Annotated in this window: 50 protein-coding genes and 1 pseudogene (2 of these 51 cut by a window edge); 22 read left to right on the plus strand and 29 right to left on the minus strand. The window is 60.7% G+C overall.

The window, feature by feature from the left end:
- Positions 1 to 278, minus strand: the start of a protein-coding gene (gene zigA, locus BLO97_RS19050) for a zinc metallochaperone GTPase ZigA (protein ID WP_092147629.1). 931 nt of this gene lie to the left of the window's left edge; only the first 278 of its 1209 coding nucleotides appear in the window; the start codon lies at positions 276 to 278; the stop codon falls past the left edge of the window.
- Positions 279 to 416: 138 nt separating this feature from the next.
- Here zigA and BLO97_RS19055 point away from each other — a divergent pair, with 138 nt between their 5' ends.
- From BLO97_RS19055 to BLO97_RS19075, 5 genes are all read left to right on the plus strand, one after another.
- Entirely contained in the window at positions 417 to 809 is a 393-nt protein-coding gene (locus tag BLO97_RS19055; RefSeq protein WP_092347345.1) for a glutamine synthetase, read from the plus strand.
- Between the two features lie 116 nt (positions 810 to 925).
- Positions 926 to 1822 carry a GTP cyclohydrolase FolE2 gene (gene folE2, locus BLO97_RS19060; RefSeq protein WP_092347348.1) on the plus strand — a complete coding sequence of 299 codons (897 nt, stop codon included), beginning with the start codon at positions 926 to 928 and terminating at the stop codon, positions 1820 to 1822.
- Entirely contained in the window at positions 1819 to 2487 is a 669-nt protein-coding gene (locus BLO97_RS19065; protein WP_092347351.1) for a metal ABC transporter ATP-binding protein, read from the plus strand. The genes folE2 and BLO97_RS19065 overlap by 4 nt, the downstream gene beginning before the upstream one ends.
- Positions 2487 to 3353 (plus strand): metal ABC transporter permease, encoded by an 867-nt coding sequence (locus BLO97_RS19070; protein WP_003207012.1) that lies wholly within the window; start codon positions 2487 to 2489, stop codon positions 3351 to 3353. Before BLO97_RS19065 ends, BLO97_RS19070 begins: the two co-directional genes overlap by 1 nt.
- Positions 3354 to 3364: 11 nt before the next feature.
- Complete coding sequence (locus BLO97_RS19075) at positions 3365 to 4240, plus strand: metal ABC transporter substrate-binding protein (protein WP_092347354.1); 876 nt, start codon at positions 3365 to 3367, stop codon at positions 4238 to 4240.
- 125 nt (positions 4241 to 4365) lie between these two features.
- On the opposite strand, the gene BLO97_RS19080 is transcribed toward BLO97_RS19075, so the two are convergent.
- Entirely contained in the window at positions 4366 to 4887 is a 522-nt protein-coding gene (locus tag BLO97_RS19080; protein WP_092147614.1) for a DUF3617 domain-containing protein, read from the minus strand.
- A 141-nt stretch (positions 4888 to 5028) separates the two neighbouring features.
- Between BLO97_RS19080 and cls the strand changes: the two genes are divergently transcribed.
- The gene (gene cls, locus BLO97_RS19085; protein ID WP_092147611.1) at positions 5029 to 6468 is read left to right on the plus strand and encodes a cardiolipin synthase; all 1440 of its coding nucleotides are present in this window, start codon (positions 5029 to 5031) and stop codon (positions 6466 to 6468) included.
- On the opposite strand, the gene cfaB is transcribed toward cls, so the two are convergent.
- From cfaB to BLO97_RS19110, 5 genes are all read right to left on the minus strand, one after another.
- Positions 6465 to 7652 carry a C17 cyclopropane fatty acid synthase CfaB gene (gene cfaB, locus BLO97_RS19090; protein ID WP_092147608.1) on the minus strand — a complete coding sequence of 396 codons (1188 nt, stop codon included), beginning with the start codon at positions 7650 to 7652 and terminating at the stop codon, positions 6465 to 6467. The two genes, cls and cfaB, sit on opposite strands and share 4 nt — an antisense overlap.
- A 184-nt stretch (positions 7653 to 7836) precedes the next feature.
- Positions 7837 to 9756, minus strand: a complete 1920-nt coding sequence (locus BLO97_RS19095; RefSeq protein WP_092347357.1) for a heavy metal translocating P-type ATPase — start codon at positions 9754 to 9756, stop codon at positions 7837 to 7839.
- A complete protein-coding gene (gene hflK, locus BLO97_RS19100) occupies positions 9753 to 10805 on the minus strand; it encodes a protease modulator HflK (RefSeq protein WP_092347359.1) in 1053 nt (350 codons plus the stop codon). Before hflK ends, BLO97_RS19095 begins: the two co-directional genes overlap by 4 nt.
- A complete protein-coding gene (hflC, locus tag BLO97_RS19105) occupies positions 10802 to 11842 on the minus strand; it encodes a protease modulator HflC (protein ID WP_092147599.1) in 1041 nt (346 codons plus the stop codon). The genes hflK and hflC overlap by 4 nt, the downstream gene beginning before the upstream one ends.
- Positions 11839 to 13800: a protease modulator HflK gene (locus tag BLO97_RS19110; protein WP_092347362.1), complete on the minus strand. Its 1962-nt coding sequence runs from the start codon at positions 13798 to 13800 to the stop codon at positions 11839 to 11841. Before BLO97_RS19110 ends, hflC begins: the two co-directional genes overlap by 4 nt.
- 221 nt (positions 13801 to 14021) lie before the next feature.
- Here BLO97_RS19110 and lpdA point away from each other — a divergent pair, with 221 nt between their 5' ends.
- Positions 14022 to 15422 carry a dihydrolipoyl dehydrogenase gene (lpdA, locus tag BLO97_RS19115; protein WP_063323697.1) on the plus strand — a complete coding sequence of 467 codons (1401 nt, stop codon included), beginning with the start codon at positions 14022 to 14024 and terminating at the stop codon, positions 15420 to 15422.
- Between the two features lie 173 nt (positions 15423 to 15595).
- On the opposite strand, the gene BLO97_RS19120 is transcribed toward lpdA, so the two are convergent.
- From BLO97_RS19120 to BLO97_RS19150, 7 genes and pseudogenes are all read right to left on the minus strand, one after another.
- Entirely contained in the window at positions 15596 to 17746 is a 2151-nt protein-coding gene (locus BLO97_RS19120) for a hypothetical protein (protein ID WP_092347365.1), read from the minus strand.
- Complete coding sequence (locus tag BLO97_RS19125) at positions 17733 to 18926, minus strand: DUF3142 domain-containing protein (protein ID WP_092347368.1); 1194 nt, start codon at positions 18924 to 18926, stop codon at positions 17733 to 17735. Before BLO97_RS19125 ends, BLO97_RS19120 begins: the two co-directional genes overlap by 14 nt.
- Before the next feature lie 153 nt (positions 18927 to 19079).
- Positions 19080 to 19904, minus strand: a complete 825-nt coding sequence (locus BLO97_RS19135; RefSeq protein WP_092221153.1) for a class I SAM-dependent methyltransferase — start codon at positions 19902 to 19904, stop codon at positions 19080 to 19082.
- Positions 19898 to 21052: an acyltransferase family protein gene (locus BLO97_RS19140; protein WP_092221150.1), complete on the minus strand. Its 1155-nt coding sequence runs from the start codon at positions 21050 to 21052 to the stop codon at positions 19898 to 19900. Before BLO97_RS19140 ends, BLO97_RS19135 begins: the two co-directional genes overlap by 7 nt.
- Positions 21049 to 21876 carry a class I SAM-dependent methyltransferase gene (locus BLO97_RS31675; protein WP_371914663.1) on the minus strand — a complete coding sequence of 276 codons (828 nt, stop codon included), beginning with the start codon at positions 21874 to 21876 and terminating at the stop codon, positions 21049 to 21051. Before BLO97_RS31675 ends, BLO97_RS19140 begins: the two co-directional genes overlap by 4 nt.
- 24 nt (positions 21877 to 21900) lie before the next feature.
- Positions 21901 to 23190: pseudogene (locus BLO97_RS19145) on the minus strand (glycosyltransferase); the annotation flags it as partial.
- Positions 23184 to 24824, minus strand: a complete 1641-nt coding sequence (locus BLO97_RS19150; RefSeq protein ID WP_092347375.1) for a glycosyltransferase — start codon at positions 24822 to 24824, stop codon at positions 23184 to 23186. The pseudogene BLO97_RS19145 and the gene BLO97_RS19150, both read right to left, overlap by 7 nt.
- Before the next feature lie 425 nt (positions 24825 to 25249).
- On the opposite strand from BLO97_RS19150, the gene BLO97_RS19155 reads away from it, so the two are divergent.
- From BLO97_RS19155 to BLO97_RS19190, 8 genes are read left to right on the plus strand one after another with little or no spacing between them, the layout of a single operon-like run.
- Positions 25250 to 26164: a GDP-mannose 4,6-dehydratase gene (locus BLO97_RS19155; protein WP_063323688.1), complete on the plus strand. Its 915-nt coding sequence runs from the start codon at positions 25250 to 25252 to the stop codon at positions 26162 to 26164.
- Positions 26161 to 27129, plus strand: a complete 969-nt coding sequence (gene gmd / locus BLO97_RS19160) for a GDP-mannose 4,6-dehydratase (RefSeq protein ID WP_092221143.1) — start codon at positions 26161 to 26163, stop codon at positions 27127 to 27129. Before BLO97_RS19155 ends, gmd begins: the two co-directional genes overlap by 4 nt.
- A 3-nt stretch (positions 27130 to 27132) precedes the next feature.
- Complete coding sequence (locus tag BLO97_RS19165) at positions 27133 to 28584, plus strand: mannose-1-phosphate guanylyltransferase/mannose-6-phosphate isomerase (RefSeq protein WP_092347378.1); 1452 nt, start codon at positions 27133 to 27135, stop codon at positions 28582 to 28584.
- Entirely contained in the window at positions 28575 to 29372 is a 798-nt protein-coding gene (locus tag BLO97_RS19170; RefSeq protein WP_063323685.1) for an ABC transporter permease, read from the plus strand. The genes BLO97_RS19165 and BLO97_RS19170 overlap by 10 nt, the downstream gene beginning before the upstream one ends.
- Complete coding sequence (locus BLO97_RS19175; protein WP_092221136.1) at positions 29372 to 30637, plus strand: ABC transporter ATP-binding protein; 1266 nt, start codon at positions 29372 to 29374, stop codon at positions 30635 to 30637. The genes BLO97_RS19170 and BLO97_RS19175 overlap by 1 nt, the downstream gene beginning before the upstream one ends.
- A complete protein-coding gene (locus tag BLO97_RS19180; RefSeq protein WP_063323683.1) occupies positions 30634 to 32001 on the plus strand; it encodes a glycosyltransferase family 4 protein in 1368 nt (455 codons plus the stop codon). The genes BLO97_RS19175 and BLO97_RS19180 overlap by 4 nt, the downstream gene beginning before the upstream one ends.
- On the plus strand, positions 31992 to 33122 hold the full coding sequence (locus BLO97_RS19185; protein WP_092347381.1) for a glycosyltransferase family 4 protein: 1131 nt from the start codon (positions 31992 to 31994) through the stop codon (positions 33120 to 33122). Before BLO97_RS19180 ends, BLO97_RS19185 begins: the two co-directional genes overlap by 10 nt.
- The gene (locus BLO97_RS19190; protein WP_092347383.1) at positions 33123 to 34253 is read left to right on the plus strand and encodes a glycosyltransferase family 4 protein; all 1131 of its coding nucleotides are present in this window, start codon (positions 33123 to 33125) and stop codon (positions 34251 to 34253) included.
- Positions 34254 to 34298: 45 nt separating this feature from the next.
- Here the strand turns inward: BLO97_RS19190 and BLO97_RS19195 are convergent, their stop codons facing one another.
- Positions 34299 to 34925 carry a glutathione S-transferase family protein gene (locus BLO97_RS19195; protein WP_092221576.1) on the minus strand — a complete coding sequence of 209 codons (627 nt, stop codon included), beginning with the start codon at positions 34923 to 34925 and terminating at the stop codon, positions 34299 to 34301.
- A 125-nt stretch (positions 34926 to 35050) separates the two neighbouring features.
- The gene (locus tag BLO97_RS19200) at positions 35051 to 35953 is read right to left on the minus strand and encodes a LysR family transcriptional regulator (RefSeq protein WP_092347386.1); all 903 of its coding nucleotides are present in this window, start codon (positions 35951 to 35953) and stop codon (positions 35051 to 35053) included.
- Positions 35954 to 36287: 334 nt separating this feature from the next.
- On the opposite strand from BLO97_RS19200, the gene BLO97_RS19205 reads away from it, so the two are divergent.
- Entirely contained in the window at positions 36288 to 38501 is a 2214-nt protein-coding gene (locus tag BLO97_RS19205; RefSeq protein WP_092347389.1) for an LTA synthase family protein, read from the plus strand.
- A gap of 51 nt (positions 38502 to 38552) precedes the next feature.
- On the opposite strand, the gene BLO97_RS19210 is transcribed toward BLO97_RS19205, so the two are convergent.
- The 3 genes from BLO97_RS19210 to BLO97_RS31680 all read right to left on the minus strand — a co-directional run bounded on the left by BLO97_RS19210 (position 38553) and on the right by BLO97_RS31680 (position 40684).
- On the minus strand, positions 38553 to 39542 hold the full coding sequence (locus BLO97_RS19210) for an aspartate-semialdehyde dehydrogenase (protein ID WP_092347392.1): 990 nt from the start codon (positions 39540 to 39542) through the stop codon (positions 38553 to 38555).
- A 61-nt stretch (positions 39543 to 39603) separates the two neighbouring features.
- The gene (rarD, locus tag BLO97_RS19215) at positions 39604 to 40533 is read right to left on the minus strand and encodes an EamA family transporter RarD (RefSeq protein ID WP_092147571.1); all 930 of its coding nucleotides are present in this window, start codon (positions 40531 to 40533) and stop codon (positions 39604 to 39606) included.
- Positions 40517 to 40684 carry a hypothetical protein gene (locus tag BLO97_RS31680; RefSeq protein WP_175489852.1) on the minus strand — a complete coding sequence of 56 codons (168 nt, stop codon included), beginning with the start codon at positions 40682 to 40684 and terminating at the stop codon, positions 40517 to 40519. The genes rarD and BLO97_RS31680 overlap by 17 nt, the downstream gene beginning before the upstream one ends.
- Before the next feature lie 113 nt (positions 40685 to 40797).
- On the opposite strand from BLO97_RS31680, the gene ftrA reads away from it, so the two are divergent.
- Positions 40798 to 41826: a transcriptional regulator FtrA gene (gene ftrA, locus BLO97_RS19220; RefSeq protein WP_092147568.1), complete on the plus strand. Its 1029-nt coding sequence runs from the start codon at positions 40798 to 40800 to the stop codon at positions 41824 to 41826.
- Here ftrA and nudK read toward each other — a convergent pair.
- A complete protein-coding gene (gene nudK, locus BLO97_RS19225) occupies positions 41783 to 42379 on the minus strand; it encodes a GDP-mannose pyrophosphatase NudK (RefSeq protein WP_092347395.1) in 597 nt (198 codons plus the stop codon). The genes ftrA and nudK overlap by 44 nt on opposite strands.
- 192 nt (positions 42380 to 42571) lie before the next feature.
- On the opposite strand from nudK, the gene BLO97_RS19230 reads away from it, so the two are divergent.
- Positions 42572 to 44461, plus strand: coding sequence for a methyl-accepting chemotaxis protein (locus BLO97_RS19230; protein ID WP_092147563.1), 1890 nt, complete (start codon positions 42572 to 42574; stop codon positions 44459 to 44461).
- Between the two features lie 7 nt (positions 44462 to 44468).
- Here the strand turns inward: BLO97_RS19230 and nadE are convergent, their stop codons facing one another.
- The 3 genes from nadE to BLO97_RS19245 are packed head-to-tail and all read right to left on the minus strand — an operon-like array spanning position 44469 to position 47193.
- The gene (nadE, locus tag BLO97_RS19235; protein WP_092347397.1) at positions 44469 to 45305 is read right to left on the minus strand and encodes an ammonia-dependent NAD(+) synthetase; all 837 of its coding nucleotides are present in this window, start codon (positions 45303 to 45305) and stop codon (positions 44469 to 44471) included.
- A 1-nt stretch (position 45306) separates the two neighbouring features.
- A complete protein-coding gene (gene pncB / locus BLO97_RS19240; RefSeq protein WP_092347400.1) occupies positions 45307 to 46536 on the minus strand; it encodes a nicotinate phosphoribosyltransferase in 1230 nt (409 codons plus the stop codon).
- 9 nt (positions 46537 to 46545) lie between these two features.
- Positions 46546 to 47193 carry a nicotinamidase gene (locus BLO97_RS19245; RefSeq protein WP_072343693.1) on the minus strand — a complete coding sequence of 216 codons (648 nt, stop codon included), beginning with the start codon at positions 47191 to 47193 and terminating at the stop codon, positions 46546 to 46548.
- 181 nt (positions 47194 to 47374) lie between these two features.
- On the opposite strand from BLO97_RS19245, the gene BLO97_RS19250 reads away from it, so the two are divergent.
- Together BLO97_RS19250 and BLO97_RS19255 are read left to right on the plus strand one after the other, a co-directional pair.
- Positions 47375 to 47932 (plus strand): adenylyltransferase/cytidyltransferase family protein, encoded by a 558-nt coding sequence (locus BLO97_RS19250; RefSeq protein WP_092347402.1) that lies wholly within the window; start codon positions 47375 to 47377, stop codon positions 47930 to 47932.
- Positions 47922 to 48629 carry an NUDIX hydrolase gene (locus tag BLO97_RS19255; RefSeq protein WP_092347405.1) on the plus strand — a complete coding sequence of 236 codons (708 nt, stop codon included), beginning with the start codon at positions 47922 to 47924 and terminating at the stop codon, positions 48627 to 48629. Before BLO97_RS19250 ends, BLO97_RS19255 begins: the two co-directional genes overlap by 11 nt.
- Positions 48630 to 48676: 47 nt before the next feature.
- Here the strand turns inward: BLO97_RS19255 and BLO97_RS19260 are convergent, their stop codons facing one another.
- The 6 genes from BLO97_RS19260 to BLO97_RS19285 all read right to left on the minus strand — a co-directional run bounded on the left by BLO97_RS19260 (position 48677) and on the right by BLO97_RS19285 (position 56378).
- A complete protein-coding gene (locus tag BLO97_RS19260; protein WP_092147545.1) occupies positions 48677 to 50110 on the minus strand; it encodes an FAD-binding oxidoreductase in 1434 nt (477 codons plus the stop codon).
- A gap of 17 nt (positions 50111 to 50127) precedes the next feature.
- Entirely contained in the window at positions 50128 to 51285 is a 1158-nt protein-coding gene (locus BLO97_RS19265) for an L-talarate/galactarate dehydratase (protein ID WP_092347408.1), read from the minus strand.
- 80 nt (positions 51286 to 51365) lie between these two features.
- On the minus strand, positions 51366 to 52886 hold the full coding sequence (locus tag BLO97_RS19270) for a tripartite tricarboxylate transporter permease (protein ID WP_092147539.1): 1521 nt from the start codon (positions 52884 to 52886) through the stop codon (positions 51366 to 51368).
- 9 nt (positions 52887 to 52895) lie between these two features.
- Positions 52896 to 53342, minus strand: coding sequence for a tripartite tricarboxylate transporter TctB family protein (locus BLO97_RS19275; protein ID WP_371856965.1), 447 nt, complete (start codon positions 53340 to 53342; stop codon positions 52896 to 52898).
- Between the two features lie 103 nt (positions 53343 to 53445).
- Positions 53446 to 54417: a tripartite tricarboxylate transporter substrate binding protein gene (locus tag BLO97_RS19280; protein WP_092147533.1), complete on the minus strand. Its 972-nt coding sequence runs from the start codon at positions 54415 to 54417 to the stop codon at positions 53446 to 53448.
- A 944-nt stretch (positions 54418 to 55361) separates the two neighbouring features.
- Positions 55362 to 56378, minus strand: coding sequence for an AraC family transcriptional regulator (locus tag BLO97_RS19285; protein ID WP_092221101.1), 1017 nt, complete (start codon positions 56376 to 56378; stop codon positions 55362 to 55364).
- A gap of 133 nt (positions 56379 to 56511) precedes the next feature.
- On the opposite strand from BLO97_RS19285, the gene BLO97_RS19290 reads away from it, so the two are divergent.
- Complete coding sequence (locus BLO97_RS19290; protein ID WP_170862062.1) at positions 56512 to 57432, plus strand: alpha/beta hydrolase; 921 nt, start codon at positions 56512 to 56514, stop codon at positions 57430 to 57432.
- A gap of 4 nt (positions 57433 to 57436) precedes the next feature.
- Positions 57437 to 57494, plus strand: partial view of an SDR family NAD(P)-dependent oxidoreductase gene (locus tag BLO97_RS19295; RefSeq protein WP_092147524.1) — the 5' end (the start) only. The gene runs 806 nt beyond the window's last position; the window shows 58 of its 864 coding nt (coding positions 1-58); it begins with the start codon at positions 57437 to 57439; the stop codon falls past the right edge of the window.

Here is a 57494-nt window from a genome sequence, read left to right on the forward strand (position 1 = left end):
AAACGCCCTTCCCTGGCGAGTTGCCCGACTTCTTTGAGCAAGTCCTCGCGCAACGTGCAGCAGATGCAGCCGTTGCTCATTTCCACCAGTTTTTCTTCGGAACGACTCAGGGTGACATCTCGCTGGACTTCGCTGCCATCGATGTTGATCTCGCTCATATCGTTGACGATCACCGCAACTCGTAGATTGTCGCGATTACGCAAAACGTGGTTGAGCAGTGTGCTTTTACCGGCACCGAGGAATCCGGAAAGCACGGTTACGGGAAGACGATTGGGCATCAGGTATATCCTCATCGGGCGGCCGCTTCGACTACGGCTCGTTTCCAGGTCTGACCAGGTTCAGGGGTCGCGTTTATGTTATAGTATAACAACACAATTCAACCACCCCGCCGTCCCGCATTGGTTGGAGATCATTCCATGCGCAGTCATCTGAAATTCGTATTGGCAAGCCCGTTGTTGCTGTGGATGTTAAGCGCTTCGGCACAAACCCCGCTCCTGGCGAACTGCACCCGCAGTGCGAATCTGCTGGCGTGCGCGGACATTCAGGGCAATGCCTACAGCGTCGCAACGGCGGGAAGCACAATTTATTTGCGGGGATTTGAAGCCGCCAGTCGTCGTTATTGGGCGCAAACAACCAGCCGTTACGGTCAGCTCACCTTCTTTACTGGTTTGGCATCGGATGGAGAAAGTTGGGTCGGATACAGCCGGCGTGTGGGCTGGACGACGCTCAATCGTTTCTCGAGCTCTGGTGGTAGTGCGGGTGCATTTGTATGCGGACGTATGAACGGCTGCCAGGATTCATCGCGCTGATGTTTCACGTGGAACGTGAACGTTTGGGGAAATGAAAATCCCTTCATGGAAAAGGCTTTTTTAAATTAGACGTTATACTATAACATCTAATTTTGAACCTTCGATGGACCTTGACCATGAACGCGTTAACCCTGCCCGACATCGCTGCGCAGGCTTCACGTCAAGCCCTACCCCTTGATTGGGTGGGTATGTGTGGCATCGCAACACCGGTGTTGATTGACGGCCAGCGGCTGAGCGCAATGGCCGACGCAGGTGTCAGCCTTGACGACGGTGAGGCGCGCGGCATTCACATGTCACGCTTATACCTGACGCTGGAACTGCTCGAAGAGACTGCGCTTTCGCCAGCGTTATTGCGCCGAATCCTTCAGCAATTTCTCGACAGCCACGAAGGCTTGTCCCACGCGGCGTCGCTCAGTGTGCATACCGATCTGCTGCTCAAGCGTCCGGCACTCATCAGCCCGCTGATGGGTTGGAAACGTTACCCCGTGAGCATCGAAGCCCACCTGAAAAACGCAATGTTCCACGTGGAACTGAACATCCAGATTCCCTATTCCTCCACCTGCCCTTGTTCGGCCGCACTTGCCCGGCAATTGATCCAACAGCAATTCGTCGACGACTTCGCTAACAAGAAGCTTGAACACGCCGAGATCCTGGCCTGGCTAGGTTCATCGAACGGTATTGTTGCCACCCCTCATAGCCAACGCAGTACGGCGTTCCTGAGTTTGCGCCTGAACGCCGATGCCGACGATTTGCCGCTGCAGTCTTTCATCAACGAAGCCGAAGCAGCCCTCGGCACCGCTGTGCAAACCGCCGTCAAGCGCGCCGATGAGCAGGCCTTCGCCCTGGCCAACGGCCAAAACCTGATGTTCTGCGAAGACGCCGCGCGGCGATTAAGCATCGCCCTGAGTCGGTCACTCGACATTGTTGCTCTGAATGTACGCGTCGTTCATGCCGAAAGCCTGCACGCCCATGACGCCGTGGCGCAAAGCCGCTGGACCCGGGAGGCATCATGATCAACTGCCAAGCGCTACGCTGGGGCGCCCCCGGACAACCTCTCACACCGCCGCTCACGATGCAGCGACCGGCAGGCAGTCTTACCGCCATCATCGGAGCCAACGGCTCGGGCAAAAGCAGCCTGTTGAAAGTGCTCGCGGGGATGCAAAAACCGCTCTCCGGCAAAGTCACCTTGGATGTTCCACGCCGTGGTGGAGTTTCGTTCATGCCGCAGCAGCAACATCTGGATCGGCAATTTCCCATCAGTTTGCAAGCGTTGGTGGCGGCCGGTTCCTGGGGTAATCGACACACGCCAGCGAAGCGAAGGCAATTGCTCCAGACCGTGCTGGCCGACTGGGCGCTGACCGGACTCGAACATCGTCCGCTAATGGCGTTGTCTGGAGGCGAGTTGCAACGCGCCCTGCTCGCTCGCCTCAGCCTGGCCGAAGCGCCACTGCTATTGCTCGACGAACCCCACGCCGCCCTCGACGAACAGGGCCAGGCGCTGCTGTGGAAACACCTCCATCACTGGCATGCCCAGGGCCGAACCGTCGTGGTGGTGTGCCATGACCTGGCAGCGGTCCGCCAACATATCCCCCATACGCTGCTGATCAGCAACACCGGCTGCGTGCTGGGCGGCAGCGTCGACTTGATCGCTCAACAACCCCACACGTGGGTGGCCTGATGCTTGCGGCCACTCATCTCTGGCAACCGTTTCAAGAGTTTGTCTTCATGCGTCGGGCCTTGCTTGGCGGCCTGGTGCTGGCATGCAGCACGGCGCCGTTGGGTGTGTTCCTGATTCTTCGGCGCATGAGCCTGATTGGTGATGCCGTGGCGCACGGCATTCTGCCTGGCGCCGCCCTGGGTTTCTGGTTCGCCGGGCTGAGCCTGCCAGCCTTGACCATCGGCGGCCTGGGCGCGGGCCTGAGCATGGCCGGGCTCGCCGCCTGGATTACCCGGCGTACCGGCCTAAGGGAAGACGCCAGCCTCGCGGCGATTTATCCCATTTCCCTGGCGGCCGGCGTGTTAATCCTCGGCATGGCCGGTAAACGCCTGGACTTGCTTCATTTGCTGTTCGGCTCGGCATTGGCGGTAGATGGCCCGACACTCACCGGCATGCTGTGGGTTTCTGGAGCCAGCCTGTTGGCGATGGCGTTGATTTATCGACCGTTGCTGCTCGATACGCTGGACCCGCTGTTCCTGCAAACCGTCAGTCGTCTCGGCCCGTTGGCCCATGGCGTGTTCCTGACCCTGGTGGTGTTGAACCTGGTGATCGGCTTCCAGGCCATCGGTGCGCTGATGGTGGTAGGCCTTATGATGCTGCCGGCCGCCGCGTCGCGATTCTGGAGCCGTCGCCTGCCACTGCTGATGCTGATCGCGGCGCTGCTCGGTTGCCTCTCGGTGTGGCTTGGCCTGTTGTTGTCCTTCTACTACTCACTGCCCAGCGGGCCGTCCATCGTACTGGTGGCGGGCGCGTTATATCTGCTGTCGGTGGTATTCGGGCCGGTGCACGGTTTGCTGCGCCGCCCGCCTTTGCTCACATCCCAATGAGGTGTTTCCCGATGCGCGCTCTGCTCGTGCTATTCAGTCTGATGCTGTCCATGTCCCTGTCCGCCGCCGAAAAGCTTCAGGTGGTGACGAGCTTCAGCATCCTCGCCGACATGACCCGACAGGTCGGCGGTGAGCATATCCACATCACCAACATGGTCGGGCCGGACGCCGATGCACACACCTACGAACCCACGCCAGACGACGCCAAGGCATTGCTCAAGGCAAAACTGATCATCAAGAACGGACTGGGCTTCGAGCCATGGTTGGATCGCCTGGTGACCAGTACTGAAACCACAGCCCCGGTGGTCAGCGCCAGTCGCGGCGTCATCCCGCGCTCACTGGATGAGGATGGCGAGACCATCCCCGACCCGCACGCGTGGCACAACCTGGCGAATGCCGAGTTGTATGTCAGCAACATCACCAAGGCATTGGAAGCAGCCGACCCGGCCAACAAGGCCGACTACGAACGCAACAGCCAGGCGTACCTGAAGAAAATCTACGCCCTGCTCGCCGAAGCCAAGGCCAAGCTCGGTGCATTGCCTGCCGGCAATCGCAAGATCGTGACCTCCCACGACGCATTCGGTTACCTGGGCCAGGCCTATGGCATCGAGTTCATGGCGCCCCAGGGTTTATCCACAGAGCGTGAACCGTCGGCGGCAGAAGTCGCGGCACTGATTACCCAGATCCGTCAGGCGAAGGTCAAAGCGGTGTTCATGGAAAACATCAAGGACGCACGCCTGCTCAAGCAGATCGCCGACGAGAGCGGCGCGCACATCGGTGGTACGCTGTACTCCGATGCACTCGCGACCAGTGGACCGGCCAGCACCTTTACTGGTCTTTTCGAATACAACCTCAATACGTTGTATGAGGCGCTGAGTCGGCCTTGAGAGCATTCGTGGGAGCAAGGCTTTGCCGCGATGAACGGTGACGCGCTTGGCGACTCACCGAAATTGCCTGCATCGCGAGCAAGCTTGGCTCCCACGGGCTCACCAAACGATCCCTTTAAATAGCTTCAAGCCCTCGGCTTGACCGTCCCGCAATCCTGCCCCAGCCACACTGCACGCGTGTCGAGGCTACCGTTCTGCTGGATGCCGGTGGCATTGAACGTGCCGTTGACCTTGGTGGTGAATTCACGATCGCTCTGGAACGTCGCGACGCCGTTCCCCTGGGCTTTCGGGCAACTGAAGCGAAACTTCCACTGATTGCCGGTACGCTCGGTGATCTGCTGCTTGCAACCCGATTGCGGGTCTTGCAGCGGAATGTCATTGGTTTGCACCTGCGCCGGGGTCAGGCAGACGCGGATGCCTTTACCGCCCATGGTAATGCCCTGCTTTTCCAGCATCGCCCGTTGCTCCGGAGTCATCTGGTTCTGCACCTGGCCCAGGATCAGTTGCAAGTCCGGAAGGTTCTGGTTATCGACCTTCATGTTACTGGTAGTCAGCTCCCATAACCCCGGCTGGAGCATCTGCGCCTGAGCCGCCATCGGAACCGACAACCCCATCACCAAGGCCACACCCAGCAGACGAACATTCATTGCATAAACTCCAGAGGACAAGTGGCCGTTAGACGCCGCCCTCAGCCTTCGGTTCAGGCCCGGGACGAGTGAATTAAATAGCGACATTCGCCATGGAACATGGTCTGTTAAGCATTGAAACTTCCGGAGCAAGAATGCCCCATGGATTATTTCGGCCCGCATGTTTTCGGTTACCTGATCGCGCTGCTCCACACCCTGGGCTTCATTGCCGCCGTCCACGCCGTATTGACGGTGCGCACGGCCCAAGGCTCGATTGCCTGGGCCCTGTCGCTGCTGTTTATTCCCTACCTGACGTTGATCCCTTACCTGGTTTTCGGGCGCAGCACTTTTGATGGCTACATCAAGGCGCGCCGACAAGCCAACGAAGAGATGCGCAAGGCGATCTCCGAGCTGAACTGGCGGCCGTGGGTTGAAGAGGCTTTGACCGCCCGTGCCTCCCAGGCCTACGATTCGTTACGGGCCATGCCCAAGCTGGGGCGCACACCGTGCCTGGCGAACAATCAGGTGCGTTTGCTCGTCAATGGGCAGGCCACGTTCGAGGCAATCTTCCAGGCCATCGATAACGCGCGGCAGGCCGTGCTGATTCAATTTTTCATCATCCACGACGACCACCTCGGCCTGCGCCTGCAGACACTGCTTCTGAAAAAAGCCGCCGAAGGCGTGGCGGTGTATCTGCTTTATGACCGCATTGGCAGCCACTCCCTGCCCCACCGCTACGTCCAGGCGTTGCGCGACGGTGGCGTCCACGTGAAAGCCTTCGCCACCCGCAGCGGCTGGCTCAATCGGTTCCAGGTCAACTTTCGCAACCACCGCAAGATCGTGGCGGTGGATGGCGTTCTAGGCTTCGTTGGCGGGCACAACGTGGGCGATGAATACATGGGCGAAAAGCCGCCCCTGGCGCCTTGGCGCGACACCCATGTCGAAGTCTGCGGCCCGGTGGTGGGGAGTATGCAAGAGTCGTTTGCCGAGGACTGGTTCTGGGCGGCCCGTTCGCTGCCACCGCTGATCCTGCCAGACACCTACCCGGACGACGGAGTGCTCTGCCAGTTGCTGACCAGCGGCCCGGCCGATGCCTACGAAACCTGTTCGCTGTTTTTCGTCGAGGCTATCCATGCGGCCAGCGAGCGAGTCTGGATCACAACGCCTTACTTCATCCCCGACGAAGCGGTGTTCGCGGCCTTGCGCCTGGCGGTGCTGCGTGGGGTGGACGTGCGCATCCTGCTACCCTCGCGGCCAGACCACAAGATCGTCTACGCCGCGTCCAGCCTGTATGCGTTTGAGGCGGTTCGGGCCGGTGTACGGATGTTCCGTTACGCGCCGGGCTTCCTGCATCAGAAAGTGGTGCTGATCGACCGTGAAATCAGCGCCATCGGCAGTGCGAACCTGGACAACCGTTCGTTCCGCTTGAATTTCGAAGTCATGCTGCTCACGGTGGATATTCCGTTCGCCACCGAGGTCGAGCAGATGCTTGAGCAGGACTTCGCCCAAGCCGTGGAAATCGACAAACAGGAAAGCCGGGAGACCCACCGCCTGCAAAAGATCGGCATGCGGATCGCCCGGCTTATTTCCCCGATTCTCTAAGGGGTGTAGATGTCGTCGCGGGTCCAGGGCAACTCATGGCTACCGTCGGCGTGGGCCTTCACCGCCAGGATCTGGTGCAGATTGATCCAACCCTTGGCGAATGCGTAGGCGCAGCCGGCCAGGTACAGACGCCAGATCCGCAACGCCTGTTCCGGCACTTCCTTCGCGGCGGCCTCGAGATTGTCCTCCAGGCGTTCACTCCAATGATCGAGGGTGCGCGCGTAATGCAGGCGCAGGCTTTCCACGTCGACGATCTCCAGCCCCGCTTCGCTGATCTCGGCAGAGATCATCGACAGGTGCGGCAACTCGCCGTTGGGGAATACATACTTCTCGATGAATTCACCGGCACCACGACCGACCGGACGACCGTCGGTGTGCTTGGCGGTGATGCCATGGTTCATCACCAACCCACCCTCACGCACCGCGCCGAACAGCGTTTTGCAGTACTGCTCGAGGTTAGCGTGGCCAACATGCTCGAACATACCGACGCTGACCACTTTGTCGAAACGACCGTCCTGAGGCAGGTCGCGGTAATCCAGCAATTGCAACTCGACCGAATCCTCCAGGCCTTCTGCCTTGACCCGCTCCCGCGCCAGTGCCAGCTGCGCCTTGCTCAGGGTAATCCCGAAGACTTTGGCACCGAACTCGCGTGCCGCGTAACGGGCCAGGCCGCCCCACCCACAACCGACATCCAGCAGGTAGTCACCCGGCTGTAATCGCAGCTTGCGGCACAAGTGGCGGAATTTGGCTTGCTGGGCCTGTTCGAGGCTTTCACTGCCCGTCTCGAAATAGGCACAGGAATAGGCCATGTCACTGTCGAGCCATAGCTGATAGAACGCGTTGGAAAGATCGTAGTGATAGGAGATCGCCTTGGCGTCGGTTTCCTTGTCGTGGAGCGATCGCACCGGCGGATTGTCGACGTCATCCTCGACCAAGGCCTGGCTCAATTCATCGCAGACACGAATGACTTCATGAATCGAACCTTCGAGCTCCAGTTTGCCTTCGACGAATGCCGCTCCTAGCGCATCCAGGCTCGGATGGGTGAATTGCGCGACCATTTGTGGGTCCTTGACCACGATCGTGACACTGGGGTCGTCGCCCAGTGAAAATTCATGGCCATCCCAGAGCCGCAACCGAAGCGGTAGATGCAGATTCTGTAAGGCCGGTGGAAGTTGCGCGAGCATGAATAATCCCCCCTTGTTTCAGACGTCTGAAATGAGGGTAGACCATCATAGAAAAATAGCAGGCTATCGAATTTATAGCCTTTCTCTATCACTGTCCCAAATTCACTCCTTGTGCCGGGTAACGCCAGTATGGGTACGCCCTCTCCAACAGAGACTGCAAGGGTGACGCACAGTTCGCCAAGGGTTATCCAACGGCTCCCTTCGCTTGGATTTTCAGGAGCGGCTCCTGGAATCGCAGCAATCGCCCCGCATTACCTAACACTAGCAGGGTACTGAGATTATGCAGCAGCGCGGCGATCATCGCCCCCGCCGCACCGAGCCAGCCGAAGGCGGCAAAGGCGACGATTGCCAGTGTCCAGCCCAAGCCAATGATCACGTTGACCTGCAACGTGCGCCTGCATTGGCGGCTCAATCGCACGCAGGTGCCGAGGCGGCGCAAGTCGCTGCCGATCAGCACGATGTCTGCCGACGCCAGTGCGATGTCTGCACCGCCTGCGCCCATTGCGACACCCACCACTCCGGCCTTGAGCGCCAGGGAATCGTTGATGCCATCGCCCACCACCATGGGGCGGAACCCATGGTCGATTTCGGCCATGACCCGTTTGAGTTTGTCTTCAGGGAGGGCCTGGGCTTGCAGGTCGCCGATGCCGACATCCCGGGCCAGGGTCGTGGCCACGCTCTGGCGGTCGCCGGTCAGTAGCAACTGACGTCCCAGGCCCAGCTCGCGCAGCTCGGCCATGGCAACCCGCGCCTCCGGCTTGACGCTGTCGGCCAGCAACAGCCAGGCGAGGAATTGCCCGTCCAGGGCCAGGCCGGCAATCGGGCCGTCATGCTCCGGGACCGCTGACGTTTGAATGCCCAGTTGTGCAAACAACTCCGGTCGCCCGAGCGCCGCTTCGCCCTGGGCGGTCATCGCGACCACCCCCAACCCCTGGCGCTCATGAATGTCCGTCAGCGCCAGGCAGTCTTCCTGTTCCGCCAGCCCTGCCAACGCCCGACTGACCGGATGACTGCTGGCCGAACCGAGGCTGGCAGCCAAAGACAACAGCAGCGATGAGGGAGCATCCTGGACATGTTCGATAGATTGCAGGCGCAGGACGCCGTAGGTCAAAGTACCGGTCTTATCGACAACCAACGACGTCAGGTCCGCCAGTTCTTCCAGGAAGGCCGAGCTGCGGATCAGGATCCCGTGGCGCGCCGCCACCGCGATCCCGGCAATGGCGGTGGCCGGCGCCGAAAGCACCAACGCACAAGGACAGGCGGCGACCAATACCGCCAGCATCGCCTGGGCATCGTTGGTCACGAACCAGGTCACCGCCGCCAGCAGCAACACCAGCACCAGGTAACTGCCGGCGTAGCGTTCCAGCAAGCGAGTGATGGGCGGCTTGGAGCGTTCGGCGTTTTGCATCAGGGCGATGACTTTGCCCAGGGTTGATTCTTCGCCGGTCCGGGTCACTTCCAGGCGCAGCAGGCCATCCAGATTGATCGCGCCACCAAAGACTTCTGTGCCGACCACAGCCTCCAACGGCACCGACTCACCCGTGATGGGTGCGGTGTCGAAGCTGGCCTGGCCGGATAACACCCGACCATCGGCCGGCACTCGATCGCCAGCGCGCACCTCCACGACATCGCCGGGCTGGAGTGTCGCGTTGTCGACGTCGATGATCGAACCGTCGGCCTGCACCTTGCGACCTTGGCTGCGGGTCAGTTGGCCAAGGGCATGGATCGCCTCCTGAGAGCCAATGACGCTGCGCTCTTCCAGCACATGCCCGAAGATCATGATGATCGGCAACAACGCCGCCGTCAGCAGGTCGCCCGTGGCCCAGGCACCGAGCATCGCCAGGGCGATGAGTTGGTCGGTAATCCCGTGCAGGCTTGGGTAACGCAAGCTGTACCAGGCCGAACGCATCACCGGCACCGCCACCAATAGCGAGGCGAACCCCAATAGCAGTTGGCTGACACCGCTCTGCTCTGGCGACCAGCCGCGCCATACCAGCCCCAATGCGAGCAAGCCGAGGGCAAGCATCGCCAAGGTCAGTTGCCTGGCGGCGATGCGTTGTTCCGTCGAGGACAACATTGGTGCGGCGCTGGTTTGGGCGGTCATTGTCCGGCTCCCTGGATGATCAGACGGGCATCGTCTTTCGGGTCGATCGTCGTCACTGAACCGGCCTGGCGAAGGATGGCAGGCATGCGTTCGCGATACAGGCGCAGCAGCATTTGCGGATCGCTGCCTTGGGTCTTCGCCAAGCCCAGCACCGTGGCCGTGTCGGCCGAAGCCTTGGCGAGTCGTTCGCTGGCCTGGGCGTGGGCAACTTGCACGGCACGGTCGGCGTCTTGGCGAGCGGACTGGGAGAGCTTTTCGGCTTCTGTGCCCGCGTTGGCCACGGCTTTATCGGCCTGCTGGCCGGCCGTCAGCACCGCGTTGAAGGCACTCACCGCCGGCCCCGGCAAACTCGATTGCACATCGACCCGCACCACTTCGATGCCCAACCCCTGCCCCGTCGCCGCCAGGTCAGCCAGGCGCCGGTTAAGCCCCTGCACCAGATCGCCACGCAAGCGTTCGCGGCGTTCGGCCGCCTGGTTGTCGCTGCCCATCAGTTCGGGGCGAGCCACCAGAATGGTGTCCAAGTCCCGGGCTGCGGTCAGGGCCACGGCACTGCGGGTCGCCAATCGGTCCAGTGCCGGCAGGACATGTTCACCTTGCAAGACGAAGGCGTAAGGGTCGGTGACTTTGTAGAACACCCGCACATCGAGTTGCACCACGCCGGCATCACCGGTCAATAAATAACCAGAGCCGGCCAAAGCATCGCTAACCGGCGTGGCGAAACTGGCCACACGATCAGCCTGCAGGGCCGCATCCGAGCGCAGCAGATTCTCCACCCGCCGCTCAAGCACCCGATCCGCAGCGGGCAGCAAGACGACTTGTTCCACAGGACGAGGCCACGCCAACAAAAGACCGGCATTCTGGATGCGATCCAAGGCGCCAAAGTGCAGCACCACCGCGCGATTCTGCGGATCAATCTGCCGCACGTTGGAAAAGAGCCAGGCCAACGCCGCCAACACCGTGACGGCGTAAAGCGCAAGAAATGCCAGGCGTCCGGCCTGGATCCACGGGCTGGATAACTCGTTTGTTCCACGTGGAACCAAACTCATGGTTGTGTTCCACCTTTGCCGTCCACGGAAACAGGACCGTCCACCAGGACACGGAATGGCGCCGCATCGGTGCGCAAAATCAGCTTCGTCCCTGGGCTGACAATGGTGCCCAAGGTGTCCAACGAACGGAGCAGATTGTAGAGCTGCGGGGAACCGGCGTATGCCCGACCATAGATCTCAGCCGCTTCTACTCGCGACTGCGCTTCGATATCCGCGGCTTTCACCGTGGCATCGGCTTGCAAGACTCGCGCATCACGTTCTGCGGCGGAGCGAATCTGCGCCGCTTCGCGCTTGCCGACGGCGGTGCGTTCGGTGGCGATGGTTTCACGCTCGGCGCGCATGCGATCCACCGTCGCCGTCAGCGTCACCGAGGGCAAGGTCAGGCGCTCAACGCCGACTTGCAATACGCGCACGCCATAAGTGGTGAGCAACTGCTGATCAATCTGCTGACGCAGTTGAGCTTCGAAATCGGCGATGCGCACCTGGCTGGCATCGGTGTTAACCAGGTTCGCCAGGTCAAAACTGGCGGCGGTGGTTTCCAGCGCCGAGCCGACGAAGGTGCGGATCTGCCGTGCGGCTTCGTCCGGTTGGTTCTGCACCGCGCGCATGAAACGCTGCACGTTTTCCGGGTCACCCTGCACCTGCCACGCCACGTAGGCCTGGACGATGATCCGCAGCCCATCACGAGTGCCGACATCCTGTAAACCGCTGGACGTAGTGCGCAACCGCAGGTCCACCGGAATCGCCGCCTCGAACGGTGCCGGCCAGCGCCAACCCAAGCCAGGTTGCAGCAGCACCCGCGCCGGATTGCCGAAACGGGTGATGACCGTGGCCTCCCCCGAGCGCACCTGCACCAGGCTTGCGGCCGCGACGGCAAACGCCACCAGCAACGCTGCCCAACCCATGCGCCGCCACGGGAACGGACCGGCCTGCTGCGGATCGCCATGATGGTGGTGATGATGACCATGTTGGTGACCGGCATGGCCGTGATCGTGACCAGCGTGGTCGTGGTGATCGTGTGAAGAGGACTGGCTCAATGGGCAGCTCCTGGCGGGACAGGGTTACGCGGCGACGCAGGGTCTGCCGGCAGCGTGAAGGTACGCAAGTCGATGGTCGGCGCATTGCCGCTGCCGCCCAGGCGATGATCGAGAATCAGCAACCGGGCATTGGCGAGGCCTTGGCTGAGTTGGCCCAGGTAATGCTCCAGCACAAACGCGTGTCCCGCCGTGGCGTAGGCTTTGCGGTCGGCACTGAAGCGCAGGTCGGCGGCCTGGGCGGTTGCGTTGATTTCCCGGGCGGTGGCCGTGGCTTGGTCATGGGCGACGCTGGCTTGCAACTGTGCCTGGTTGGTCTGTTCGGCCGCCGCGCCGCGCTCTCGGGCGATCAATGCCTGCGCGCCGATCTGCGCCGCCTGCACGCCGTGGTAGGCATTGGCCGCACCAGCCGGTGGATGAATCGCCTCCACAACGGTCGCCAGGATTTCCACACCGCTATCGAGCGATTGCAAATCAGCCTGGACGGCGCGACCGATTTCATCGGCGAGGCTGACACGGTCAGCCCCCAGCAAACCATCCAGCGTGCGCGATGCAAACTCATGCACCAGGATGCGGCTGGCGGTGCTGCGGATCAGCGTCGGCACATCGGCGCTGTTGTAGGTCGCCGCCAGGGCCGCGGCGTCCGTCAGGCCGATGCGGTAGACAAAGCGCACGTCCATGTTGACGATCTGGAAGCTCTGCTGGTCGGCACGACGACTGGCAATGACCTGGGACTTGTCGTTCACATGGCTGGCGTCCCACAACCGATTGGCGATTGCCGGCGCCGGTCCCTCCGCCGGTTCAGCCTCGACCATTGCCCGACTCTCCGCGACGCTGGTCGCCAGTTCATGCACAACGCCATTCTCGACGTTGAGCACCCTGCCCCACGGCCAAGGCAACGCGACATGCAAGCCCGGGCCGAACACCTCTACCGGTTTGCCAAAGCGCTCATAGATGCCACGCCCCTGCAGCGGCACTTCGTGCACGCCAGTCAACAACCAGCCCACCAGCACCACCAGGGCCAACACCGGCAAAAAAGCCCGGCGCATGTAGCTGAAGGCCCAGATCTGGCGCAAGTCGATGCCAAAACGGTTGTGCAGTTCATGTTGCAAGGCCAGCAACGGTTGCGGCGGCCAGCGCAGTAGATCGGCGATGACACTGCGGCCCAGCAGCGTCGGTTCCAGGGCGTCTCGGCGCGGGATGAATAACGACAGCACAGCACGCAGCAAAAAATCGGCCGCCACCACGCCCGGCAACAGCCCCATCAGCACGGCCAGGCGCAGCGGCCAAATGGACGTTTCTGCGACGAACAACAAACACAAAGCGCCGAGCACCAGCACGATGATCGCCACCCGCGTCAGTTGCGCCAGCGGCAGCGCTTCCGGCCACTCCACGGGAGATTGCTGGGCCAATTGCCGCTCGAACACTAATAGCCCGAATGCCAACAACAACGACAACACCGCCCCCACACTGGCGGAGACACCGAGGGCGGCGGCCGGCAGTTGCAAATTCCAGGCTTGCTCCAGGCCCAGCAATACCAGCATTGACCAACCGGCCAGCCACAACGCAGGCGCACCGATCAGTTTCAGCAGACCGACCCCGCGTGCGCCGATTCGCTCCAGCAGCCGCTCATACCAACCCAGGTTATCAACAGGCTCGTTTTCCACAGGCGGGTTATCCACAGCTGGCAGCAGCGCCCTGCTACGCCATTGCGTCACCCACCAGGCCGATTGCAAACCCGCTACCAACACCAAGAGTCCCGCACCTTGGCTGACCAGCAGAACCGGCCACAGCGATTGCGGCGAAAACACCCCGATAAAAAATGCCAGTACCAGCCCCAAACCCGCCACGCTTCCCAGGGCGAAGGCGATCTGCTTCAAGCGGCGCCCTTGGAACGACGCCTGCTGAAAACGCGGCCATTCGGCCACCTGTGCCCCTTCGACATCAAGATCGACTTGCATACCACCCCAACACTCGTGGCGATCAAAATCCGGCCCGTGGACAAATGCCCACTGAGGCTGCGTTATATGCCGTTACCTTATAACGATTCCTGTGAAATTTCCGTTTTGAATTCTTCATGACAAGGCCAACGCAGGCCTCTTGACTTAAGCCTTGACCGAAATCTGCGGAAACGCTCATATTACGAGCATAATTTTCTATCAGGCCAAGCAGGAGAGCAGCGATGAGCAACTACGACGTGATCATTCTGGGCGGCGGACCCGGCGGGTATAACGCGGCGATTCGGGCCGGGCAGTTGGGGTTGAAAGCCGCCTGTGTCGAAGGCCGAGCCACCCTGGGCGGCACGTGCCTGAATGTCGGCTGCATGCCCTCCAAGGCCTTGCTGCATGCCTCGGAACTGTACGAAGCCGCCACGGGAGCGGAATTCGCCAACCTGGGCATTGAAGTCAGCCCCACCCTCAACCTTGCGCAGATGATGAAGCAGAAAGACGAAAGCGTGGCCGGCCTGACCAAGGGCATCGAGTTTCTGTTTCGCAAGAACAAGGTCGACTGGATCAAAGGCTGGGGCCACATCGACGGGCCCGGCAAGGTGATCGTTACCGGCGACGATGGCGCCAAGACCGAACTCAGCGCCAAGGACATCGTCATCGCCACGGGCTCGGAACCTATGCCGCTGCCAGGCGTGCCAATCGACAACCAGCGCATCCTCGACTCCACCGGCGCCTTGTCCCTGGGTGAGGTGCCCCGGCATCTGGTGGTGATCGGCGCTGGCGTCATTGGCCTCGAGCTGGGCTCGGTCTGGCGGCGCCTGGGTGCCCAGGTGACCGTGGTGGAATACCTCGATCGCATCTGCCCGGGCGTGGACGGCGAGGCCGGCAAGACCTTGCAGCGGGCCTTGGCTAAACAAGGTATCCAGTTCAAGTTGAGTTCGAAGGTCACCGGCGCCACGACCTCGGCCAGCGGCGTGCAATTGCAGATCGAACCGGCAGCGGGCGGCGAAGCACAGCCCCTGGATGCCGATTACGTGCTGGTCGCCATCGGTCGTCGGCCTTACACGCAAGGACTGGGGCTGGAGAACGTCGGGCTGAGCCCTGACCAGCGCGGCATGCTCGCCAACCAGAATCACCGGACCGAAGCGCCCGGCGTCTGGGTCATCGGTGATGTGACGTCCGGACCGATGCTGGCCCACAAGGCCGAAGACGAAGCCATGGCCTGCATCGAACAGATCGCCGGCAAGGCCGCCGAGGTCAACTATGCGCTGATTCCCAGCGTCATCTACACCCGTCCGGAACTGGCCAGCGTCGGCAAGACCGAGGAACAACTCAAGGCCGAAGGCCGTGCCTACAAGGTCGGCAAGTTCCCCTTCACCGCCAACAGCCGAGCCAAGATCAACCATGAGACCGAAGGGTTCGCCAAGGTCCTGGCCGATGAACGCACGGATGAGATCCTTGGCGTGCACCTGGTAGGCCCGAGCGTCAGTGAGATGATCGGTGAATACTGCGTGGCCATGGAATTCAGCGCCTCAGCCGAGGACATCGCCCTGACCTGCCACCCACACCCTACCCGCTCGGAGGCTTTGCGCCAGGCGGCCATGGATGTGGAGGGGATGGCGACACAGATGTAGGAACAACGCAAAGCGGGAATGAACACCTGTGGCGAGGGAGCTTGCTCCCGCTGGGTGGCGCAGCCGCCCCAAATCGGCTGACGCGATTTTCGGGCAAATCGCATCAGCCGATTCTACGACGGCTTCGCCGCCGAGCGGGAGCAAGCTCCCTCACCACAATCGGTGTTCGCCCGTTAGCTAGCCGACATCCGCGCCTTGCGCCGGCGCCGACTGATCAATCCCAACGCCACTGCCACCACCAGCACGGCCCCGCCCACTTCCAACCAGGCCTTGTAAGGTCGCAGCGCCGAACGCATCGGGTCCAAGGCCTGGGTCACGTAGCGTTTGTTCGCCTTGCTGAAGTCCGGTTCCTGGCATTGATGACCGAAATCCCCGGCCCAATCCACATACGGACCTTCCTTCACATAGCGTTGATACAGCGCGCTTTGCTCCTCAAGGCTGGAGTTGTACCCCACCGCTTTGCACAGCACCGCCGCAAACGCCTGGCTGGTATGCGGCAAATGATCCGCCGCCTGGCTCGCCAGCGCCGTGGCGACAAACCGGTAGTGATAACGCACATCCGGCTGCGCGGCGCTGGCCTGCTGGCGTTGCACTTCGCCTTCGGCCACCAGCGGCCCGACCTTCAGCTCAACCGGTTCCAGGCTGTAATTGCCTCCCAGGCTGGCGTAATCCGGCGCCATCTCATAGCCAAGCAACTCCATGCCCCATTTGCGCGCCATCCAGGACGCATTGAAATAGGCCTCGGCCCGTCGGGTTGGCCACCATTTGGACTCCGCGTCCTGGCGCAATTGCCCATAGGCGCGGGCCTTGTTCTGCAAGTCTGCGTTATCGAAATAAGCCGGTGCCTCATCAAAGCGCCCCTCCCTCAGCAAGCGACGACCCAGCAGATTGCGCAGGCTCGCAGCCACCGGCAGCGGCACGTAGTTGTCCCGATCCTCCTGACTCAACGCCGGTGGCGCCGGAACTTGGGCGTCGACGTACTGCTTGAGCTCATCCACCGTCAGCACACGCTCGGCAACTGCGGCAGCGTCGTACCAATAGTTGCTCTGGCCGCGATAGAGCTGATCGAAGGCTTGCAGGTAATCGCCGCGCTGCAAGGCCAGGATCGCGCTTTCACCTTCGACCCGGCACTTGGGCTGCACCGACTCGAAGTTCCAATCCGGTGTCCGCCGGCTGCCCCAGGATTCATCGTTCGGGAAAGCCTGGGCAGCCTTGGCATAAGCCGCCGCCGCGGCCACTTTGTCGCCGTCGCGCAAGGCCAGCTTGGCACGCACCCACCAGGCCAGGCCGGTGTCGGCAGCCTTTTGCGCAAAAGCCTGGGCACTGGCGTAATCGCCGTGCTGGTAACTCACCGCCGCCAAACGGTCGGCATCGCCCAGATTGTCCCGGGCGTTGGCTTGCAACAGTTCGAACAGCCTTTTCTCGCCCGAGGGTTCTTCACCGTCCCACCAGCCGACGCGGCTGAGCAGGTAGGCGGTGACCAACCGCTGCACCAACGGGGTCTTGAGCAGTTCGCTCAAGCGCTCATCCGGCTGGACGCTCAAATCACCGGCCAATTGCAGCAACGAGCTGTAGCCGACCGGAGACCCTTGCAGGTTCTGGATCGCATACAGGCCGATGGCACTGTCCCAATCGTCAGCGGTGTAGGCCACCCGGGCTTCTTCGCCAAGGCTGGCGACGCCCAGTTCCAGCGGATCGCTGAAGCCGGCAATGCTCAACTCGCGGGCCAGGCGAAACGCCGCTCGCGCCTGGTCCTGCAAGACCACAGGGTCGCCGCTGCCGGCCTCGGTGCTCACGGCGAACAACGCCCGGCCAAGGGAGTATGCGGCCCAGGTGCTGCGCAACCGACGTTGGTCAGCCGGTAACGCCAGCAATTGCTGGAACGCCTCCACAGCGCGCTGATGCTCACCGATGTTGAAAACCGCCGCGCCAATCGCATACAAGCGCAGCTCATCAGGCAGGTTGGCCGCTTCGGCTGCCACCTGGTCAACATCGGTCAGGGCTCGCAGGCGCTCCACCACCGCTTGCTGCGGCGGGGTCAGGCCGATCTGCTCGGCCTGGTTGCGCTGTTCAACGTAGGAAGGCGGGTCGTCATAGCTGTAGTCCGGGTTGCGTGTCGCCTCGGTGGCCGGCTTGAGCCCGGCAATCGCCTGGCCGAGACGGCTGACCTCGAAGCGAAAGCTGCCTTCGGGTAATTCGGCCAGCGACTGGGCGCGGTTATCCAGCAGGCGCATCGGGAAATCCGGCCCGCAAGCCAGCACCGGGCCCAGCGGCAGGCAAAGGCTCAGGCACAGCAGGTGACGAGGCCACTTACGGGTAAACATTGAAACCTCCTTGGTCAATTTTCGTACAGCGCGCCCAACCGATTGCCCGTTGGCTGCCAGCCGCCAAGCGGCCTTCCTGAATGCGGGTGAAGGTAAGCAGTCCGGGGGTTTGTTGCAACGTATAGCCGGCCAAGGCATCGACGCCGTCACACGCGCCGACAGCCAGCGTCAGGCGCTGGGGCCAGGGACTGTCGAGATTGCCCTGGTTAACCAGGCGGATATCGTACAAACCACCCTGCTCCCCCCACTGCAACGCCAAGCGACTGTCCAGGTTATCTCCCCGGGCGACGGCGCCGAGCGTGATCAGGCTCCACGCACGTCGGTCGCCGGCCAGCGGCAGGCGAAACCAGATCAATCCAGCGAGATGTTTCGGTGGATCGGCACGCAAATCTGCCGCAAGCCCGGCCACTTGTTGCGGATCGGCCAGCAACTCCCGCCGCTCGCCACCGCGATCGATCGGCACTTCGCTTTCCACCATCGGCGCGCCACTCTCCTGGGTCAGCAGCGCCACGCCGTATGCCGGCAGGGCCAGATAAAACGGCCGTGTGGTGATGTCGCTCCAGCGTTGCGCCCAGTGCCGAGCCTGTTTCGGATCGAACAATCCCTGCCTCGGGTCGCTCACCGCGTGGACCTGCAGCACGCTGCTGTCCACCGTTTCCAACAACCCAGGCAATGCTGGGCTGTCGAGCCAGGCCGGTAGCGCGGTAATACTCAGCCGCACGTTGGCCGGCAGGACATGCCGCAGTTGGCCGAGGAACTCTCCATAAGCCGGCAACCGTGCGTTGCCCGCATCGTGGTCGATTTCTACCCCTATCGGGGTCAGGCCTTGAGCTTGCCAATCACCCAGCACCTGCTGGATCTGCGCGATCACCTCGTCCTGGTCCAAAGCCTTGAGCTGACCGTCCAGACGAATCACAGCGATCAGCGGACGGCCATCAGCCTTGAGCAAGGCCGAATCGATCCGCGCACGGCTCCAGCCCGCCCCGGGAAAAGCCTGCAACGCCAGCACCCGCAGCGTGGAAAAATCTCCCCGGCTTTGACGCAGCGCCAGCGCGTGGGCCGGGATCCATTGGCGTTGCCAGATGTAGAGCTGTTGATCGAGGGCCGGGACCGGAGGCTGTTCACAGCCCCCCAAAAGCAACAAGGCAAGGGCCAGGGAGAGCCGGAAAAAAACAGTCATGAAGCCTTCCACCCATAAAGCCCGGCAGATTACGCCACCCGGATCCCGGCGAACACCTGTGGCGAGGGAGCTTGCTCCCGCTGGGTTGCGCAGCGACCCCTTTTTGGTGGGCGCTGCGCACCCAAGCGGGAGCAAGCTCCCTCGCCACAGGCGCTATGAAAGCCCGCCCGGCTTACGCGCAATAATCACCTGACTCTTGGCCACCACCGCGTCCAGCGCCTGCTTGATCTGCGCCCCACGCGGTGAGTTCAGCACCGCTTGCCAGGTGGCGGCCCAATGATTGAGCAACGGGTGGTCGGCGTTGCTGAGATCGACCTTGGCTTCCCAGAACAACAGCATCCACATCGACCAGTAGAAACCGTATTGGCTGTGGCTCAACACCGTAAGCCCGGCCTCGCTGACCATCGCCTTGAACTGCTCTTCGCTGATGATGCGAATGTGGTTGGGCTTGCGGAAGTACTCCGGCGCGGCAATGTCTTTCTGCAGGTCTTCGGAGCTGGGGTGCGGCACGCTCAACAGGTACAGCGCCCCGGGCTGGCCGACCCGTACCAGTTCGGCAAGGAACTGCGCCGGGTCGTCGACATGCTCGATGACTTCGGTGGACACCACCCGCGTGGCCGTGGCATCGGCAATCGGCAGCGGGTTGCAGTCGGTCACGTGGCACTCGACTTCGCGCGCAGGGGTGTCGCTCAAGCGTTGGCGAGTGGCCTCGACCTTGGCCGCGTCGATGTCGGCGATGATGATCTTCGCCCCGCGCATCGCACAAAAATGCACGTTACCGCCATCGCCGCATCCCACGTCCAGCAGCGTGTCTCCAGGGCTCACCGGGAAACCGGTGAACAGCTCGTCAGTTTGCTGGTTGAACCAGCCGCTGAGCACCGCATCGTGCAACCCGAGCATGTACGGGTCGACCTTGTCGGCGACCGGCTCAGCGGGCGCGGGCGTGCCCATGGTGAGTTTCTTCAAAAGGCTCAGCATGACGGGGCTCCAGAGGCAGGAAGGACGGTCCGGTTGGCGGACAAGCGTTGCACCAGTTGAGCACCACGAGCGCGCAAGGGCATTTCCACCAGACGATAGTTGAGCTCGCTCAGCAGCCCAATCAACGACAACCCGCAGGTCAACGCCAGCCAGGGGTGGCTCGCCATGTCAGGCGATCCCAGCGGTGAGAAACGGAACCACAGCTCACGTAGCAGGAAAAACACCGGAATATGAATTAAATAGATGCCATAGGATCGGCTGCCAACCCAGGTCAACGCTGTTTTCACCGGACTGGGCGGCAGCAGGTAATCTCGGTCGTAGGAAGCCACCCAGACTAGCACGGCACTGAGTAGCGCTATGACCCCTATGCGATAGAACGACAAATTGAAATGCTCAGTCGCGATCACAGCCATTACGCCACCGAGCCCCATTATCAACAGAGCACCCAGGCCCGACCGGCGTAACCATTTTGGTTCGAACCGCTCGTAATCCGACCGCAGGCTCCAGACCGAGAGCAGCACACCAAGGGCCAGGGCGTCGGTACGAAAAACCATCAGCCACAAGCCTCTCATGGTGAACAACTGCAACAGCACCACCGCCAGCAACACCCAGACCAGGTAACGGCGCGAGACGAACACCAGCAAAGGCAAAATCAAATAGAACTGCTCTTCCAGCGACAGCGTCCAGTACACGAAGCTCGCGCCGTATTCATAACGCATGAAGGCATCGCCAAAGCGTACGTTGGCAAATTGCAGGAATCCGGCCAGCGTCGCCTGCAGGTTGGCCTCGACACTGCCAAACGCGCCAGAGCGATTGAAGAAAAACACCGCGAACAACACCAGTAACAACCAGAGCCAGGCCGAGGGCAACAGGCGAAACGCCCGGCGAATCCAGAATTCACGGGTAGTGGCCCAGAATTGTCGAGGCGTGTCGCAGCGGCGTAACTGAGGAATCAGGTTGCGACCAATGACGAATCCGGAAATAGCGAAAAACAAATCCACCCCCCACCACAGCTGAAAAATATCGGCCGTGGCTGCCAGACGCGGCATCCCACCCGGTAGCGGCATGCTTTGTATGTGATGGAACAGCACGCCGATTACCGCAATGGCGCGCAGCAATTCGATATCCATGATTCGCTTGCTGCTCATGATGCGTTCCCACACGAAGGGTTGGGTTTGCGAGCAATGATGACCTGGCTCTTGGGCATGAATTGGTCGAGTATCTGTTTGATAGCCAGGCCGTCGGGTTGCGTCAGCAAGTCCTGCCAGAGGCTGGCCCAACGTTCCATTAGCGGCGGGTACGGCGCCCGGATACGATCATGCACGGCGCCCTTGAGGTCCCGCCCCGCCGCCTTTTCGCTAGCCCAGAAGAAAATCATGCCCATGACCCAGAAGAATCCGCTGGCCTGGCGATGCTCAATGACCAGTCCGGCGTCCTCCACTAAAGCGGCAAACCGGTCGGCACTAAAAATCCGCACATGGTTGGGTGTTTGAAAGTAGCCAGGTGGCGCAATACCTTTCTGCAAATGCTCGCCCACCGACGCGGGCACGCTGAGCAGATACTGCGCCCCGGGTTGACCCATGCGCACAAGTTCAGCCATGAACAATTCCGGGTGGTCGACATGCTCGAGCACTTCCATACACGCAATTTTGTTCGCACAACCATCGGCCAGAGGCAGCGGCAGGCTGTTGCTCACCAGCCCCAGGAAGGGCGCGCTCGTCTGGGTCGCGACCTGACGCGCCAGGTCCCGCACCTTGTCATGCTCACTGTCGGTAAAGATCAGAGATGCCCCCTGGCGCAGTGCGAAGGACGTCGCCCAGCCCTCACCGCAGCCGACATCCAAGAATGTGTCGCCGGCTTTTATGGCAAAGCCTTTAAGCAGTTCACCGGTTTCATTAGCAAACCAGCCATCAAGAATTGCATCGCTGAATCCAACGTTACGGGGCGAAACGCCTCCTTCGGACGGCAACACAGGTTCAGTCGAAGGTCCGGGCCGGGGTTGATCCGCGTTCCGACGTCGCTCGTACATGTCCGCCAAGAACGTGCGCATCTGCCGTTCGGCATTGGCCTGGCTGCAGTACATCTCAAGCTTGCGCACAGCATGGGCCGACATCCGGCGATAACGTTCGGGGTCGTTTTTGGCTACGTCATAGCTAGCGCGATAGGCAGAGCACAATGAGTCCCAATCCGTGACATAACGCAAGGTACGGTATGCCGAACGTGGATCGTGTGGCCAGGCCGTCGACTCCTCACAGGAGTCCACCACAAAGGCATTATCGTGGTCGATATAATCGGCCATCGCCGTGTTAAGAGGTGCAATGGCCGGTCGCCCGCAGGACATGAACTCCATCAGCGGCAAGCACTGCCCTTCGCCGTAGGAGCTGTTGACCACATACCGGGTAGCGCCCACCAGTCGCTCGTAATCCGCGTCCGCCAGGTAGCCATGAATCAATACGATGCGACAGCGGTACGGCTGGCTCCGGTAAAGATGGTGCAGCATGTGGGTGAGCGCGCCGGCAATATCATGATGGGTCAGCTTGAGCACCAGGGTCGCGTCGGCAATATCACGGAATGTGGCACAGAACGCGCTGATCATATCCTGCCAGTTCTTGCGCCCATCATAAGGATTGAACACCGACGTATAGATCACACCGTCAAGTACCAACTCGCAGTCCTGGGCCGCAGTTTCAAAAACCACGGGGGCACCGGGCAGATGCTCCGGCGGACCATAGGGCCGCAGGTCGACGGTGCGACTGTCGATCAACAGACCCCGCAACTGCAGGTGCATTTGATCCACTGTCGGCCTTTGCGCCAACACCGTACCGCGAGCGGCAAAGCGGTCCCACACCGGGGCAGCGATAGCGGCAATCGGAAAATCCGCCCCCATCACGTCACGCACGGCATTGACGGTAAAACTGGAATGGGTAATCGCCATGCCGGTCGCGCCGAGTACCATGCGCCAGTCGTGACGAGGTTCACCTTGCCAGCTTTCAGTGGGAATGGTGCTGAACTCCCAGGCAAACACGGGAACCGTAGGGCAGGCGTAGTGGATCGCGGTGCGATGGGGTGGGGAAAACGAAAAAAATACGCAGTCCTCACCACGAGTGAGGCAATCGGCATACAGCTGATCGACTTCTTCATCCGGCCGGGACACTTCAATGACCCGCCCCAAACGCTCCAACACCGGACGGAATTCCTTGAGTACGAAGTAGTAGCTGTATTCGGGTTTGCCGAGATTTTCCAGGATATTGGTCTGGTTGGTTTCTGAATAAATAATGATCAGCATGATACGGACCCTGGCTGGACTATGAACGCCGGCGTTTCATCGCGACTTGGTCCCGCGAGAAAAGCCGCCAGCCGTTGCTCAGCCGGAGCGAAATCGCAATGGCGATGCATGCGCTCGCTCGCCGCCGACGCCATGGCCTGGTAGGCATTCGGCTGATGCCGGGCCATGGCATAGCTTTGTTGATAGGCCTGCTTCAATGAGCCCCAGTCAGGCCGATAGCTCAGGGTGCGATACAGCAGACGCGTGTCTTGCGGCCAGGGCGTAGGCTCACGGCTGGACTTGACGACAAAAGCCACCTCGGCGTCGATGTAATCACGCATCGCAGTATGATCCGGCGCAATCGCCGGACGTGCGCAAGACATGTATTCCATCAGCGGCAGACACACCCCTTCACAGCGGGACGCATTGACGTAATAAGTCGCCGCACCATACAAACGGATAAGCTGCTCATCCGCCAGGTCGCCGTGCAACACCACCACCCGACAATTGAATGGCGATAGCTGGGATAGCAGAGTCAGCAACTCGACGTAGTAGGCCGACAAGTCCTTCTGCGTGATTTTCAGCAACAACGTGGCATCCTCGACATCACGCAGGGCCCAGCAGAAAGCCGTTATCAGGTGAAGCCAGTTTTTTTGCCCATCCAGCGGGTCGAGTACGCTGACATAGACGACACCGCTGACTTCAGTCTCTGCCGTCTGGCTGGTATCCGGCAAAACGGCCTGGGGATGCTCCGGCGGGACAGGTTCCCGGACAGGTTCTGGCAATGGCTCGACCACCACGGTAACCGGCGGCGCAGGGGTTCCTCGAAGGACTCTACTGAGCAACACGCGCGCAAAAACAGGCATCAGGTCCCGGACCGCTTCGCGATACCAGCACAGCAGGTTGTGCTTGATCAGCCACAACGTCCCCTGCTCACCATCACTGTTGAAGGCTCTGAAAATTTCCCTCAGGTAATGCCGACTAATGAACCCACGACGTCGCCAGGTCGGGACCGGCGGCTCGATGACAGGCTCGATGACCACCTCGGGAGCCGTGAACACCTGCTCCGGCCTCTCTTCAATGAGAGGTGCAATCAAACCATCGGCCGACAACCCAAGAAAGCGACTGTCGATGATGCAGCCCTTGATATGCAGGGCCATGCCCGGATTGACCGGCCTGCTTGGATATTGCTCACGAACCACCGCGAAACGCTCCCACAACGGAGCGGGCAGGACCAACACGGGGAAATCCTCGCCCAACGCACGGCGAATAGCCTCGGCTGCGTGGCCTGACAGCGCAATCACCCGGCCATGGCGGTTCAAAGTACGACGCCAGTCCCGCCCAGGGTCATCGCCAAAATGCTCGGTCGGGATCGAGTCGAACGCCCAGGCGAGCACGCAGACCATCGGGCATAGCAGATCCGTGGGCGTGTTGTGAGGGGGTGAAAATGAGAGAAACAGGCAATCCTGGCCCGCCTCTTGAAATCTCTGGTAAAGCGGATCGACCTCGGCCACTGAGGACACCACGTGCACCCGTCCCAGGCTTTCCAGCATGGGACGATAGGCCGTGAGCAAAAGGTAAGGGCTGTTCTCAACGCAGTCGAGGGCCTGGCCGACGGAGAGATCGTTAACATCCGAGTAAAGAATGAAGTTCATGGTACCCCATCATGGAATCGCCATCCCGGCGATCCCAATTCAGGACGGTCAAGTCATGGATCGAACCGGCCCGGGGCCACGCCCACCCATCGTCTTGTTACCCGTCTCGTTCTTGTTTTTAGTCAGTCATTGGCCTGCGGTTCGGCCTGAAAATCAGGTTCGGTGGGCGTCGTGACGAGGGCATTCTAAACACATCCACCAAGGGTTCGTGAACCGCTCGGCGAGAATAAACCCGCTATAAATATGAGAACTGACCGGTCACGGTTTGCGCTGTTGAAATTACTTCGAAATTGGCACAGATTGGCAACCAAACAACTACAACAAACGCTTCTCCAGATCGATCGTTGAGTGATTTTTCCCCGATCTTACGGAAATTTCCTACTCAGTTCGCGCTAGACGAAGCAGCCGTCGAAGGGGGCTGGTGCTTGAAAAAACGTCTGTTCGTTACGGGCCTCAGCGGTTTCGTTGGACGTCACCTCAAATCTCGACTGAACGGTCATGATTCGGCGTGGCAGGTGATGCCTGTCGCTGCCCGCTACGACCTGACGGATGCCAAGACCCTGGAAGGCCTCTGGCCCGAGATTCCCGACGCCGTGATCCACCTGGCGGGACAGACCTTTGTCCCCGAAGCCTTCCGCGATCCAGCACGCACCCTGCACATCAACCTGCTGGGCACCTTGAACCTGCTCCAGGCCCTCAAGGCCCGGGGTTTCACCGGCACATTCCTGTATGTCAGCTCCGGTGATGTCTATGGCCAGATCAGCGAAGACCACCTGCCGATTACCGAACTGCAACTGCCCTCCCCGCGCAACCCGTATGCCGTGAGCAAGCTGTCGGCCGAACTGCTGAGCCTGCAATGGGGCATGAGCGAAGGTTGGCCGGTGCTGGTGGCCCGCCCGTTCAATCACATCGGTCCCGGGCAGAAGGACAGCTTCGTCATTGCCAGCGCCGCCCGGCAAATCAGCCGGATCAAGCTGGGCCTGCAACCGGCTCGGCTGCAAGTGGGCGATATCGACGTGACCCGCGACTTCCTCGATGTCGGCGATGTGATTTCGGCCTACCTGGCCCTGCTGGACAAAGGCGCCCCGGGACAGGTCTACAACATCTGCTCGGGCCGCGAGCAGAGCATTCGCAGCCTGATCGAACAACTGGGCGATATCGCCCAGGTCGACGTGCAACTGATCCAGGACCCTGCGCGTCTTCGCCGCGCAGAACAGCGTCGCGTCTGTGGTAGCCCAGCCAAGCTACGACAGGCCACCGGATGGACGCCTGAAACAACAACACAACAATCCTTGCGGGCGATCCTGTCCGACTGGGAGATACGGGTACAACAAGAATGAAAAGTGCATTGATCACAGGGATCACCGGTCAAGACGGCGCGTATCTGGCCAAGTTGCTGCTCGACAAGGGTTACAAGGTTCACGGCCTGGTGGCGCGACGCAGCAGCGACTCGCGCTGGCGACTGCGAGAAATGGGTATCGAACAGGACATCGTTTACCTGGACGGTGACATGGCCGATGCCTGCTCCGTGCAACGGGCCGTGATCAAGTCGGCGCCGGACGAGGTGTACAACCTGGCCGCGCAAAGTTTCGTCGCGGCCTCCTGGGACCAGCCAGTGACCACCGGCATCGTCGACGGGCTGGGGGTCACCCACCTGCTCGAAGCCATTCGCCAGTTCAGCGTGCATACGCGCTTCTACCAGGCGTCCACCAGCGAAATGTTCGGCCTGATCCAGGCCGAACAGCAGGACGAGCACACCCCGTTTTACCCACGCAGCCCCTATGGCGTGGCGAAACTGTACGGCCACTGGATCACCGTCAACTACCGGGAAAGCTTCGGCCTGCATGCCAGCAGCGGCATCCTGTTCAACCACGAATCACCGCTGCGTGGCATCGAGTTCGTCACCCGCAAGGTCACCGACGCCGCTGCACGCATCAAGCAGGGCAAGCAGCAGGAATTGCGCCTGGGCAATATCGACGCAAAGCGCGATTGGGGCTTTGCCGGCGATTACGTCGAGGCCATGTGGCTGATGTTGCAACAGGACACCCCCGACGATTACGTAGTGGCTACCGGCGTCACCACCACCGTGCGCGAGATGTGCAGGATTGCCTTCGAACACGTGGGCCTGGACTACCGTGACTTCGTCAAGATCGACCCGGCGTATTTCCGCCCGGCCGAAGTCGAAGCGCTACTCGGCAACCCAGCCAAGGCACAACGCGTCCTGGGCTGGAAGCCCAGGACCGACCTCGACACCCTGATCCGCATGATGATGGATGCGGACATGAAACGCGTCGCCAAGGAGTAGGCCATGCTCATTCCAGTGATTCTCTCCGGCGGGGCCGGGACGAGGTTGTGGCCGGTGTCCCGCGAAGGCCACCCCAAACCCTTCATGCTCTTACCCGATGGCCAGTCGCTGCTGGGCAAGACCTATCGGCGTGCCGCGGGGTTGTTCGATGGCCGGGGCGACATCGTCACCGTCACCAATCGCGAGTACTACTTCCAGAGCCGCGACCACTATCAAAGCGCCCACCTGGAGCGTCATCGCGGTCACTTCGTGCTCGAACCGACAGGTCGCAACACCGCGCCGGCCATTGCTACCGCCGCGCTCGCGGTGCAGGCCCTGCACGGTGACGATCCGATCCTGGTAGTCATGCCTGCCGACCACCTGATCCAGGACGAGGCCGCCTTCCAGACCGCCGTGGCGCACGCCGTGGAACTGGCCAAAAACGGCCACTTGGTGACCTTTGGTGTACTGCCCTCGGCGCCGGAAACCGGCTTCGGCTATATCGAACGGGGCAAGCCCCTGGACACCAAGGGCGCGGCCAAGGTCGTGCGCTTCGTCGAAAAACCCGACCTGCAGACCGCTACGCAATATCTGGAAAGCGGCCGCTTCCTGTGGAATTCGGGGATGTTCTGCTTTTCGGTCAAGACCCTGCTGGCGGAGCTGCAAGCCCACGCCCCCGAGCTGCTGGAACAGGCACGCGCCTGTGTCACCGCCAGTACGGCGGTGGAAACCTCAGGGTGTGTGCAGCAGGAATTGTCCGCGACACATTTTGCCGAAATGCCAGACATCTCCATCGACTATGCCTTGATGGAACGCTCCGCCAATGTCGTGGTGATTCCCGCGGCATTCGACTGGAGCGATATCGGCTCCTGGAGCGCCGTCGCCGGCCTGGTGCCCGCCGATGCGCAAAACAACCGCGCCACCGGCGAGGCCCTGTTTATCGACAGCCAGAACAACTTCGTCCAGAGCGACGGCCGCCTGGTAGCCGCCCTGGGCGTGGAACACCTGATCATTATCGACACCGCCGATGCCGTGCTGGTGGCCCATGCCGACCGCGCCCAGGATGTTCGTCGCGTCGCCCGGCAACTCAAGGACAAGGATCACGAAGCCTATCGCCTGCACCGTACGGTCAGCCGGCCATGGGGCAGCTATACCGTGCTCGAAGAGGGTCCACGCTTCAAGATCAAGCGCATCGTGGTCAAGCCTGGCGCATCGCTGTCGCTGCAAATGCACCACCATCGCAACGAACACTGGGTGGTGGTCGAAGGCATGGCCAAGGTCACCAACAACGGCTCGGGTTCGCACCTGGTCGCCAAGAACGAATCGACTTTTATCCCGGCCGGCCACAAGCATCGCCTGGAGAATCCCGGCGTGATCGATCTGGTGATTATCGAAGTGCAAAGCGGCGAATACCTGGGGGAAGACGACATCGTTCGCTTTGAAGATCACTACGGCAGGGCTGACTCATGTTGCTGAGCTTGCACTACTCATTATGGAGTTACCGCGGTTTTATCCTTGGCAGCGTCAAGCGTGAATTCCAATCGCGCTATCGTAACTCGCTGTTCGGCGCGTTGTGGACAGTGCTCAACCCGCTGTCGATGATTCTCGTCTACACGGTGATTTTTTCCCACATCATGCGTGCCCGCCTGCCCGGGGTGGAAGACGGCATGGCCTACAGCGTCTACCTCTGCGCCGGGCTGCTGACCTGGGGGTTGTTCGCGGAAATCACCACCCGCAGCCAGGGCATGTTCCTGGAAAACGCCAACCTGCTGAAGAAGATCAGCTTCCCCCGGATCTGCCTGCCGGTGATCGTGCTGTTCAACGCCGGGATCAACTTCGCGATCATCCTTGGGCTGTTCCTCGGTTTCCTGTTGATCACCGGGCGCTGGCCGGGCATTACCTTGCTGGCATTGGTGCCGCTGCTGGCCCTGCAGGTGATGTTCGCCGCCGGGCTGGGCATGCTGCTGGGGATCCTCAATGTGTTTTTCCGTGATGTCGGGCAGTTGTTCGGCATTTGCCTGCAATTCTGGTTCTGGCTCACGCCGATCGTTTACCCCATGACGATCCTGCCGCCGCCGATCCAGCAACTGCTCGCCTTCAATCCCATGACCGCCCTGATGCAGAGCTACCAGAACCTGTTTCTCTACAACCAATGGCCGGTCTGGAGCTCGCTGGTGCCGTTGCTGGTGGTCGGCCTGCTGTTATGCACCTTGGGCTTGCGCATGTTTCGTCGGCGCGGCGGTGAAATGGTGGACGAACTCTGATGGGACATTTGCGCGTCAGTGGCCTGGGCAAGGCCTACAAACAGTATCCGAACCGCTGGAGCCGGCTGTTCGAATGGTTGATCCCCTTTTCCCGCCAGCGTCATCAATTGCACTGGATCCTGCAAGGCGTGGATTTCGAGATCCAACCCGGGGAAGCCGTCGGCATCGTCGGGGTCAACGGTGCCGGCAAAAGCACGTTGCTCAAGATGATCACCGGTACCACGCAACCCACCTGCGGCCACATCCAGTTGCAAGGTCGTGTCGCCGCGCTGCTGGAACTGGGCATGGGCTTTCATCCGGACTTCACCGGTCGCCAGAACGCGTTCATGGCCGGTCAGTTGCTGGGCATGCAAGTGGAGGAAATCGAAGCCTTGATGCCCGAGATCGAAGGGTTCGCCGAAATCGGCGAGGCCATCGACCAGCCGGTACGCACCTATTCCAGCGGCATGCAGATGCGCCTGGCCTTCAGCGTCGCCACCGCCCGGCGTCCGGACATCCTGATCGTCGACGAAGCGCTGTCGGTGGGCGACGCCTACTTCCAGCACAAGAGCTTCGAGCGCATCCGCAGCTTCCGCAAGGCCGGCACCACGCTGCTGATCGTGTCCCACGATCGCTCGGCGATCCAGTCGATCTGCGACACCGCCATTCTGCTCGAACACGGGCGCATGGCCATGCGCGGCAAGCCGGAAGAAGTGATGGATTACTACAATGCCATGCTGGCCGAGCGCGAGGGGCAGATAGTGCGCCAGGAAATGCTCGCCAGCGGCCAGGTGCGCACCATTTCCGGCACCGGTGAGGCCGCCATCCTTGATGTACAGCTCTTGAACATCAAGGGCCAGGCGGTGGAAGTAACCGAGATCGGCCAGCCTGTTGTGTTGCAGGTCAGGGTCGAAGTGCGCCAGAACATAGATCGGCTGGTGCTGGGCTTCATGATCAAGGACCGACTCGGTCAGCCAATGTATGGCATCAATACTCATCGTCAGGAAAAGGCCCTGACCGATCTCAAGGCGGGTGAACAGATTGTCTACCGCTTCAGCTTCGACATGCGTCTGGGCAAGGGCAATTACTCCGTAGCACTGAGCCTGTCGCGACTGGATTCGCATCTGGACGGCAATTTTGAATGGCGCGACTACGGGTTGGTGTTTCACGTGATCAATAATCGCCAGGAAGATTTCGTCGGCTGTTCCTGGCTCCAGGCCGAGACCTGCATCCAGCGTTCGAGCCAGACTGCCGTCGAGGCGTTACCGCAAAAGGAGTTGCCATGAGCCGCCTGTTGGTGGAATGCACCTACGTATTCGAACACCCGGAAATCAATTCCGGCATTCAGCGCGTCGTGCGCAATGTAATTCGCGAACTGCCGGCCAAGGATGGCGAGCGTGAATGCATTCCCGTGGTCATGCTGCAGGGCAAATTATACGAGGCCAAGAGCCTGGCCCCGCTGTCGATCGATAAACTGGATCTGGTCAGCCTGAGGATACGCTGGGAACAGATGGCCAACCTGTTCTGGTTCTGGCATCGGACGCTCGCACGGCAGTGGCCCTTCAGCCGATCATTGTGGGCCCGTCGCCTCCTGTACATTGGCTGCCGCCTGTTCGCCTTCGGCTTCTTGAGCATACCGATACGTTTGTTCGACCGCGCCCTCAAAGGCCAAGAGCTGCCTAAGCGTTGCGTACCGCTGGAGCATCGGGCCGGCGATCAACTGATCTTGCTCGATTCATCCTGGCACTCGGATATCTTCCCCCTGGCCGAACAGCTCAAGCGCGATGGTGTCGGGATCATCTCGGTGGTCTACGACCTGATCCCCCTGTCTCATCCACAATTCTGCGATGCCGGGCTGGTCAAGGTGTTCAACCATTGGTTCGACTGGATTGCCCGCACCGCGGACGGCTACATCGCCATCTCCGCCACCATCCGTGACCAGTTGCGCCAAGAAATGGTCCGGCGCATTGGCGAGCAGCAGGTACAAGAACGCTGGTTCGACTATTTCCACCTGGGCAGCGAACTGGACCAGATTAACGCCGCCCACGCCGTCGACCCGAAGTTGCTGCGGTTGTTCAAGCGCCCCGAGCCGGTGTTCCTGATGGTCAGCACCATCGAGCCGCGCAAAAACCACGCCTATCTGCTCAATGCATTCGAGCGGGCCTGGGCTGCCGGTTCCCAGGCGCGGCTGTGCATCGTCGGGAAGATCGGCTGGAAGTGCGAGGCGCTGATCGAACGTATCGAGCGTCATGCACAATTCAACAGCCGCCTATTCATGTTCAATAACCTCTCGGACCAGAGCCTGGAACACGCCTATCGACACGCCACTGCGCTGGTGTTCCCGTCCTATGTGGAAGGTTTCGGCCTGCCACTGGTGGAGGCCATGCAGCGCGGCTTGCCGGCAATGGGCAGCGACATTGAAGTGTTTCGGGAAATCGGCGGTGATTTCATGGCCTATTTCGATCTCGACGAACCCCAAAGCCTGGCGGACCTGGTCACCGACATGGAACATACCGGGGTATTCCCGGCCAGGCGCAACCTGGATCACTGGCAATGGCTGAGCTGGCGCCAAGCCAGTGCGCAACTGGTAGAACGGATCGAGAGCCACGTTAGCGAAGTCATCGTCGACCGGGAAACAGCATGCGGATAGCCCTCAACGCACGCATCCTCCAGGCGCCACGCACCGGCATCGGCCAATACGTGTCGGAACTGGCCACCGCCCTGGCCCGTGAGCCTGATGTGCAGTTGTCGCTGTTCCACGGCTGGGGCTGGAACTCGCAGCTGCCACAAGCGCCCACGCCTGGCTATTCGAGATTCAGTCCCTTGTTGCGGCGGGTTCCGGGCGCCTATCAGGCGCGACGCTGGCTGGAACAGAAGCGCTTCGACCAGGGCCGTCCCCAGGCCATCGACCTGTATCACGACCCCAGCCTGTGGCCGCTGGCCTTTGACGGCCCGACGGTGATGACCCTGCATGATCTGACGCATGTGCGTTATCCCGAGACGCAACCACCCGCACGCCTGAAAGAAATCGAGCGACGGCTGGCCCGGGCGGTGGAACAGGCGCAGTTGATCATGACTGTTTCGCAGTTCATCGCTGATGAAGCGCAACAGCATTTCGGCCTCCCCGCCGAGCGCCTGCGGGTCGCGCCGCTGGGCGTGTCGGCGCGTTTCCATCCGCGCGAACCCGCAGCCATCGACACCGTACTCAAGGCCCATGGCCTGGAGCACGGCCGTTACTTCCTATGTGTCGGCACCCTGGAACCGCGCAAGAACCTGTCACTGGCCCTGCGTGCCCACACCGGGCTTCCTGAATCCGTACGTCAGACCTTTCCTTTGTTCATCGTAGGAATGAGCGGATGGCAACAGGCACAGCTCAATGATGAGTTGAAAGACGCCCTGGCTGGCGGTCATGTTTGTCTGGCGGGTTACCTGCCTGACGAACAGGTCGCCCAGCTATTGGCGGGGGCACGGGCATTGATTTTCCCGTCCTACTACGAAGGCTTTGGCCTGCCGGTGCTTGAAGCCATGGCCAGTGGCACACCGGTGATTACCACCCGCTGCTCGGCGATGCCCGAGGTGGCGGGGCCAGCCGGCAATTACTGCGAGCCGGACGATCCGCAAGGCATGCGCGATGCCATGGGCCGGTTGATGGAAGACCCCCAGCACTGGCAAGCGTGTCGCGAAGCGGGGCTGCAACAAGCGGCGCTTTTTTCCTGGGAACGCTGTGCGAAGGTCACCGCCCAAGCGTATCGCCAGGTCTTGGGAGGTTGAATGCGAGTCCTGCACTTTTACAAAACCTATTTGCCCGACTCCATGGGCGGCATCGAACAGGTCATTTTCCAGCTGTGCGACAGCACTGACCGGTTGGGTGTCGATAACACCGTGCTGGCCCTGAGCGGGCAGCCGGCGCCCGAGCCAATCAAGATCCGACAGCATGTCGTTCATCAGGCGCGATTGGACTTCCTACTGGCGTCCACCGGCTTCTCCTACAGCGTGTTCAAGAAATTCCGTGAGCTGGCCGCCGAAGCGGACGTGATCAACTACCACTTCCCCTGGCCGTTCATGGACCTGGTGCATTTTTTCACCGCGGTGAAAAAACCCTACGTCGTGACCTACCACTCGGACATCGTTCGCCAGCGGCACCTGCTCAAGCTCTATCGCCCCTTGATGCGGCGCTTTCTGAACGGCGCCGAGCGCATCGTCGCGGCGTCGCCGAACTATGTTCATACCAGCGACGTGCTCAAGGAATACCCCGCCAAGACCCGGATCATCACCTACGGCCTGAACAAGACCAGTTATCCACAGCCCGACGCCGAGCGCATGGCGGGGTGGAAGGCAAAACTGGGCGAGCGTTTCTTTTTGTTCGTGGGGGTGATGCGTTACTACAAAGGCTTGCACATTCTGCTCGACGCCCTCAAAGGCGTGGATTACCCCGTGGTCATCGTGGGCGCCGGCCCGCTGGAAAAACAACTGCATGCCCAGGCGGCGGCATTGGGCCTGCGCAACCTGCATTTCCTCGGACGCCTGGGGGACGAGGACAAGGTCGCGCTGCTGGAATTGAGTTATGCCATCGTGTTCCCTTCGCACTTGCGCTCCGAAGCCTTTGGCATCTCGCTGCTCGAAGGCGCGATGTTCGGCAAGCCGATGATCTCCAGCGAAATTGGCACCGGCACCAGCTACATCAATGTCCACGAAGAAACCGGCCTGGTAGTGCCACCGAGCAATCCCGAAGCTTTTCGCGAGGCGATGCGCACCCTGTGGGAAACCCCGGCACAAGCCCAGGCCATGGGCGCCCGAGCCGAAGCCCGCTACCGACAGTTGTTCACGTCTGAAGAGATGGGCCGCAAGTGGGTGCGGCTATACGAGGAACTGCTGGAGGAAAAGGCGCTTTCCTACGCCTGATCCTCCAATGGATTCCCTGTTTGGGCGGGTTGCCTATTCAACGGCTCATGAATGCTTTTGCAACCCGACAACCGTACGCGGCATGCCCACGAACCCGGGCAAGGCTTCGATCCGCGCCAACCAGGCCCGCACATGGGCATAGTCCTCCAACGACACATTGCCTTCCGGTGCGTGGGCGATGTAGCTGTAGCCGGCGATGTCCGCGACAGTCGCAGCGTCACCCGCCAGATAAGCACGGTTGCTCAACTCTTGATCAATGACTTTCAGCACGTTGTGGGAACGGGCGATCACGTCCTCAGCGTTGTAGGCCGCGCCAAATACGGTGATCAGTCGCGCCGTGGCCGGGCCCGCATGGATCGGCCCAGCCGCCGCCGACAACCAGCGCTGCACCCGGGCGGCGCCAACAGGATCGGTCGGCAGCCAGCGGCCCTTGCCATATTTGTGCGCCAGGTACACCAGGATCGCGTTGGAGTCCGCCAGCACCACGCCGTCATCGTCAATGACCGGTACCTGGCCAAACGCATTGAGCGCCAGGAAGTCCGCCTGTTTGTGCGCGCCCTTGGCCAAGTCGACGAAGACCTCTTCGACCGGTAGCCCGAGCAACGAAAGCATCAATTGAACACGATGGGAATGGCCGGACAGCGGGAAGTGATAGTGCTTGATAGGGTTCATGGTCGACTCCGCAGGAAGTGACGCCATCAGCACAACGGCGTCGATGGGGTCATCTTCCGCTCCAGGCAAAACCAAGAGAATCACCCAAAAATGCAATCCATTGTTTCAGCCAGCGAAACAATGCTTCAACCGCTCAAGGCCGGATGTTCGCGCAGTGCACCGACGACGAAATCGACAAAACTGCGGACCCGCGCCGGCGCATTTCGCCCGCCCTGGTACACCACATGGATCGGCAGAGGCGGCAATTCAAAATCGGCCAGGACGATTTCCAGTTCCCCGGCCGCCACGTTGCCTGCCACTTGGTAAGACAGGACCCGCGTCATCCCCAACCCCTGGCAGGCGGCGGTGATCGCGGCCTGGTTGGCCGTCACCACCAGCCGAGGCGCGGGCCGGACGGCCAACGGTTGGCCTGAATCGATGAAGGTCCAGCTTTTGACCTGGCCAATGGCCGAGGATGCCACCACGGGCATTCGCTCCAAATCCTCCGGATGCCGGGGCCGCCCGTGGCGTGCGAAGAAATCCGGGGAGCCGCACACCACTCGCCGTACTTCACCGACCCGCACGGCGTGCAGGTTGCTGTCCGGCAGTTCGCCAATGCGCAGGGCAACGTCGATGCCCTCCTCCACCAGGCTGACCGTGCGGTCTAACAGCAAGGCGTTGATGCTGACCTCAGGGAACCGATGCAAGTAATCCACCAGCAGCGGCGTGACGAATAACTGACCGAACAGCACGGGCGCGGTAATCGTCAACTGCCCCCGGGGTTGGACGTGGCTGCCGGCCGCTGAATCCTCGGCTTCCTGCAAGTCGCTCAGGATCCGGCGACTGTCCTCGAGAAAGCGCTGGCCGGCTTCGCTCAAGTACACGTTGCGGGTGGTGCGCACCAGCAATGGCGTGCCGATGCGTTGCTCCAACGCCGCCACCGCCCGCGTGACGCTGGCCGCCGACAGCCCCAAGCGCCGCGCTGCCGCCGAAAATCCCGACTCCTGGGCCACGGCGAGGAAAACCTGCATTTCCTGGAACCTGTCCATCCATCCCCCGATGAGAAATCCTGATACAAGTTTTCTGCGCGTCTCAAAGCAGCGCTACGCGGCCATTGTAGAGGCCTGGGCCAGTGAACCACAGCGTAGCGCAGCCAGACACCGGGACATTGGCTCGGCCAAGGGCAATTGCCCTTGGTACCATTCCTCTGCATGACAATTTCATGACCAAAGGAAGAAACCTTCTGTGGGAGCGAGCTTGCTCGCGGTGGCGTCAGTCAGTCACACACCCTATGGACTGGCACACCGCTATCGCGAGCAAGCTCGCTCCCGCAGGGTGAGTGTGTTGTTCAATGGATTGGCTTCAACGAAAGGCCTGTTTCTTGTGAATATTCTCTACCGCGCTTTAAACCACCCCCGCGCCGCCCTCATCGCCCTGATTGGCTGCGTACTACTCGTCCCCATGGGCCTGCGTCTCGCCCTGGGCTGGTCCGACCCGCTAGGTTATCTCTCGGACCTGGGTATCGGCGGGTTGCTGATCGTGCTGCTCCATCGCCGTCCTGGGTGGCTGGCGTTCCCGGTATTGCTGGCTTGGAGCGCGTTGACCCTGGCCAGCATCGAGCTGGTCAGCGCGGTCGGGCGGATGCCCAATCCTTCGGACATTCATTACCTGATCGACCCCCAGTTCGTTGAGAACTCCAGCAGCGGTGGCTTCGCCCATCCCTGGCTGGCCGCGCTCCAGCTGTCCGCGCTGGTGTCCTGGCTGGTTACTCAATGGACCAGCCGCCCACGCCAGGCGCCACGCTTGCCTCGCCACGCCTGGGCCGTGCCCGTGTTGCTCCTGTTGGGCCACGGCGCGCTGCAAGCCTGGCGCCCCAGCGAGGCGGACCAATGGAACGTGTTCAACCTGCCTCACCAACTCGTCACCGCAGGTATCGCCGCCGGGCAGGACCAGGCCCGGCAATGGCTCGACGGCGATGCGGTGGACCCGGCCCCACCGATGGAGGGGCTGACCCGCCTGGACCTCGATGGCAACAGACTGTTGGCCGAACCGGGCCGTGCGCGCAACGTCCTGGTCATCGCCCTGGAGGGCATTCCCGGTGCCTACGTTGGGGCCAACCGCCAGGCCTTGAAAAGCAGCTATCAGGAGAACCTGATGCCGCACCTCAGTGCCTGGGCCGAGCGCGGCATGAACACACCCGATTACGTCCTGCATAGCCACCAGACCATTCGCGGCCTCTACGCGATGCTGTGTGGCGACTACGACAAGCTCGATAACGGCACGCCCAAAGGCGTCGAAATGCTCAACCAGACCCAGCGCAATCAGGCCTGCCTGCCGGCCCAGTTGCGCCAGAACGGCTTTTCCACGCATTTCCTCCAGGGCGCGGGCCTGCGGTTCATGGCCAAGGACCGGATCATGCCGCACATCGGCTTCGACACGACCTTGGGCATGGAGTGGTTCACTCGCCCCGCCTACCTGGAATTCCCTTGGGGCATGGACGACAAGACCTTCTTTGAAGGCGCGTTGGACTACGTCGGGCAACTGCAACAAGCGGACAAGCCCTGGATGTTGACCCTGCTGACCGTGGGCACGCACCAGCCCTACTCGGCGCCGGATGACTACCTGCAACGCTACGACACCGCCAAGCAGGCAGCGGTAGGTTACTTGGACGATGCCCTGGAAAACTTCCTCGCGGGCCTGGAGCGCCAGGGCATCCTGGACAACACCCTGGTGGTCATCACCTCGGACGAATCCCATGGCATCGACGACGTGCGGCTGGCCTCGTCCTGGGGATTCAACCTGACGCTGGCGCCGGAGCCGTTGCCCCGGATCAAGTCAGGCACCTACGGCCACGTCGACTTGACCGCCTCGATCCTCGATTACTTCGGCTTTACGGTGCCCACGTCGTTGTCTGGCCGCTCGATGTTCAGGGACTACCCAACGGGCCGGGAAATCATGTCGTTCACCAACGGCAAACTGCGCTACCACGATGGCGAGGGGACGTTCACCGAGTGCGATTTCCTCCAGCATTGCCGTTACTACACCAGCGAAGGCTTCATCGCCGACCGCGCCACCTACGGCGGGCAATACAGCGGCCAGCGCGCCAGGCTGATCGGCGCCCGGGCCACGGCCCTGGACCAGACGCTGTTGCGCACGCCCTTGAACCAGCATTATCAATTCGGCAGTACGGATAAAATCCCGCTGCCGGCCCAGGTCACCAACGACTGGACCGACAACCTGATCGGTGCCCAATACCTGGAAATGCCCAAGGGTTCGCAGACCCGCGTCAGCCTGACCATCCGCGCCGTGGACGCTGATCACGCCGCCTACATTTCCCTCAAGGCCAAGGAGTTCGAGCAGGATGTGTCGATGGACCTGCCGACAGACGTGGCGGTGACACCCGAGCAGCCGCTGGTGATGAACCTCCGTTTCGACAACCCGCAGCAGCGCAAGGCGTTTTCCTTCCATCTGCTCGGTCATGGCGTCGGCGCCATCGAGATCAGCGACTTCAGCGTCGTGACCGAACTGCCGGACCAGACCGACCAGCCGCAATACCTGGACGATATGCAGGAAGACCGCGAGGCCCAATCCAGTTGAACAAAAACGCGCAGCCATGGCTGCGCGTTCTAATGTCCGGCTCGTGCTTGATCAAGACTTGATCAATTGCATGATTTCGAATGCGTTCAATGCCGCACCCCGCAGTAACTGATCACCACTGATAAACAGGTCCAGCCCGTGCTCGCCGTAGATCAGGTTGTAGCGAATCCGCCCGACTTCCACCGCATGCTTGTAGGTGGAGGTCATGGGCATCGGATAAGCGCCGAACTCGGGCTCATCCACCACTTCAACCCCCGGTGCCGCGCGCAACAACTCACGCACCTGCGTCAATGACTCGATGGGCTTTTTGAACCGCAGGCTCAGGCTCTCGGCATGGGAACGCAGGGTCGGCACCCGCACAGCCGTGGTGCTGATAGCCAACCCCGGTTCGTCCAGGACCTTGCGCAGCTCCCAGACCACTTTCATTTCTTCACGGGTGTAACCATTGGCTTCGAACGAATCGACCTGGGGAATCACGTTGAAAGCCAGGTTATGGGCGAAGTGCTCGCTGTCATCACGGTCGCCATAATCACTGAAGGACTTGGCCTTCTCTCGCAGTTCCAGCATCGCCGGCTGCCCCGCACCGCTGGCGGCCTGATAAGTGGAAATGATCGCACTCTCCAACCCGAAGGCCTGATGCAGCGGCCCCAGCACCATCAGCGCAATAGCCGAGGAGCAATTGGGGTTGGCGATCAGTTTTTCGCCCATGTAACGCTGACCGTTGATGGGCGGCACCAGGAGCGGAATCGCCGGGTGATAACGGAAGGCCGAGGAGTTATCGATGACGTAGGCGTTTTCAGCCAGACGCTCGCCATACTCCAGGGCGAAGGCCCCGGAGACACACAGGAAGACGATATCGCACGAGGCGCACCCCTCGACCGAAAAGGCTTCGATCAGGTGCTCGACCTGACCCACCTTCAGGCGCTTGCCCGCCGAACGGCCAGAGGCCATGCACACCACTTCATAATCGGTATTTTCAAGCAATTGCAGCATGGTCATGCCCACTGCACCGGTGCAGCCCACCACGGCGACTTTCTTCATTTCGATTCCTTATCCTGAAAAACCTGCGCCATTCCCGGAAAGTGACAGCGCTGCGGGTATGTCATGCCGTACGCAACTGCGCGGACACGTTGGCGGCTGCCGCTGCACGCTGGGCCCGGATGGAGTTCCAGGTAAACAACGCAAGCGCCAGCCAGATGAACGAAAATGCCGCCAGTTTCAATGCTGAAACCGGCTCGCCATAAACGAACGCAGCCAACAGGAAGTTGCAAATGGGCGGCACAAATTGCAGGAAGCCCAGCGCGATCATCGACAGCTGCTTGGCGGCCAGGCTGTACCACCACAGGGGCAGTACCGTGATCAGCCCCGTGGCGACCAGCAACAGGTCGCGAGTGCCTGACTGCAGGAATTGATGGCCCACGCCGTGGGCCTGTGCCAGCAGCAGGAATACCGCTGCAAACGGAAGCAGGACTGCGATCTCGAGCGTCTGGATAACCACCGGGTCGCCCGGGACTTTCTTCTTGAAGAGGCCGTAGAAGGAATAGCAAAAACCGATGACCAGGGCGATCCAGGGGAAGGAGTGCAGGTTCAGCAACTCGAACGCCATCAGCGTCACGCCCGCCACGGCCAGGAAAATGGCCCAGGTCTGCAAGACGCTGAGGCGTTCCTTGAAGACCAGGCGTGACACCAACATGCTCATGATCGGGCTGAGGAAATAGCCGAAGGCAACCTCCAGCACTCGCCCCGTCATGATTGCGTAGATGTACATCAGCCACCACAGCCCTAATACCGTAGAGACCGTCAGCACGTTGACCGGGCGAACCGTCTTAAGCGTGGAACGCAAGGTTGAGACTCGTGCGGTCAGCAAGACCAGTGCAACGAGAAACAGCTCGGCAAACACCACCCGCCAAGACAGCAGATGGTACGCGTCGAGCCCGGCCAGCGGTTTGTACCAAAGCGGGTAGGATCCCCAAAGCAGCGTAGCGCCGAGCCCGAAAGCCACGCCTTGTCCGGATTCATTTCTGGCTGTCATGGGCCACCTCGGTGTTGAAAGCGCGCATAGCGTTATCCACAACTATTGGGGAGAAGAATGCGCGTGATTGTCGGTTGTTCGGCAGCCGAGGAACGACGGAACTGACAAGGCGTGCCTTGGCAGCCACCCGTTCCGGGCCGACATCGGTCATGCTGCTGTCACCGTCACAAGGCGCAGCCAGCCTGGGTGTTGCCAGCGATTGTAGGAGGGCGGGACAGTCCGCTACAGTGCGGCAGACGACAATAAACGGTAGCTTTACGCCAAATGCTGACACCTCCAGGAACAGTGGCCATCCTCGCCTACGAAGGCCTTTGCGTATTCGAATTCGGTATCGCCCTGGAGATATTCGGCCTGCCGCGTCCGGAACTGGACATTCCCTGGTACACCCATCAAGTCGTGGCCGTCGATCAGGGGCCGATGCGTGCGTTCGGCGGCCTGCAGATTGGCGTCGACGCCGGGCTCGAGGCACTCGAAACCGCACGCACCATCATCGTTCCCGGTTGGCGCAGCCGTCAGGAGCCGCCTCCCGAAGCCCTGTTGCAGGCCTTGCGCAAAGCCCATGCCCGCGGCGCACGCTTGCTATCGATCTGTTCGGGAGTATTCGTCCTCGCAGCCACCGGCCTGCTCGACGGCGAAACCGCAACCACCCATTGGCAATTTGCCCAAGAGCTTGCCGAACACTACCCGCTGATCAACGTCGACCCGAACGTGTTGTATGTGGACGCCGGGCAATTGATCACTTCAGCCGGAAGCGCGGCGGGCATCGACGCCTGCCTGCATCTGATTGCCCGCGACTGCGGCACCCACGTCGCCAACTCGGTGGCCCGGCGCCTGGTCATGGCCCCACAACGCACCGGCGGCCAGGCCCAATTCATCGTCGCGCCCGTGAGCAAGTCGCCACGCAATGAACTAAGCGGTGTTTTGCAATGGATTCGCGAAAACCTGGATCAATCCCCCAGCGTGGGCGACATGGCCGCCCGCGTCGCCATGAGCGAGCGCACCTTCCTGCGACGCTTCATCGAGACGACAGGCCTTGCACCCAAGGCCTGGCTGCAACAGGAGCGCCTCAACCGGGCACGGGAACTGCTGGAAAGCACCGACCAGCACACAGCCAGCATTGCCCAGGCTTGTGGGTATCGCTCGGTGGAAAGTTTCCGCGCAGCCTTCCGCAACGCTGTGGGTTTGCCACCCTCCGCCTACCGTGAACGGTTTGGCAGACGTGAAGCCAGTCCCCAGGCAGCCCTGAAGGCTAATCCAGCAACCGATGCAACTTGGCGTACTGCAACAGCATGATGGTCTTGCCGTCGCAAATCTCACCGCGCTCGATCATGTCCAGGGCCTGATCGAGCGACATTTCCAGCACTTCGATCTCTTCACCCTCGGCTTCCAGGCCGCCGCCTGCGTGCTGCTTGTCTTCATCGAAGTACTCGCCGACGAAAAAATGCACCCGCTCAGTCACCGACCCCGGACTCATGAAAGCGTCGAGCACTTTGCGCACGTCCTGGATGATATAGCCGGTTTCTTCCTGGGTTTCCTTGCGGATGCAGGTGTGCGGGTCGTCGTTATCCAGCAGGCCGGCGCAAGTTTCTATCAACAAGTCGTCGTGCCCGTTGACGAAGGCCGGGAAGCGGAATTGCCGGGTCAACACCACGGTCTGCTTGGCCTTGCTGTACAGCAGGATGGTGGCGCCGTTGCCACGGTCGTAGGTCTCGCGCGTCAGCTCGCGCCATTGGCCGTTGCGGCCGAGGTAGTCGTAGGTGGTCTTGCGCAGCACGTACCAATTGTCCGAGAGGACTTCGACGCGCTTGATGCGTACGCGATCCTTGATGCCGATTGCCTGTGTCATTTACCCACTCCGTTCGGGACCCGAGGTCCCCTTTGAAAACTCCATTCGCACCTCTTTCAGGCTCACAAGAAAACTCACGATGGCCCATCGTTTTTTCTAGTTCGACAAAATCTGTCCGCTCATTAAATCTTCGACCAGCCCTGAGCCTGCGGGGATTCCATCAATAAAAAAGAAACCGGACGAGAATTCCTCATGGGCATCAATCTGAAATTTGGCCACAAGATTCTTCTGGGTGCCTGCGTCATCGTGATGGCGGTATTCCTGTCTTTCTCGTTGTTCAACGACCATCGCCAGCAAGCCAGCACCCGCGAAGCATTGCACCGCAACCTACAGGCCACCGGCCAGTTGCTGGGCGCGAACCTCGACAGCTGGCTGGCCGGCCGCATCCTATTGATCGAAGGTGCCGCCGAAACCATCGCCGCCGATCCCACCCCGCAGACCATCGGCGCAATTCTCTCCCAGGACATCATTACAAAGACCTTCATCGCCAGCTACGTCGGCCTTGAAGACAGTCGTTTCTTTATCCATCCCGAGCGGGTAATGCCCGACGGGTATGATGTTCGCCAGCGCGCCTGGTACAAAGACGCGGCTCGCAGCCTTGAACCCGTGCTGACCGAACCCTACATCGGTGCCGGTATTGATTACCTGATCATGACCCAAGCGGCGCCGATCAAGGTCGATGGCAAGGCCGTGGGTGTGCTGGGGGCGAGCCTGAGCCTGGAGCAACTCGCCAAAATCATCAATGCCGTGGACCTCAACGGCATAGGCTACGCCTTCCTGGTCAGCGACGACGGCAAGATCCTGGTGCACCCGGACAACACACGAGTGACCAAGACACTCGCCCAAGCGTTCCCCGAAGGCCCGCCGAGCATCAACAGCGCCTTGAATGAAGTGCAGGAAAACGGCCGAACGCGGATCGTCACTTTTACACCCATCAACGGCCTACCCTCGCTGCATTGGTCCATCGGACTTTCAGTGGATAAAGACAAAGCCTACGCCGTACTCCACGCGTTTCGCACTTCGGCGTTGGTCGCCACATTAATCGCCATGCTGGTGACCGTCGGTTTGCTCGGCCTGTTGATCAATGCCCTGATGCGACCATTACGCAGCATGGGCTCGGCCATGCAATCCATAGCCGATGGCGAAGGCGACCTGACCCAGCGCCTGCACAGCCTCTCCCGGGACGAGTTCGGCATGATGGCCGGGGGGTTCAACCGCTTCGTCGAACGTATCCAGCAGTCGATCCGGGAAGTCCTGGCGTCCAGTGTCCAGCTCACCCAATTGGCGGCACAGGTCAGCCAGGCGTCAAACGCATCCCTGAAAAGCTCTGACACCCAAGCGGCGCTGACCCATAACGTCGCCACGGCTATCAATGAGCTTGGGGCCGCAGCCCAGGAAATCGCTCGCAGCGCCGCTCATGCTTCAAGCCGCGCCTCTGATACCAGGGATCAGACCCAGGAAGGCCAGTCGGTGGTGCAGCGCAGTATCAGCGCCATGTCGCAACTCTCGTCGCAGGTGGTCAATACCCGCCAGGACATCGAAAGCCTGAATGAGAAAACGCTGAAGATCGGACGTATTCTCGACGTCATCAAAGGCATTTCCGACCAGACCAACTTGCTGGCCCTTAACGCTGCCATCGAGGCCGCCCGCGCCGGAGATGCCGGGCGCGGTTTTGCAGTGGTCTCGGACGAAGTCCGTACGCTCGCCCATCGCACCCAACAGTCCGCTCAGGAAATCCACAGCATGATCGAGGAACTGCAAGCAGGTGCCGGCAGCGCCGTAAGCGCCATGCTCGAAAGCCAGCGTCACAGCGACGACAACGTCACTACCGCCAGGCTCGCAGGCGAGCGACTCAATCGCGTGCTGATGGGCATCGGCGAAATCGACGAGATCAACCTGTCGGTGGCCACCGCCACCGAAGAACAAACCTCGGTGGTGGACAATCTGGATCGCGACATCAGCCACATCAATGACCTGAACCAGGAAATGGTCGGCAATTTGCAATCCACCTTGCAGGCCTGCACAGAACTGGAAAACCAGTCACGCCGCCTGCAACAAATGGTCAACACCTTCAAGATCTGAGGCTCATTCACAACCGGGTAGGCGGGACGCGGGGCAATGCGCGTTTGTGAGCCGTCTTGAAGTAGGCGCATTCAATGATCTGTCGCGCCTGGGGCGACACCTCTTCGCCCATCAGGTACCCATCGATTTCCTCGTAGCTGCAGCCATACGCCACTTCATCGAGCTTACCGGGTGCCAGGTCTTCCAAATCGGCGGTCGGTGCCTTGCGCACCAGGTTGGCGGGGGCGCCCAGCGTATCGGCCAACAATCTCACCTGAGTCTTCGTCAACCCGGACAACGGGGCCAGGTCGCACGCGCCGTCGCCAAACTTGGTGAAAAACCCCATCACCGCCTCCGCTCCATGATCGGTACCAACCACCAACCCATTGCTCAGATTGGCAATGGCGTATTGCGCCAGCATCCGTGCCCGGGCCTTGGCGTTGCCTTTGGCAAAGTCGGTGAGTTCGGCCGAAGGCTGCAAGCCATCGATGGCGATACTGCCCATCAACCCGTCAACGCAAGCGGCGATATTGCTGGTGGTGATCACGTCCGGCCGGATGAAGTCCAGGCACGCCTGGGCGTCTTGCTCATCTGCTTGAACCTTGTAGGGCAACCGGACTGCGATAAAACGCGCCTCGTAGTCTTCCTCTCGCAATTGCTCCACGGCCAACTGGCAGAGGCGGCCGGCGGTGAGGGAGTCGACGCCGCCACTGATCCCCAGGACCAGGGACTGGCAACCCGACTCGCGCAATATCTGCTTGATGAACTCGACGCGGCGGGCAATCTCGGTTGCTTCGCCACCCCGTGTGAGTTGGCGGTCGATGCCCAGTTCCCGGGCAATGCGTTCTTGCACAAGCGTAGTCATATCAGGCTCCCAGCTGTGGATTGATCAGGGCGACGTTGAACACTTGGGCGGCGTACCGCAGAAACGAGGCATCCTCGCAGACGTTCTTGATCGGGTCGTCGGAGAACTTCACGACCGGCTCGCCGTGGACCCGCACCAGCTTCATGACGATGCTCAGCGGTTCTACACCGTCGACATCGCAGGCCAGGCTGGTGCCCATGCCAAAACCGAATCTGGCCTTGCCACGAACATGCCGCAGGATCGGCAGGCATTTTTCGAAATTGAGGCCGTCGGAAAACATCAGGTCCTTGGTGCGCGGATCGACGCCCAGTTCCTGGTAACGCTTGAGCACCTTGTCCGCCCAGACGATGGGGTCACCGGAATCCTGGCGCAGGCCGTCATAGAGCTTGGCGAAGTACAGGTCGAAATCCTTGAGGAAGAAGTCGGTGCTAATGCAGTCCGTCAGGGCGATACCGAGGCGGCCGCGATACTCGCGCACCCAGTTTTCCAACGCCGCGTTCTGGCTCTCGCGCAAGCGCCCGAGTTGCTGGTGCACCATCAGCCATTGGTGAGCCATTGTGCCAATCAGCGGGAGATCGAACTCGTAGGCCAAGTGAGCGTTACTGGTGCCGACAAAGACCCCAGGAAAATCGCTGCGCATAATATTCACCACTTCACGCTGGGCCCTGAACGACAGCCGCCGCCGGGTGGAGAAGTCTGAAACGCGAAACTCGGCGAGTTCTTCACGGCTGGCGTTTTTCTCCAGCCATTCGAACTTCTGATACAGCTTGCGGGTGACGTCGGCCAACTCGACCTCGGGGTATTTCTCGCGGTTGCGCAGTTCGCTGACCATCGCCAATACCGGTTGCTCGAACATGATGCAGTGCAACATCGGGCCACGGACGCGGATGTGCAGTTGGCCGTCGACTTCCGAAACGTGTATGTAGCGCAAATTGAAGCGAAACAGGCCGAGAAACTGTTCGAAGTCCGGTGTCAGGTACTCACGAAAACGCTTGTTGAACAGGAACCGCTGCTCTCCCTCACGCAGCTGCAGCCCGGCGAGCTTCTCCAACTCCACGCGAATGTCCGGGATCAGGTGACCGAGGCGCTCCTTGGAGCGGACGATGAATTGGTATTCCACTTCGACATTCGGGTGCTGGTGCAAGACCGCCTGCATCATGGTGAAGGTGTAGTAGTCGGTATCCAGAAGACTCTGGATGGTGCCGCTGCTTGAATCGAATGCGCCGTCCATGACTCTTCCTTATGCGTTTGCCAGGCGGATGGTTTCTTCGCGGGTCAAGGCCACCGAAATCCCCGCTTGCTGCATGTCTTGGATGGCCTGGATGGCCCCCTCCTCACTGATGGCCCGGCAGGCCGGGAGGTGAATGATCACCTTGAAGCCAGCGGCGGCCAGTTGCAGAGCGGTGGTCTTGACGCAGAAATCCAGCGCCAGCCCGCCAACAATCACCTGCTGCACACCCAGACCGTTCAGGTACTCGATCACCCCGGTGGACAGCTTGCCGTGCAGGTCGTGGTAGCACGCGCCGTAGGGGTGCAGATCCGGCTCGACGCCCTTCCAGACGAAATAGTCGTAGTCATAGGGGCTCGGCAATTGATCCAGCAGGGCGAAACCTTCGGTACCAGGAACGCAGTGGCTGACCCAGGTGATATCGGCATGCTCGAGCCCGGTCGGCACGAACATCTGTGCGTGATCGGCGACCACCCACGGAGCCAGGGGCGAATGGGCGTCCTTGCTGCCGATGCGGAGGCTGGCCAGGGATGCGATGAAATTCAGCTCACCGGCAATCTGGTCACCGCCGGGCACCGGAAGCTCATCGGGGCATAGCGGCGTAAAGCTCTTTTGCGCATCGACATCGAAGGAAGCGGTTTTCCGGGTCAGGCTGTTCATGCTGGGTTTCTCCTCTTCATGGCGACGAGAGTACATAATGTGTACTTTCATGACAAGCCACTCACAGAAAATATTTTTGACGAACTCTCCTTAATAATGGCTATAGCTCAGCACAAATCATGTTTTCACTAAAAAGATTTTGCTGATAGAGTACACGTCATGTACCAAAAGAGAATATGCCATGTTCGAGATTGCCCTTTATGGCGGCGCCTTCAATCCTCCGCACGCCGGTCACGCCCAGGTAATGATCGAGGCCTCACGCCTGGCCAGACGCGTGCTGGTGGTCCCCAGCTTCCGGCATCCTTACGGCAAACAAATGGTCGACTATGACGTTCGCCTGAACTGGCTGGAATCGATCGTCGAAAAGGTGCAGCCACTGTGCTGCGCCGAAGTGCGTGCAAGCCGGGTGGAACAGGTCGTGGCCCGTGGCGTTGAAGGCGCAATCTACAGCTACACCCTGCTCGCCCACCTCGCCGACAGCCTGGCCCTGGACGGCAAGCGGATTGCATTGGTGGTGGGCCGGGATGTCGCGGATCGGCTGCCGACCTTCTACCGCGGCCAGGAATTGCTGGAGCGTTTTTCCATTCTTTGCGTGGAGGAAACGATCCACGTGCGCAGCACGGTGGTTCGCGAACGACTGGCGTTGGGCGAATCGCTTCCCTCCGACTGGATGGCTCCCGGCATGAACCCGTTAAACTATGACCTTTATGCGACCCACGGAAATCGACATGCCCACTAGCACAGCCCCCGCGCGCGACTACCTGCACACCATCGACCTCTGTGTGCTGCGCTTGTGCCGGGAGACCCAGGCGCTGGAAATCCTCTTGAACCGCCGGGAAGCCGAGCCGTTCGCCGGTCACTGGGCGCTGCCCGGGATCGTGGTCAATGGTGACGTCGAAGATCTCACGCTCAACAACGCCGTGGAGCGCCTGCGCAGCTCAAGCAAAGTGGGCATGCCGCTGGCCTGGATCGAACAGGTCGGCACCGTCGGTGACGCGTTCCGCGATCCGCGCTGCTGGTCATCGTCGACTTTCTATCTTGCGATTGTCAGCGAGGCGGTCCAGCTCGCCGAACACCAGGGTTTTTTCCCCCTTAAGGACGTCGCTGACGCCTCGATCAAACTCCCTTTCGACCACAACAGCCTGGTGGCCGCCGTCCAGGAGCGGTTGTTGTCCAAAGCCCTCTACAGCAGCCTGCCGCTGATGTTCCTGGGCCCGGAGTTCAGCGCGCCGGAAGCGGTGGGCATTTTCTCCGTGGTGCTCGATCGCCCGGTGCTCAAGACCAGCATGCGCCAGCGTCTATTGAAGATGACCGAGGCGGGCTACTTGCAGGAAACCGGCCGCAAGAAAAGCGGCGACGGCGGCCGCCCGCAACGCACGGTGGAAAACCTCAAGCCGGCCAGCGTTTATCTTTTTGATCGTTGTTTTCTGGAGTAACGCTTAGCGACAAACGCAAATGCTGGCGCCATCCGCGCTATATCTGATTATTCGAGCCCGGCAGTGAAGACCTTGCCAGGGTTCATTAACCCCGCCGGGTCCAGCGTGCGTTTAATGGCACGCATCAATTCGATCTCCAGCGGATCCTTGAAGCGAACGGCCGCGTCAGGCTTGGCTTGTCCCAGTCCGTGCTCAGCGCTGATGCTGCCGTTGAAGGCGCTTGTCATCCGGTAGATGACCTCCATGATCGCGTGTTCCCGGGCCCTGAACGAGGCGTCCGTCTCACCGAGCGGTTTGCTGATGTTGTAATGCAGGTTGCCGTCGCCCATGTGGCCGTAAGAAACGATGCGCACCCCCGCAAAGTCCTGTTGTAAGACACTGTCGGTGCGCTCGATGAATTCCGGTATGCGACTCACGGGTACGCTGATGTCATGCTTGAGGCTCGGGCCTTCATGATTCTGCGCCTCGGAAATACCTTCGCGCAGCGCCCACAGTGCCGCGGCTTGCGTCTGGTTGCTGGCCAACACCGCATCGCTGACCCAACCGCGCTCGAAGGCGTGGGCCAGGCCGTTTTCAAGCAACAGCGTCAATGGCGCGTCGGGCACCGTGTCGCGCAGCTCAATGAGGGCGTACCAAGGATGCTTCGTTTCCAGCGGGTCACTGCAACCGGCCACATGGTCCAGGACAAAATCCAGACTTTGGCGCGACATCATCTCGAAGCCCGTCAGGCGGTCGGCGCACAGGCTGCGCACATGGCCAATCAACTCCACCGCCGCCTGCGGCGAAGGCAGCGCGACCCAGGCTGTCGCCGTGCTATGGGTCGCCGGGAACAATTTGAGCACCGCCGCCGTGATGATCCCGAGCGTGCCCTCCGAGCCAATAAATAAATGCTTGAGGTCGTAACCGGTGTTGTCCTTACGCAAGCCCCGCAATCCGTTCCAGACGCGGCCGTCAGGCAGCACCACTTCCAGACCAAGGGTCAGCTCACGCATGTTGCCGTAACGCAGCACTGCCGTTCCGCCGGCATTGGTCGCAAGATTGCCACCCACCGTGCAACTGCCCTCCGCCCCCAGTGACAGCGGAAACAGGCGCCCAACCTGGCTGGCGGCATCCTGTAAATGTTGCAGAATCACCCCGGCCTCTACCGTGATGGTTTCGTTGGCCAGGTCGATTTCCCGGATGCGCTTCATCCGGTTCAAGGACAGCACCAATTGGCTGCCAGAAGCATCGGGGATCGATCCGCCATTCAAGCCGGTGTTGCCGCCTTGGGGCACCAAGGCCACTTGGGCGTCATGACAGATGCGTACAACCTCGGCCACTTCCTCGGTCGTCGCCGGGCGTACCACCAACGCAGCCTGGCCTTGATAGGCGTTACGCCAGTCCGTCAGATAGCTCTGCATCAACGCCGGGTCACGTACCAACCCTGCCTGCCCTACCACCTGCTCGATGCGTTGGAGCACTTCATCGCTCAACGAAGGCATCCCTCTCTCCTTAGCACTTACGGACGCTGCCCGAACGCTGCCTGATTCGCCGTCCAGCCAGCCACGCGCTCACTCAAGGACAGCCCAAGGCCAGGCCGGGTGGGCACCAACATCCGCCCATCACGGGTTTGCATACGCTCATTGAACAGCGGCTCCAGCCATTCGAAATGTTCCACCCAAGGCTCGCGACTGTACGTGGCAGCCAGATGGATATGCAGCTCCATGGCAAAGTGCGGCGCAATCATCAGCCCTGCTTGCTCGGCCAACGCCTGGACTTTGAGATAAGGGGTGATGCCACCGACACGAGGGGCATCAGGCATCAGGTAATCGGTCGCGCGCAGTTTGATGAACTCCCAGTGTTCGGCAACGCTGGTGAGCATTTCACCGGTGGCGATTGGCGTATCGAATTCCCGAGCCAATGCGGCGTGACCTTCGGCGTCGTAGCAATCGAGCGGTTCCTCGATCCAGATCAGGTTGAACTGCTCGAGACGGCGGCACATGCGCTGCGCAGTGGGCCGATCCCATTGCTGGTTGGCGTCGACCATCAATGGAAAGTCATCGCCCAGATGTTTGCGGATGGTGCTGACCCGGTGCAGATCCAGTGCCTGGTCAGGCTGACCCACCTTGAGCTTGATACCACCAATGCCCTTTTCCCGAGACAGCTCGGTATTGATCATTAATTGATCAAGCGGCGTATGCAGGAATCCACCCGATGTGTTGTAGCACTGGACCGAATCGCGATGGGCGCCGAGCAAGCGAGCCAACGAAAGATTGGCTCGCTTGGCTTTCAGATCCCACAGGGCGACATCGAACGCGCCAATGGCCTGTGTGGCCAAGCCGCTGCGCCCCACCGAGGCACCCGCCCAGCAGAGCTTGTCCCATAGTTTGGAAATATCGCTTGGATTCTCGCCGATCAGGCTGGGGGCGATTTCCTTGGCGTGGGCAAATTGCCCGGGGCCACCGGCGCGCTTGGAATAGCTGAACCCCAGGCCACGGTGGCCGTCCCTGGTTTCGATTTCCACGAACAGAATGGCGATTTCTGTCATTGGCTTTTGCCGGCCGGTCAGCACCTTGGCATCGCTGATGGGATTGGCCAATGGCAGGAAAACCGAGGCCACGCGCACCCAGGCAATGCGGTCGTCGTCGGCGGAAGGCATTTGAGGCGTGTCTTGCATGGCTTTGCTCCGAACGTTTGGGTTTGGCTGCTGCAACACCTGTTCGGGTTGCAGCAGCGAACGCGGACAAATGCAGCGAGCTAGCTGCGCATCAATTCAATAGCCGCGCTTTTCCTGTTGCGAATAACCGTCACCAGGTGCCAGGAGATGGAGGCGGCAGCCAGGATGAGAAAGCCCGCTGAGATGGGGTTGGTGAGGAAGCCGACGAAGTTGCCGTCGGACAGCATCAAGCCACGGCGTAAGTTGGTTTCCGCCATGGGGCCCAGGATGAAGCCGATGATGAACGGTGCAATCGGCAAACCGGCTTTGACGAACCCGTACCCCAGCAAGCCAAACAGCAGCACCGCCCAGACATCGAAGATCCGGCTGTTCAAGCCGAAGGCCCCAACCACGCACAAGACCAGGATGATCGGCAGCAGGATGTGCTTGGGCACCGCCAGCAACTTGATGAACATGCGCAGGCCGTAGAACTCCAGCACCAGCATCAGCACGGAAGCGAGGATAAGCGCGGCGAAGATCGTATAGACCAACGGTGCCTGGCTGATGAACAGCAGGGGCCCTGGCTGGATGCCGTGGATCATGAAACCGCCGAGCATGACCGCCGTGGTGGTATCGCCGGGAATGCCCAGCGTCAGCAGTGGAATCATCGCGCCACCGATGCCGGCATTGTTTGCCGTCTCGCTGGCCACCACGCCGTCAATCTTGCCTTTACCGAACTCCTCAGGCGTCTTGGAGCGTTTCTTTGCAACGATGTAAGAAACGATATTCGACGTACCGGCACCGATACCGGGCAGGATGCCGATACCGAGGCCGATCAGGGATGAACGAGTGGCGTTGGGCAGTTGACCGACAAATTCCTTTATCGAAAAACCGAAACCTTTCACGCCTTTCATACTGACGTGCTGTGGTTTGGCCCGGTGGCTCAGGCGCGCACTCTCAGCAAACTTCAGCACCTCGGCGACGGCAAACATGCCGATCATGACAGTCAGCATGGCGAAGCCGCCATTGAGGCTCGGCAGGTCAAAGGTAAAGCGGCGAATGGCCTCGACCGGTGCAATCCCCACGGTGGAAAAGGCAAAACCCAGGGCACCGGCAAACAAGCCTTTGACCAGCGAGCCGGTCGACAGCGTGGCGATCAACGTCAGCGAGAAAATAGCGATGGAAAAATATTCGTGCGGGCCAAAGCTCAGGGCCAGTTCCGCCAGGATCGGGGCGATGAACATCAGCGCGGCGATACTGAAAATCGTGCCAAGAAACGAGAACACCACGCCAATCCCAAGGGCCTTGACGCCATGGCCTTGTTTCATCAGCGGCCAACCATCGAATGTCGTGGCGATGGAGGCCGGCGTTCCCGGTATGTTGAGCAATATCGCCGATATCAGCCCTCCCGAAGTGGCACCGACGAACAACGCGACCAGCAGCGCCAAGCCAGGGCCTGGCCCCATCGAGTAAGTCAGCGGCAAGCACAGCGCGATGGCCATGGTGGCCGAGAGCCCGGGCACCGCACCAAAAACGATCCCCACCGCAACGCCGAGGGTGATCAGGAGAAAAACGTAGGGTGTCAGTACGGCCGCGAAGCCTGTTTGCATGAGTTCGATCATGGCCGTCCCCTAGAAATCCAATAAACCGACCGGCAGGAGCAAGTCGAAGCCATGGCGAAAAATGAAGAAAATCAGCACCGCCGAAACGACCGCTATCAGCGCGTATTGGAGGTGCTTGACCTTTTGTTCCGCAGGGGTCAGCACGATGAACTGGGCATAGAGATAAAGCACCGTCATGATCACAAAGCCTACGGTCTGCAGCAGCGCTGTAAAAATCAGCACCAAAGCCAGGGATTTGAAGACTGTTGGATAGTCGATCGACTCAGGTTTTTCTGTGGGTTCGGCACTTTTGTCCGGCAGCTTTCGCCACGCCCATAATTGCAACGCACCCAACAGGCATAACGCGACAGCAAGCACCCAAGGTACAAACGCGGCATCGACCAACCCGCGACGCGGCAGGTTCAAGGTCAATACCAGATAAGCCACGCCGGCACCGAGCATGGCCAGGCCGGCCAATAGCTCGTTTCTTTTATAGGAATCCATACAGGCTCCTCTTGCTGGAAAGGACTGATGATCGGGTGGTTGCCAACGCGGCGCACACCCGAGCCGCTACGCAGAATTACTTGGCTTTACGCATCTCGTCCTTGAACTGCATGAAGCTGTCGCGGGTTTTGTTCAGGGTGGCAACAGCTTCCTCGGTGCCCTGGAAACTGACCGGCTGCTTGAAGGATTTCTTCAGCTCTTCGGCGTATTCCGGCTCTTCGGTAATCTTCTTCATGGTGTCGGCCATTTTCTTGACGATGGCCGGGTCAGTGCCTTTCGGGAAAGCGACGACATAAGGCTTGTCCAGGATCAGGTCCACGCCTTGTTCCTTGAAGGTCTTGACGTCGCCCAGCAATGCGTTGCGCTCAGCGTTGGGCTGGCCCAAGGCAGTCATCTTGCCGCTGGTGATGTAATCCTGGACCGACCCATAACTGATGGCGCCAAGGTCAATGCGCTTGCCCAGCAAGGCGACGATTTTTTCCGACACCGTGCCGCTGTCGACCATTTTCAGTTTCACACCGGCGAGCTTCTCGAACATCAGCCCTTGCAGGTGAGAGAAGTTGCCCATTTCGGTACCGTAGGTAATGGTGCCGGGCTTGGCCTTGGCTTTTTCAATCAGTTGGTCGAGGCTGTCGATGCCCGAGCTTTTCGCCGAGACGAACACCGCACCTTTGTCGACGCCGGCGATGCAGGAGATATCAAACGCATCAAAGCGATCCTCCGAGAGTCCCGCCACTTCGTTAACGATCAACTGGCCGGTGTGGGTGAACAGGATGGTATTGCCGTCTGGCTCTGCACTCTTGACCGCATCGGCGGCAATCGTCCCGCCCCCGCCGGCCATATTGGTCACCACCATGGATTTGCCGGTGAGCTTGGTAAAGTACTTGGCCATCATTCGTGCGTTGAAATCAGTGTCACCGCCGGCGTTGGCAATCACCACCACCTGCACCGGACGACTTGGCCAGTCGCTGGCATCGGCGGCCATTGCCGTGCCGGCAGTCAGGCTCAGGAAAGAGGCGATCAAAGAGGCGCAGAGTGTTTTCTTCATTATTGTTCTCCAGGTGCTGCCATTGATTGTGGGTTTGAAGTTACGCACGAAGCGAGCACGCCCAGCGCTAACGCCTGACGAGGCAAGCGCACAGGCCTTAACGTTGGGATCGAGGAATTGGATAGCCGTTGCGAGCCCGCAGGGGGCTTCTCGCAAAGAGAGGAAGGTCGCTGGCGCCCTGCGATAACGCGTGGGACCGGTGACTTGCAAAATCGCAGGGCGGTAGATGTGGAAGACATGACTGCGCCTTTCGTTTTTATTATTTTTCTATGTCATACGTTGTCGTATGACTTGATATCATCATCTAAGTCCCGTGTTGTCAATGCAGTCGTTCGGCAGCTTGCCTTGAATACGACGAACAGGGCTGGCCGACCAGAGCGCGATTGAGCTCGGTTCCCAGCCTGAACCAGCACGAAGTCTAGTCGCCCCTAAAAAAAACCCCCTGAATCAGGGGGTTGGTTTCTATCAGCGTTTCGGGGCTGAGCTGTGGATTAAGAGAATTAAAACTGTCGCAAAAGACGCCCAGTTTCCGTGGCCTTCAGCCCGATTCGGAGGAAATGCAAAACTGTCGCGAGCCCCAAAAACCGTGACTCGGACAAATACGCTAGAGAATAAAAACTGTCTAGCCCAGGAACGGCGGGCCTTACAGCCACTTCTGAGATTCCAAGAGTGGATGTCCTGCCCGCTATTCGGGATGAACCCAGCAGCCCGGGCTCTCACTGTCGAAGAAATCGACCTCTACTGGACCTCATATCTCTGATGGTTGCATCGAGTCTTCGGGGGCCGCCAACGTGTCTTCGCAACACTCTAGCGCAGATTCAAGCCCTGATAACGAAACGCTCAGCGGCCACTCAATGGACCACTCAAAAAGGGCCTGATATCCCGAGGCCGAACAGAGACTGAGCCTGCTCCCGAAGCCTTCCCTAATTCCATGGACTCCCCGCTCAGTAACTCTCCGAGTTGAGTTGTCTCGCCTCATGGGGCGACCTTCCACTCCACTCCTTGAAGGCGCGAGTGAAGGCGCTGTGCTCCGAATAGCCCAGCAGCATGGCGATATCCACGATTTGCAGGCGTGGATCGCGCAGGTACGACAACGCTAGTTCGTGGCGAACCAAGTTCAGCTCATAGCGAAAGCTGGTGCCGGCCTCTTTTAGACGGCGCTGTAGCGTGCGTGACGAGGTGCCCAGTTGGGGGCTTATCCGCTCTATGCTCGGCTCACCTTCGCGCAAGGCATGGGTGATGGTCTTGCGCAGCTGTTCCACGAATTCATCCTGCTGTGGCAACTGGGCCAGCAGGCGATCCGCATGTTGTTCCAACAGGGAGACCAGCGCCGGGTCGGGGCTCTTAAAGGGCAGTTCGAGCAGTTGCGCGGAGAAACGCAGGACCGCCTCGGCCTGACCGAAGCGTACCGGGCAGCCGAAGAAGGCTTCGTACGGGCTGGTGTCGAGAGGGCTGGGATGATTGAAATCGATTCGCAACGGGTTGGCCGTGCCGCGCACTAGGGCACGGCAGAACTGCATTATGGCAACCATACCGGTTTCGTTCACCAAGGGTCCGGGCTGGTACTGGCTGACATCCCAGACCAGTTCGAACCAGCCGTCGCCGTCGCGGCGAGTCATGGGAATGACGTCGTACACCAGGCGAATGTAGCGCTCCAGGCGTTGCAGAGCCGTACCGAGATTACCACAGGCCAGCAGCACCGAGCCGAGCACACCGATATGCCGGGCGCTGATGGTTTGGCCGACGTGTAGGCCCAGCAGCGGGTCGTCCAGTGCCTGCGCCGCCGTCACCAGCAGGCGATCCCAGCATTCCACGTCAACGCCGCCGACACCCTCCTGGGCAGGTGTGGGCCAGGGCTGGCCAAGTACCGACTCGGGCTCATGACCGAGCGCCTCCAGGTATTCATAGAGCAGTTGCACGTAGGTCTCTGGCACCACGCGCCGATATAAAGGCTGGCTCATCGGACCTCTTTAGGCTGGTTGGCCTTTTGTTGTTTGGCGCAAAGTGTCAAGCGGGGCGTCGGATACCGTCAAGCCTTCCTAACGGCAGCGGCCGAGAATGACGGCACTCCAGCCATTCCAGCAGATGCCGTTCATGAACACGATCACCGATCTTCTGGCACCAGCGACAATCCAGTTCTTCTCCAACGGCTCGCGTTGCGTTGCCGACTTTTACCGCCCACTGGGTGCAGGACCTTTCCCGGTGGTGGTGATGGCGCATGGGCTTGGCGGGACGCGCAAGATGCGCTTGCCGGCCTTTGCCGCCCGCTTCGCCGCCGCCGGCTACGCGTGCCTGGTGTTCGACTATCGCCACTTCGGCGACAGCGAAGGCGAGCCGCGCCAACTGCTGGATATCAACCGCCAGCTCGAAGACTGGACAGCCGCGATAGATCACGCCCGCCGCCTCGCGGATGTGGACCCGCAGCGTATCGTTATCTGGGGCACCTCGTTCGGTGGCGGGCATGTGCTGGCCACCGCCGCCGACGATGCCAGGGTGGCCGCTGTCATTTCCCAATGTCCCTTCACCGACGGCCTGAGCTCCAGTCTTGCCACCGAACTCCTGGTGTCACTTCGCCTCACCTTGCTGGCCCTGGCCGACCGTATCGGCTCGTGGTTCGGCGCCAAACCCATTCTGGTTCCGCTCGCCGGTCAACCTGGCGATACGGCATTCATGACTTCGCCGGATGCCTGGGGTGGCTATAACGGCCTGATCCCGTCAGGTGCGCGTATCCGCAAAGAGGCCGCCGCGCGTTTTGCCCTGGACATCATTCGCTACTACCCCGGGCGCAGTACACCTCGTATCCAGGCCCCTGTGCTGTTTTGCGTGTGCGATCCCGACAGCGTGGCACCGGCGAAGCGGACGCTGCGTCACGCCCGGCGCGCGCCACGTCATGAGATCAAGCGCTATGCCCATGGGCATTTCGATATTTATGTGGGCGAAGCCTTCGAGCAGGTGGTGGGTGATCAACTCGACTTCCTCAAGCGCAACGTGCCAAGCACGCCAACGAAGAGATAAGAATATGTACGACCTTCAAGGCAAAGTGGTTCTGATCACCGGCGCGGCTGGCGGCATCGGCG

This window comes from Pseudomonas sp. NFACC05-1, from assembly GCF_900100135.1.
GTDB classification, from domain to species: Bacteria; Pseudomonadota; Gammaproteobacteria; order Pseudomonadales; family Pseudomonadaceae; genus Aquipseudomonas; species Aquipseudomonas fluorescens_Q.

What these genes read in the sequence shown, in the direction of transcription:
- BLO97_RS19080 (WP_092147614.1), bottom strand. Translation starts at nt 4,887, where the DNA reads ATGAATGTTCGTCTGCTGGGTGTGGCCTTGGTGATGGGGTTGTCGGTT.
- rarD (WP_092147571.1), bottom strand. Translation starts at nt 40,533, where the DNA reads ATGACAGCCAGAAATGAATCCGGACAAGGCGTGGCTTTCGGGCTCGGC.
- BLO97_RS19165 (WP_092347378.1), top strand. Translation starts at nt 27,133, where the DNA reads ATGCTCATTCCAGTGATTCTCTCCGGCGGGGCCGGGACGAGGTTGTGG.
- BLO97_RS19055 (WP_092347345.1), top strand. Translation starts at nt 417, where the DNA reads ATGCGCAGTCATCTGAAATTCGTATTGGCAAGCCCGTTGTTGCTGTGG.
- nudK (WP_092347395.1), bottom strand. Translation starts at nt 42,379, where the DNA reads ATGACACAGGCAATCGGCATCAAGGATCGCGTACGCATCAAGCGCGTC.
- BLO97_RS19210 (WP_092347392.1), bottom strand. Translation starts at nt 39,542, where the DNA reads ATGAAGAAAGTCGCCGTGGTGGGCTGCACCGGTGCAGTGGGCATGACC.
- BLO97_RS19065 (WP_092347351.1), top strand. Translation starts at nt 1,819, where the DNA reads ATGATCAACTGCCAAGCGCTACGCTGGGGCGCCCCCGGACAACCTCTC.
- BLO97_RS19200 (WP_092347386.1), bottom strand. Translation starts at nt 35,953, where the DNA reads ATGGACAGGTTCCAGGAAATGCAGGTTTTCCTCGCCGTGGCCCAGGAG.
- BLO97_RS19180 (WP_063323683.1), top strand. Translation starts at nt 30,634, where the DNA reads ATGAGCCGCCTGTTGGTGGAATGCACCTACGTATTCGAACACCCGGAA.
- BLO97_RS19250 (WP_092347402.1), top strand. Translation starts at nt 47,375, where the DNA reads ATGTTCGAGATTGCCCTTTATGGCGGCGCCTTCAATCCTCCGCACGCC.
- cfaB (WP_092147608.1), bottom strand. Translation starts at nt 7,652, where the DNA reads ATGCTCGCGCAACTTCCACCGGCCTTACAGAATCTGCATCTACCGCTT.
- BLO97_RS19280 (WP_092147533.1), bottom strand. Translation starts at nt 54,417, where the DNA reads ATGAAGAAAACACTCTGCGCCTCTTTGATCGCCTCTTTCCTGAGCCTG.
- BLO97_RS19175 (WP_092221136.1), top strand. Translation starts at nt 29,372, where the DNA reads ATGGGACATTTGCGCGTCAGTGGCCTGGGCAAGGCCTACAAACAGTAT.
- pncB (WP_092347400.1), bottom strand. Translation starts at nt 46,536, where the DNA reads ATGGACGGCGCATTCGATTCAAGCAGCGGCACCATCCAGAGTCTTCTG.
- gmd (WP_092221143.1), top strand. Translation starts at nt 26,161, where the DNA reads ATGAAAAGTGCATTGATCACAGGGATCACCGGTCAAGACGGCGCGTAT.
- BLO97_RS19170 (WP_063323685.1), top strand. Translation starts at nt 28,575, where the DNA reads ATGTTGCTGAGCTTGCACTACTCATTATGGAGTTACCGCGGTTTTATC.
- BLO97_RS19125 (WP_092347368.1), bottom strand. Translation starts at nt 18,926, where the DNA reads ATGACTGTTTTTTTCCGGCTCTCCCTGGCCCTTGCCTTGTTGCTTTTG.
- BLO97_RS19185 (WP_092347381.1), top strand. Translation starts at nt 31,992, where the DNA reads ATGCGGATAGCCCTCAACGCACGCATCCTCCAGGCGCCACGCACCGGC.
- BLO97_RS19285 (WP_092221101.1), bottom strand. Translation starts at nt 56,378, where the DNA reads ATGAGCCAGCCTTTATATCGGCGCGTGGTGCCAGAGACCTACGTGCAA.
- ftrA (WP_092147568.1), top strand. Translation starts at nt 40,798, where the DNA reads ATGCTGACACCTCCAGGAACAGTGGCCATCCTCGCCTACGAAGGCCTT.
- BLO97_RS31680 (WP_175489852.1), bottom strand. Translation starts at nt 40,684, where the DNA reads ATGACCGATGTCGGCCCGGAACGGGTGGCTGCCAAGGCACGCCTTGTC.
- BLO97_RS19245 (WP_072343693.1), bottom strand. Translation starts at nt 47,193, where the DNA reads ATGAACAGCCTGACCCGGAAAACCGCTTCCTTCGATGTCGATGCGCAA.
- lpdA (WP_063323697.1), top strand. Translation starts at nt 14,022, where the DNA reads ATGAGCAACTACGACGTGATCATTCTGGGCGGCGGACCCGGCGGGTAT.
- BLO97_RS19270 (WP_092147539.1), bottom strand. Translation starts at nt 52,886, where the DNA reads ATGATCGAACTCATGCAAACAGGCTTCGCGGCCGTACTGACACCCTAC.
- BLO97_RS19110 (WP_092347362.1), bottom strand. Translation starts at nt 13,800, where the DNA reads ATGCAAGTCGATCTTGATGTCGAAGGGGCACAGGTGGCCGAATGGCCG.
- BLO97_RS19195 (WP_092221576.1), bottom strand. Translation starts at nt 34,925, where the DNA reads ATGAACCCTATCAAGCACTATCACTTCCCGCTGTCCGGCCATTCCCAT.
- BLO97_RS19190 (WP_092347383.1), top strand. Translation starts at nt 33,123, where the DNA reads ATGCGAGTCCTGCACTTTTACAAAACCTATTTGCCCGACTCCATGGGC.
- BLO97_RS19265 (WP_092347408.1), bottom strand. Translation starts at nt 51,285, where the DNA reads ATGCAAGACACGCCTCAAATGCCTTCCGCCGACGACGACCGCATTGCC.
- nadE (WP_092347397.1), bottom strand. Translation starts at nt 45,305, where the DNA reads ATGACTACGCTTGTGCAAGAACGCATTGCCCGGGAACTGGGCATCGAC.
- BLO97_RS19070 (WP_003207012.1), top strand. Translation starts at nt 2,487, where the DNA reads ATGCTTGCGGCCACTCATCTCTGGCAACCGTTTCAAGAGTTTGTCTTC.
- BLO97_RS19120 (WP_092347365.1), bottom strand. Translation starts at nt 17,746, where the DNA reads ATGTTTACCCGTAAGTGGCCTCGTCACCTGCTGTGCCTGAGCCTTTGC.
- BLO97_RS19140 (WP_092221150.1), bottom strand. Translation starts at nt 21,052, where the DNA reads ATGAGCAGCAAGCGAATCATGGATATCGAATTGCTGCGCGCCATTGCG.
- hflK (WP_092347359.1), bottom strand. Translation starts at nt 10,805, where the DNA reads ATGAGTTTGGTTCCACGTGGAACAAACGAGTTATCCAGCCCGTGGATC.
- cls (WP_092147611.1), top strand. Translation starts at nt 5,029, where the DNA reads ATGGATTATTTCGGCCCGCATGTTTTCGGTTACCTGATCGCGCTGCTC.
- BLO97_RS19230 (WP_092147563.1), top strand. Translation starts at nt 42,572, where the DNA reads ATGGGCATCAATCTGAAATTTGGCCACAAGATTCTTCTGGGTGCCTGC.
- BLO97_RS19260 (WP_092147545.1), bottom strand. Translation starts at nt 50,110, where the DNA reads ATGCCTTCGTTGAGCGATGAAGTGCTCCAACGCATCGAGCAGGTGGTA.
- BLO97_RS19135 (WP_092221153.1), bottom strand. Translation starts at nt 19,904, where the DNA reads ATGCTGAGCCTTTTGAAGAAACTCACCATGGGCACGCCCGCGCCCGCT.
- BLO97_RS19255 (WP_092347405.1), top strand. Translation starts at nt 47,922, where the DNA reads ATGCCCACTAGCACAGCCCCCGCGCGCGACTACCTGCACACCATCGAC.
- BLO97_RS19290 (WP_170862062.1), top strand. Translation starts at nt 56,512, where the DNA reads ATGAACACGATCACCGATCTTCTGGCACCAGCGACAATCCAGTTCTTC.
- BLO97_RS19075 (WP_092347354.1), top strand. Translation starts at nt 3,365, where the DNA reads ATGCGCGCTCTGCTCGTGCTATTCAGTCTGATGCTGTCCATGTCCCTG.
- BLO97_RS19150 (WP_092347375.1), bottom strand. Translation starts at nt 24,824, where the DNA reads ATGAACTTCATTCTTTACTCGGATGTTAACGATCTCTCCGTCGGCCAG.
- folE2 (WP_092347348.1), top strand. Translation starts at nt 926, where the DNA reads ATGAACGCGTTAACCCTGCCCGACATCGCTGCGCAGGCTTCACGTCAA.
- BLO97_RS19095 (WP_092347357.1), bottom strand. Translation starts at nt 9,756, where the DNA reads ATGACCGCCCAAACCAGCGCCGCACCAATGTTGTCCTCGACGGAACAA.